51 protein-coding genes, 1 tRNA gene and 1 pseudogene (1 of these 53 cut by a window edge) are annotated in these 57037 nt (G+C 57.4%); 29 read left to right on the forward strand and 24 right to left on the reverse strand.

Features of this window, described 5'->3' with window-relative positions:
* Positions 1-155: 155 nt before the first annotated feature.
* The 3 genes from B3I26_RS19815 to B3I26_RS19825 all read right to left on the reverse strand — a co-directional run bounded on the left by B3I26_RS19815 (position 156) and on the right by B3I26_RS19825 (position 2922).
* Entirely contained in the window at positions 156-671 is a 516-nt protein-coding gene (locus tag B3I26_RS19815; RefSeq protein WP_296260144.1) for a cytochrome b, read from the reverse strand.
* Between the two features lie 136 nt (positions 672-807).
* On the reverse strand, positions 808-1299 hold the full coding sequence (locus B3I26_RS19820; RefSeq protein ID WP_296260146.1) for a hypothetical protein: 492 nt from the start codon (positions 1297-1299) through the stop codon (positions 808-810).
* A 132-nt stretch (positions 1300-1431) separates the two neighbouring features.
* Positions 1432-2922: a methyl-accepting chemotaxis protein gene (locus tag B3I26_RS19825; protein WP_296260147.1), complete on the reverse strand. Its 1491-nt coding sequence runs from the start codon at positions 2920-2922 to the stop codon at positions 1432-1434.
* A gap of 1176 nt (positions 2923-4098) precedes the next feature.
* Between B3I26_RS19825 and B3I26_RS28950 the strand changes: the two genes are divergently transcribed.
* The 5 genes from B3I26_RS28950 (at position 4099) to B3I26_RS19845 (ending at position 7499) form a co-directional block, all read left to right on the forward strand.
* The gene (locus B3I26_RS28950; RefSeq protein WP_409521949.1) at positions 4099-4449 is read left to right on the forward strand and encodes a BRO family protein; all 351 of its coding nucleotides are present in this window, start codon (positions 4099-4101) and stop codon (positions 4447-4449) included.
* Between the two features lie 646 nt (positions 4450-5095).
* A complete protein-coding gene (locus tag B3I26_RS19830) occupies positions 5096-5425 on the forward strand; it encodes a hypothetical protein (RefSeq protein WP_296260149.1) in 330 nt (109 codons plus the stop codon).
* 284 nt (positions 5426-5709) lie between these two features.
* Positions 5710-6216, forward strand: a complete 507-nt coding sequence (locus tag B3I26_RS19835) for an HNH endonuclease (RefSeq protein WP_296260150.1) — start codon at positions 5710-5712, stop codon at positions 6214-6216.
* A 193-nt stretch (positions 6217-6409) separates the two neighbouring features.
* A complete protein-coding gene (locus tag B3I26_RS19840; protein WP_296260151.1) occupies positions 6410-6928 on the forward strand; it encodes a phage protein Gp13 family protein in 519 nt (172 codons plus the stop codon).
* A 10-nt stretch (positions 6929-6938) separates the two neighbouring features.
* Positions 6939-7499, forward strand: coding sequence for a virion core protein, T7 gp14 family (locus B3I26_RS19845; RefSeq protein WP_422662648.1), 561 nt, complete (start codon positions 6939-6941; stop codon positions 7497-7499).
* Positions 7500-7629: 130 nt separating this feature from the next.
* Here B3I26_RS19845 and B3I26_RS19850 read toward each other — a convergent pair whose 3' ends face one another.
* The 4 genes and pseudogenes from B3I26_RS19850 to B3I26_RS19865 all read right to left on the reverse strand — a co-directional run.
* Entirely contained in the window at positions 7630-8295 is a 666-nt protein-coding gene (locus tag B3I26_RS19850; RefSeq protein WP_296260153.1) for a hypothetical protein, read from the reverse strand.
* Positions 8292-9383: a hypothetical protein gene (locus B3I26_RS19855; RefSeq protein ID WP_296260154.1), complete on the reverse strand. Its 1092-nt coding sequence runs from the start codon at positions 9381-9383 to the stop codon at positions 8292-8294. The genes B3I26_RS19850 and B3I26_RS19855 overlap by 4 nt, the downstream gene beginning before the upstream one ends.
* Positions 9383-10372: a hypothetical protein gene (locus B3I26_RS19860; protein WP_296260156.1), complete on the reverse strand. Its 990-nt coding sequence runs from the start codon at positions 10370-10372 to the stop codon at positions 9383-9385. Before B3I26_RS19860 ends, B3I26_RS19855 begins: the two co-directional genes overlap by 1 nt.
* Before the next feature lie 622 nt (positions 10373-10994).
* A pseudogene (locus B3I26_RS19865) lies at positions 10995-11267 on the reverse strand (PAAR domain-containing protein); the annotation flags it as partial.
* Positions 11268-11654: 387 nt separating this feature from the next.
* Here B3I26_RS19865 and B3I26_RS28955 point away from each other — a divergent pair.
* Positions 11655-11921, forward strand: coding sequence for a gp19.5 family protein (locus B3I26_RS28955; RefSeq protein ID WP_409521943.1), 267 nt, complete (start codon positions 11655-11657; stop codon positions 11919-11921).
* Here the strand turns inward: B3I26_RS28955 and B3I26_RS19870 are convergent.
* A complete protein-coding gene (locus tag B3I26_RS19870) occupies positions 11870-12646 on the reverse strand; it encodes an MltR family transcriptional regulator (protein ID WP_296260158.1) in 777 nt (258 codons plus the stop codon). The genes B3I26_RS28955 and B3I26_RS19870 overlap by 52 nt on opposite strands.
* Before the next feature lie 429 nt (positions 12647-13075).
* Between B3I26_RS19870 and B3I26_RS19875 the strand changes: the two genes are divergently transcribed.
* Complete coding sequence (locus B3I26_RS19875; protein WP_296260160.1) at positions 13076-13705, forward strand: recombinase family protein; 630 nt, start codon at positions 13076-13078, stop codon at positions 13703-13705.
* Positions 13706-13950: 245 nt separating this feature from the next.
* Here B3I26_RS19875 and B3I26_RS19880 read toward each other — a convergent pair whose 3' ends face one another.
* The 5 genes from B3I26_RS19880 to B3I26_RS19900 all read right to left on the reverse strand — a co-directional run bounded on the left by B3I26_RS19880 (position 13951) and on the right by B3I26_RS19900 (position 19641).
* Positions 13951-15681 carry a site-specific integrase gene (locus B3I26_RS19880; RefSeq protein WP_296260162.1) on the reverse strand — a complete coding sequence of 577 codons (1731 nt, stop codon included), beginning with the start codon at positions 15679-15681 and terminating at the stop codon, positions 13951-13953.
* 105 nt (positions 15682-15786) lie between these two features.
* A tRNA-Phe gene (locus tag B3I26_RS19885) sits at positions 15787-15862 on the reverse strand.
* Between the two features lie 102 nt (positions 15863-15964).
* Positions 15965-16237: an oxidative damage protection protein gene (locus tag B3I26_RS19890; RefSeq protein WP_296260163.1), complete on the reverse strand. Its 273-nt coding sequence runs from the start codon at positions 16235-16237 to the stop codon at positions 15965-15967.
* Positions 16234-17301: an A/G-specific adenine glycosylase gene (gene mutY, locus B3I26_RS19895; RefSeq protein ID WP_296260164.1), complete on the reverse strand. Its 1068-nt coding sequence runs from the start codon at positions 17299-17301 to the stop codon at positions 16234-16236. The genes B3I26_RS19890 and mutY overlap by 4 nt, the downstream gene beginning before the upstream one ends.
* A 111-nt stretch (positions 17302-17412) precedes the next feature.
* Entirely contained in the window at positions 17413-19641 is a 2229-nt protein-coding gene (locus B3I26_RS19900) for an AsmA family protein (protein ID WP_296260165.1), read from the reverse strand.
* A gap of 388 nt (positions 19642-20029) precedes the next feature.
* On the opposite strand from B3I26_RS19900, the gene B3I26_RS19905 reads away from it, so the two are divergent.
* From B3I26_RS19905 to B3I26_RS19935, 7 genes are all read left to right on the forward strand, one after another.
* Positions 20030-21691 (forward strand): OFA family MFS transporter, encoded by a 1662-nt coding sequence (locus B3I26_RS19905; RefSeq protein ID WP_296260166.1) that lies wholly within the window; start codon positions 20030-20032, stop codon positions 21689-21691.
* A gap of 290 nt (positions 21692-21981) precedes the next feature.
* Positions 21982-22575, forward strand: coding sequence for an imidazoleglycerol-phosphate dehydratase HisB (gene hisB / locus B3I26_RS19910; RefSeq protein WP_110950632.1), 594 nt, complete (start codon positions 21982-21984; stop codon positions 22573-22575).
* Complete coding sequence (gene hisH, locus B3I26_RS19915) at positions 22575-23213, forward strand: imidazole glycerol phosphate synthase subunit HisH (RefSeq protein ID WP_296260168.1); 639 nt, start codon at positions 22575-22577, stop codon at positions 23211-23213. The genes hisB and hisH overlap by 1 nt, the downstream gene beginning before the upstream one ends.
* Positions 23213-23470, forward strand: coding sequence for a DUF2164 domain-containing protein (locus B3I26_RS19920; RefSeq protein WP_296260170.1), 258 nt, complete (start codon positions 23213-23215; stop codon positions 23468-23470). The genes hisH and B3I26_RS19920 overlap by 1 nt, the downstream gene beginning before the upstream one ends.
* Before the next feature lie 96 nt (positions 23471-23566).
* Entirely contained in the window at positions 23567-24304 is a 738-nt protein-coding gene (gene hisA, locus B3I26_RS19925) for a 1-(5-phosphoribosyl)-5-[(5-phosphoribosylamino)methylideneamino]imidazole-4-carboxamide isomerase (RefSeq protein WP_038998295.1), read from the forward strand.
* A gap of 134 nt (positions 24305-24438) precedes the next feature.
* The gene (gene hisF, locus B3I26_RS19930) at positions 24439-25209 is read left to right on the forward strand and encodes an imidazole glycerol phosphate synthase subunit HisF (protein ID WP_296260174.1); all 771 of its coding nucleotides are present in this window, start codon (positions 24439-24441) and stop codon (positions 25207-25209) included.
* Positions 25210-25441: 232 nt separating this feature from the next.
* Positions 25442-26197, forward strand: a complete 756-nt coding sequence (locus B3I26_RS19935) for a substrate-binding periplasmic protein (RefSeq protein ID WP_296260176.1) — start codon at positions 25442-25444, stop codon at positions 26195-26197.
* An 84-nt stretch (positions 26198-26281) separates the two neighbouring features.
* Here the strand turns inward: B3I26_RS19935 and B3I26_RS19940 are convergent, their stop codons facing one another.
* The 4 genes from B3I26_RS19940 to gpmI all read right to left on the reverse strand — a co-directional run bounded on the left by B3I26_RS19940 (position 26282) and on the right by gpmI (position 31460).
* On the reverse strand, positions 26282-27049 hold the full coding sequence (locus B3I26_RS19940) for a divergent polysaccharide deacetylase family protein (RefSeq protein ID WP_409521944.1): 768 nt from the start codon (positions 27047-27049) through the stop codon (positions 26282-26284).
* Between the two features lie 43 nt (positions 27050-27092).
* Positions 27093-28427 (reverse strand): S41 family peptidase, encoded by a 1335-nt coding sequence (locus B3I26_RS19945; protein ID WP_296260181.1) that lies wholly within the window; start codon positions 28425-28427, stop codon positions 27093-27095.
* Positions 28428-28457: 30 nt separating this feature from the next.
* Positions 28458-29771, reverse strand: coding sequence for a murein hydrolase activator EnvC family protein (locus B3I26_RS19950; protein WP_296260183.1), 1314 nt, complete (start codon positions 29769-29771; stop codon positions 28458-28460).
* 141 nt (positions 29772-29912) lie between these two features.
* The gene (gene gpmI / locus B3I26_RS19955; protein WP_296260184.1) at positions 29913-31460 is read right to left on the reverse strand and encodes a 2,3-bisphosphoglycerate-independent phosphoglycerate mutase; all 1548 of its coding nucleotides are present in this window, start codon (positions 31458-31460) and stop codon (positions 29913-29915) included.
* A gap of 145 nt (positions 31461-31605) precedes the next feature.
* Here gpmI and B3I26_RS19960 point away from each other — a divergent pair, with 145 nt between their 5' ends.
* From B3I26_RS19960 to secB, 3 genes are read left to right on the forward strand one after another with little or no spacing between them, the layout of a single operon-like run.
* On the forward strand, positions 31606-32019 hold the full coding sequence (locus B3I26_RS19960; RefSeq protein ID WP_296260230.1) for a rhodanese-like domain-containing protein: 414 nt from the start codon (positions 31606-31608) through the stop codon (positions 32017-32019).
* 1 nt (position 32020) lies between these two features.
* Positions 32021-32275 (forward strand): glutaredoxin 3, encoded by a 255-nt coding sequence (grxC, locus tag B3I26_RS19965; RefSeq protein WP_296260185.1) that lies wholly within the window; start codon positions 32021-32023, stop codon positions 32273-32275.
* A 41-nt stretch (positions 32276-32316) separates the two neighbouring features.
* Entirely contained in the window at positions 32317-32823 is a 507-nt protein-coding gene (gene secB / locus B3I26_RS19970) for a protein-export chaperone SecB (RefSeq protein WP_296260186.1), read from the forward strand.
* 184 nt (positions 32824-33007) lie between these two features.
* Here secB and trmL read toward each other — a convergent pair whose 3' ends face one another.
* The gene (gene trmL / locus B3I26_RS19975) at positions 33008-33463 is read right to left on the reverse strand and encodes a tRNA (uridine(34)/cytosine(34)/5-carboxymethylaminomethyluridine(34)-2'-O)-methyltransferase TrmL (RefSeq protein WP_296260188.1); all 456 of its coding nucleotides are present in this window, start codon (positions 33461-33463) and stop codon (positions 33008-33010) included.
* On the opposite strand from trmL, the gene B3I26_RS19980 reads away from it, so the two are divergent.
* Together B3I26_RS19980 and B3I26_RS19985 are read left to right on the forward strand one after the other, a co-directional pair.
* Positions 33462-33902, forward strand: a complete 441-nt coding sequence (locus B3I26_RS19980) for a hypothetical protein (protein WP_296260189.1) — start codon at positions 33462-33464, stop codon at positions 33900-33902. The genes trmL and B3I26_RS19980 overlap by 2 nt on opposite strands.
* A gap of 476 nt (positions 33903-34378) precedes the next feature.
* On the forward strand, positions 34379-40036 hold the full coding sequence (locus B3I26_RS19985) for a dermonecrotic toxin domain-containing protein (RefSeq protein ID WP_296260190.1): 5658 nt from the start codon (positions 34379-34381) through the stop codon (positions 40034-40036).
* A gap of 93 nt (positions 40037-40129) precedes the next feature.
* On the opposite strand, the gene tauD is transcribed toward B3I26_RS19985, so the two are convergent.
* From tauD to tauA, 4 genes are all read right to left on the reverse strand, one after another.
* Positions 40130-40963: a taurine dioxygenase gene (gene tauD, locus B3I26_RS19990; protein WP_296260192.1), complete on the reverse strand. Its 834-nt coding sequence runs from the start codon at positions 40961-40963 to the stop codon at positions 40130-40132.
* A gap of 65 nt (positions 40964-41028) precedes the next feature.
* Positions 41029-41877 (reverse strand): taurine ABC transporter permease TauC, encoded by an 849-nt coding sequence (gene tauC / locus B3I26_RS19995; protein ID WP_296260193.1) that lies wholly within the window; start codon positions 41875-41877, stop codon positions 41029-41031.
* Positions 41874-42665 (reverse strand): taurine ABC transporter ATP-binding subunit, encoded by a 792-nt coding sequence (tauB, locus tag B3I26_RS20000; protein WP_296260195.1) that lies wholly within the window; start codon positions 42663-42665, stop codon positions 41874-41876. The genes tauC and tauB overlap by 4 nt, the downstream gene beginning before the upstream one ends.
* Before the next feature lie 155 nt (positions 42666-42820).
* Positions 42821-43795 (reverse strand): taurine ABC transporter substrate-binding protein, encoded by a 975-nt coding sequence (gene tauA / locus B3I26_RS20005; RefSeq protein WP_296260197.1) that lies wholly within the window; start codon positions 43793-43795, stop codon positions 42821-42823.
* Positions 43796-44423: 628 nt separating this feature from the next.
* Between tauA and B3I26_RS20010 the strand changes: the two genes are divergently transcribed.
* The 6 genes from B3I26_RS20010 to B3I26_RS20035 all read left to right on the forward strand — a co-directional run bounded on the left by B3I26_RS20010 (position 44424) and on the right by B3I26_RS20035 (position 49835).
* Positions 44424-45803 carry an OprD family outer membrane porin gene (locus B3I26_RS20010; protein ID WP_296260199.1) on the forward strand — a complete coding sequence of 460 codons (1380 nt, stop codon included), beginning with the start codon at positions 44424-44426 and terminating at the stop codon, positions 45801-45803.
* A gap of 176 nt (positions 45804-45979) precedes the next feature.
* Positions 45980-46618 (forward strand): peroxiredoxin, encoded by a 639-nt coding sequence (locus B3I26_RS20015; RefSeq protein WP_296260201.1) that lies wholly within the window; start codon positions 45980-45982, stop codon positions 46616-46618.
* Between the two features lie 363 nt (positions 46619-46981).
* A complete protein-coding gene (locus tag B3I26_RS20020; RefSeq protein ID WP_296260202.1) occupies positions 46982-47947 on the forward strand; it encodes a sulfonate ABC transporter substrate-binding protein in 966 nt (321 codons plus the stop codon).
* 27 nt (positions 47948-47974) lie between these two features.
* Positions 47975-48763, forward strand: coding sequence for an aliphatic sulfonate ABC transporter permease SsuC (gene ssuC / locus B3I26_RS20025; protein ID WP_296260204.1), 789 nt, complete (start codon positions 47975-47977; stop codon positions 48761-48763).
* A complete protein-coding gene (ssuB, locus tag B3I26_RS20030) occupies positions 48760-49569 on the forward strand; it encodes an aliphatic sulfonates ABC transporter ATP-binding protein (protein WP_133751389.1) in 810 nt (269 codons plus the stop codon). Before ssuC ends, ssuB begins: the two co-directional genes overlap by 4 nt.
* A gap of 50 nt (positions 49570-49619) precedes the next feature.
* Complete coding sequence (locus B3I26_RS20035; RefSeq protein ID WP_062379390.1) at positions 49620-49835, forward strand: TOBE domain-containing protein; 216 nt, start codon at positions 49620-49622, stop codon at positions 49833-49835.
* Positions 49836-49951: 116 nt separating this feature from the next.
* On the opposite strand, the gene B3I26_RS20040 is transcribed toward B3I26_RS20035, so the two are convergent.
* The gene (locus B3I26_RS20040) at positions 49952-50590 is read right to left on the reverse strand and encodes a TetR/AcrR family transcriptional regulator (protein WP_296260206.1); all 639 of its coding nucleotides are present in this window, start codon (positions 50588-50590) and stop codon (positions 49952-49954) included.
* A 249-nt stretch (positions 50591-50839) separates the two neighbouring features.
* Positions 50840-52216, reverse strand: a complete 1377-nt coding sequence (locus B3I26_RS20045) for a glutamine synthetase family protein (RefSeq protein WP_296260208.1) — start codon at positions 52214-52216, stop codon at positions 50840-50842.
* 277 nt (positions 52217-52493) lie between these two features.
* Between B3I26_RS20045 and B3I26_RS20050 the strand changes: the two genes are divergently transcribed.
* From B3I26_RS20050 to B3I26_RS20065, 4 genes are all read left to right on the forward strand, one after another.
* Entirely contained in the window at positions 52494-53282 is a 789-nt protein-coding gene (locus B3I26_RS20050) for a gamma-glutamyl-gamma-aminobutyrate hydrolase family protein (RefSeq protein WP_296260211.1), read from the forward strand.
* Between the two features lie 48 nt (positions 53283-53330).
* Positions 53331-54689: a glutamine synthetase family protein gene (locus B3I26_RS20055; RefSeq protein WP_296260212.1), complete on the forward strand. Its 1359-nt coding sequence runs from the start codon at positions 53331-53333 to the stop codon at positions 54687-54689.
* A gap of 73 nt (positions 54690-54762) precedes the next feature.
* Entirely contained in the window at positions 54763-56127 is a 1365-nt protein-coding gene (locus B3I26_RS20060) for an aspartate aminotransferase family protein (protein ID WP_296260214.1), read from the forward strand.
* A gap of 255 nt (positions 56128-56382) precedes the next feature.
* Positions 56383-57037, forward strand: the 5' portion of a protein-coding gene (locus B3I26_RS20065) for a polyamine ABC transporter substrate-binding protein (RefSeq protein ID WP_296260216.1). The gene runs 443 nt beyond the window's last position; 655 of the gene's 1098 nt are visible here — the first part of the coding sequence; its start codon is at positions 56383-56385; the stop codon falls past the right edge of the window.

The following is a 57037-nucleotide window of genomic DNA, read 5'->3' on the forward strand; positions in this document are numbered from 1 at the left end:
AGTGCATTGATGTGGCGCGCAGGCGTGCAGTCATACCTGCCACGTCCTTTACCGCTGCCAAGTCGCTCAGCCGCAGACGTGCCTGTCGTGGCAGCCGTTGCTCCTGGCCCATGGCATCGCGCAATCGCCATGCTTCGGTAGTGCCGTTGCGCACATTAACCAGCGACAGGCTTTACTTTCATCCTTGCCAGCACCGACTTCCCCCGTACCTGATGCATCACCACCGCCGCCAGATGCAACGCCACCAGCACCGCCAGAATCGCGCACAGCACATGATGCAGTTCATGCAGTTGCGTCAGCGCGATCTGTGAGTGGACAAGCTGTGGCAGCGGTAAAACGGCGAGCAGCGTGACGGGGTGGCTCATCATCAGTACGCCAGTGATCAAAACCCCGGTAATAGCAGCGTACATCGCCTTGTGCGCTGCGCTGGCGAGCCGCTCGTGGGCCTTTGCTTGTGCGCGCCGAGGCCGACTCTTGATGGCCAACCACAAGCGCCAGGTGAAAAAGGGGATGAAGAGGCTGGTGACGTGTGGGTTGACTGATTCCACCCAGTGGCGAAAAGGATTGCTCTGGTCCAGTAGCGCCACGCCGAAGCCACTGAGGGTTGCCCAGAGGATGATCCCTGCAGACAGCCAGTGCAGGACAATCCGGGGTTTGGAGTAAGCACTCACTGCGTCCGCTGGCGTTGCGGACGAAGGGGGAGAGAGATGGGTCAAAACGGCCGGCCTTTATTGAGAAGGAGTTGCATTCTCGTGGTGGCGCAAAGCTACCGTCTTGACCGGGGTCATGCAAATTAAAAAGGGCGTGTCACCGACGACCTGCGTCGCGTGCGTTTTTCCTCTGCAAGATATCGGAGGCTTCGTTGTAGGCATCCTGGAATGTGTCGCTGCCAAGCCACTCCACGGTGACGTCTTCTTCTTCCTCATGGAAGATGCCGCGATAGGTGATCAACAAGGCCATCAGGAAATCAGTGGCCGGGTCTTCTTCCTCCTCTGCAATCACCAGTTCCAGCACCGGGTATTGCAGGAAAACCACGCACATCGCCAGCAGGCTGATCGCTTCAGCCTTTTTCATCGCCTCAAACAGGTCATCGTAGTCGGCGGGCTCGAAGCCGTTCTCCATGATGTCCTTGAAGTCGAAAGTGCTGAGGTCAATCGCGACATCGTCGAACGGCTCGTTAACAAATGCATGATTAAGCACCGGGTGCACCGCGCTTGGCTTGCCCTTGCCCGAACGGTTCTGCTTGGCCTTGGCTTTGGCCCGCTGGGCGCGTTTTTGCTGTTTGTCTGGAGAGGCCATGGGGGCGAGTTCCTTTGTGCGGTGCAGCCATTTTCATGGGTGAACAATGATCGGGCGCGTAGTGTATTAGGTCTGGGGGCATTCTTCGTAGGCTTCTCGGCGCAATTCAGCGAGCAGAAGGCCGGTTACGCATTACCGTTGAAACGTATGACTCAGCGCCTCCAGGCGAAGGGCGATGGGGGGCAGGTGTTGACTGCTCAGGGCAAGGGTTGCGACGTCGTCGGCAGTGCCTTGAGCAATGCTTTGCACTGCCTCCAGCCGCCCGACAATCTCAAGGCTCACGGCGGATTGTTCGCGCGTCATGGCAACGAGGCGCTGATTGAGTTGATCGATATTCGAAATGTCGCTGCCCACTGCCTGCAAGGTTGCCACGGCCAACTGGCTGTCCTGCACGCACCGCTCGACTCCTTCGCGGCTGTCGTTCATGGCTTGGGCGGCGTTAAGGCTGCCTTGCTGCAAGGCCTCGATGATGGTCTTGATTTCATTGGTGGAGACTGCGGTTCTCTGCGCCAGGCCTCTGACTTCATCGGCGACGACAGCAAATCCTCGGCCCTGCTCGCCAGCACGCGCGGCCTCGATGGCGGCGTTAAGGGCCAGCAGGTTGGTCTGTTGGGCAATGCTGCTGATGACTTCCAGAACGCTACCGATTTGCTCCGCCTGGGTCGCCAGTGTTCGCACGGTTTCGTTGGTAGCGGCGATCCGCGATGCCAGCCGGGTGATTTCATGCTGGGCTCGGGCCACACTCTCCTGTCCACGTGTGATTTGAGTCTGTGCCTGGCCTGCATGTGCGGCAGCGTCCTCGACATGGCCGACAGCATGCTCCATCGCGTCCCCCATGCGCTGCATCGAACCTGTCATCTGGGCAATTTCCCCCAGTTGATGCCTGGCGCCGTTTTCCAGTGTATCGCTGGCCCTGGCCAGTTCCTGGCCCAGTTCCACCAGCGCGTGTGAATCGCGACCAACACCCTCGATCAAGGCACTTATCTGCATCAGGAATTGATCGAAGCGGCCCGCGAGGGTTAGATCCGCTGTGTGTCCGTCACCGGAATTGACCATCAGTCGGGACGTGGCCGCGAGCATTTTTTCCAGTATATCCTGGTTCTCTACTGCTTCTGCCTTGCTATGCACCGCCAGATAAACAAGAGCGATTGTCTCCATGACGACGTAGGACCCGTGAACCACGATCATTTCCCAGCCAACGTGGTGCTCCATGACGTAGACCGGAAAGCCGCTCTGCTGAAGGATTTGAAAAAGAACGTGATGGATGGCAATCGTTGCTGCGGCAACCACAATCGGCAACCAGTCGCGGTAGAAGGTCAACACTGCCAACAAAGCGAAGATGCCGAAATGAGCTTCAACGACACCCTCGGCCTGATTGATGTGCAGCGCAACCATGACCATCAATCCAATGGCCAGGCACGAGCGCATCAACGCTGTTGCGCAGAACGCGCGATAGAGCACCGTCAGGAGCACGCTGGTGCCGCCGCCCACCCAAAAAGCCTGCTTGAACGTGTCGTGCCAGAACGCCAGGCCCAGCGAGAAGAGGAACATCAGCCAGATCAGCGCCAGCATGATGCGGTCGGCTTTACGGTAGTGCTCGAGAAAACCAGGATGGGCGGGCATTCGTTCTCATTCCACGGGAGAAGCCAGGCACGCTGGCGTATGACACAACGAGAACATCGCGTATGCCTGGAGCACTCTGCTGTTCAGGATGTTGCAGGCCCAATATTCGAATCGGTTATCGGCCCGGCAAGGCGACACTTTAGAAGCCCGGGTGACCGTCCGGCGCTGTAAGGCAAGGCTCGATGCTTCAGTTGAATCGAAGCAGACGATGCGTGAGGATTTTTAGGAACGAAATGACGGACAACAAAAAGCCCGCGTTGAGCGGGCTTCTTGTGGGCTTTCGGGTGATTTTGGCACCACCTGAAATTAATTAGTGGTGCCCAGAGACGGAATCGAACCGCCGACACGGGCATGAGTGCGGTAAACCCAGTAAAATCAAGGGGTTCAGGCCCCTTCGATGTCGTGAAGTGTACCCGTCCTGTGTACTCATATCAATGACCAATGACGGGGCAGCAGCACACGCTCCGCCCGCTGGATGGGTTGGTGAATTGCTATAGTAATCTGTCGATTACTGGTCATTCCGTAGTCTTGGCAATTCGTGTGACTGTCGGATCAAGCCCTTTTTCCCTTAGATATCTGGGCGTGGCACAACAATGGAATTTCAGATGGAAGCAGTTGAGGAGGTAGCTGAGAGACCAGCCGGGAAGCGCATTACGTGGCTCAGTTTTATGCTCGCTGGCCGTGACCGGAAGCAGGTGGAGCGCATTACCTACACTGTCGGGCCAATCGATTCCGGTGAGCGAATCGAGAGCATGTGGTGTGACATCTCCTCTGACTTTCTTACGATTACCATGATGGTGACACCTAAGGGCCATGCCGCAGGCATGTCTCGTTCAGTGGATGAGCTCATCTCGGTCATAAAAAAAGTCAGTCGGAGCAACCCATCAAATCGCCCGGTAGCAGGCGCAATAAGGCGAATCGAGAGACCGATACTGAAGATGAAATCGCTGTATTGGACGAAATTTTAAGAACCATGCTGGGTCATGCTGAGAGCATTTCTGAGCGGATCACCATTTTCCGAATCACCGAAATCACTGGGCCCATTGAGCTCAATGTCTGCTTTCCTGAATCTGACAAGAAGAAACTGTCAATTGCTAACTGGAAAAAGGAATAGCCGAACTGGATTTTAGGGCATCGAGCTGGACGTATTGACCGGCATCCCAGCCGCACGACCTTCTGTTCGTAGCGACTCAGGAAGCCCGTGCGGCTGGCTTGAAAGACCCTGCCAACGCCGTTACCAAGGAGCGCCGTTACCACCCTAAAGGTGGGCGTCTCGCGCCACTGATCGCAGATTGTGCGGTTAGTCTCAAAGTCCCTTCGGACGAACTTGGGCGGGCTCTACCCAGCACCACCGTGATGTTCTCCGAGCCTGAAGCCTACGACATGCTCATGCGTGGCCGAGCGCCTCAATCTGAGCCGTTCCGCAAGTGTGTCACTGAGGAGGTCTTGCCGACCATCCGCAGACAGGCAAGTACGACGCCGAACAGTCCACTAATCCAATCGCTCAGAGCGTCATGGATGAGCTGAAGATGTATACCAATACGTAGCGGCCCTACAGCCCTTGTAAACCTCGGCACCTATATGGAACGCAATGCAGAACCTTGCTGATTGTGTGAGCAGTAATCGTTGACACAGGTTTGAAGCGATCGTAAAGTGCGCGCCTAAATAAACGAGTATTGCTCACATATTATAAGGTTGCCTCATGGATTCCCAAAGCACTTCCCATTGCTCTATGAAACCCGCTGCAATGCGTCTGACTGGCTCCTTCACAACCACCTCTGAGCCAGCGATCTACGTCTCGATGGAGTACAGCGACGACTACGACGATTATCACGGTAAAGGATCATGGAAGTGGGTCGCAAAGCGCTCTTGGACCGTTGGCGGGGCTACTCGAACTGAAATCCTTGAGGTTCCTCAGGATGCCGAATGTGCGGATGGGGAGAACGTTCAGAGCATGATTAAGGCCCTTACCGGGGAGCCTGTAGATAGCGACGTGCAGTACGCCGTATGCCGCTCAGATGAGCAGCCAAAGTACATAGCGGTTCGTATCGGGTAAACCCGAAAGCGTCTTCGGCTAAGTAGGCCATCACAACTCGCGCTGAAAGTAAATGCTGTGTCTACGAGCGATGGTCGTATATCTTGAGTGGCTTAACGCTTCCCGAGAGAGACCACAATGCCTGCTCCGCGCTTTATAACTGACAGCCTCGCCATTGCCAAAGCGACACCCAAGAGGCGCCACGTTGACCTCAGGGTAAGCCTGACCGCTGCTCTCATCGAGTTCGTTGAACTGGGCCTTTTTGAATCCGCCGTGGACGCTGAGGGATTGACCACTTGGCGCATGGTCGGTGGGCCTGTCATTGCGCAAGAGGCTATCTACGAGGACTCCCTTAAGCGGCAATTCATGTTCACTCAGCTGACCCGTGACGCTGCGCTCGGCGTGGTGCTACGAGCGAGGCATGCAGGCGACCGAGCGGCGCTTGCTGATGCGATTCGAAAGGCCTGAGTGCGATGCAGGATTAAAAACACCCACTACAAGAATAACCAAGCATTCCATTCACAGTTCAGGAATACACCTGAGCACGACCTTTTGTTCGTAGCGACACAGGTAGCCCGAGCCGCTGGCTTTGACCGCCTCGTGGCTGACAAGCCGATGCCCCGCGTAGTCCTGGCAATGGCCGAACAGATTCGCAAGGTCTCGACGCAAGAAGACGGCAGGCCACCGAGCTACGTAGTTCCCCTCACTATAACCAGAGCAATCCCGACTCTGGGTCTCATGAGGAGGAAGGAATGCAAATACCTAAAGCAATGCCACTGCTGGAAGCACTTGAAACATTTTATAAGATTGACGCTGAAAGCCCATCCGGCCTAACCCGTATACGAGCAACCCAAGGTCCTAATGGCAAAGTCGGCCCGGTCCTGAGCCGTGGGACGGACGGGTACTGGCGCTTGAAGTTTCAAAATGAGTTCTACAGGACGAATCGAATCATTTACTTCATGCAGCACCAAACTGACCCCGGCTCTCTCTTAGTCGATCATATCGATGGGGACCCTCTCAACAACCGGGTTTCGAATTTGAGGCTATGCACTCACCAGCAGAATCTCTTGAATGCCAGAGGGAAGCCCAAGCGTTCAGGCCTTCCTAAAGGCATCAGTACCGCTTCAAATGGGGGATACGAAGTTAGCCTGTCGATTGAAGGTGAACGTCACGTGGTAGTACTGGCGAATCTCAAGGCGGCTGAGTGCTATTTGAAGTCTTTAAGATCGCGGCACCACGGTGAATTCGCACGGGCCTAACCTTGATCATATTTAAAAACCCTCACTGAAAGCGCCATCTCTGGAATCCACAGAGGCCCGACAGCCCTGTGCGCTTATCTCATTCAAAGCTTCTTTCTGTCTGACTTTCCGAACCCAGCCGGTGCCCTGAGTGTGGGCGCTTTGAACTGGTTTGGGATGTCGGCGGGAAGTCAGACAAAAGGAAAATCACTTAATGAACAACAATACCGGCAAAGATCACATAGCCGTCAGAGGGGCCTGCAATCACTCCCCTATCGAAGAACCCCAAATGCGCGTAACGAAAGCCACTCTTGATGATTTGGTCGAAGCCTCAAACAATCTTTCTCACGGGGACCTTGCTGATTTTGAGGCTATGCAGTCTGGTCGCAACATTATGGCCGTACTCACAGGCGCGCTCGATGAGACCACTCAGGCGATCAGGTCCAATGGTCAGGTTTTAGCAATTGGGGGACACGCCAATGGAGGAATCTGGTTTGTCACTACAAACATCGTCAACGGACTACCCGTATCCGAACGATTCAGATTTTATCGAATACTTAAAACTTATCTGGCGTCCATAAAGCGTGAGTCGCCACTCGAGACGCCTTTCACAAATCTGGTGTCAGTCGGGAACAAAGCTCACTTACGCCTCTTGGAAGCCCTTGGGGCAACCTTCCACACCGACTGTGTGATTAGTCCCGCTGGCTTCCCTTTCAAACAATTCTGGCTATAGGAGGTTATCTATGTGTGACCCAACAGGCGGTATCGCCACCATGACAATCCTCGCAGCGGCAAGCGCGGCTATGAGTGCATCGGACAGCGCCAAGGCTAAAGGCCAAATGACCGACAACGAGCGCAAGCAGCAGAACGAAGTGGTTAAACAGGCCAACTTCGCAGAGAACGATCAAAAGCTTGCCACCGTGGATAAGCAGGACGAAGCCCGTAGGCAGCTCACGGAAGTGAACCTTCAGAGCATCCGCAACCAAGGGACCATCAATGCGGCCATCGGTGAGTCCGGCCTTGCAGGCAACTCAATGGGCCGCCTCAAGAACTCAGTCGCGAACGACTCTTCAGCCCAAGCGATGAACATCACGGATAACTACACCCGCGACTATCAAGCGATCTTCGCGAATCGCGTGGGCAGCTCTGAGAACGCCAAGGCCGCTGTACGTGGTCTGGGTGGTAACAAGTACAAGGTGAACAACATCGCCAACGCATTGAACATCGTTTCGGCAGGCGGTGCCGGGTACGCACAGGGTGAAAGCATGAGTGCATCGCGCAACGCAAAGCATAAAAATAATTAAGAGAGTTAGCGTGGAGGAATAGAGTTTGCTCTTGCATGGAATGGGACCGTTGCCCCGGCCAAATTCGGAAAGCAGGGGCACCAGTAACTATGCTATTCTCTGCATCCTGTTTAGTGATCTGACAAGGTTGTCAGTTATTCAGGATTACGGTTTCCGTTCGTGCTAATAAGAACTCGCTGAGCTGGCCGCTTATTTTGCACGCTCCAGTCTTCGAGAATCCTATTTGCCCCCTGATACCCTTATATATGACCTCGTAAGAGGCAGCATCGACTGTAAATTCACCATCATCTAAGAAGTCTATTTTTTGCAGGTCAAGCCCGTCTTTGGATACGAGTTCGATTCTGGCAAGTGCTTTTGCTTTTGAAATTGCGCCAGAAACCTTAATGCTATTAAGCTTTTTCGTTTCTACGATTTCAAGAGCAGATAATATGTGCTCGTTTGTAATTGTCTTTTGTTGGCATGCGAACCCGAATCCTGATATTTTCTCTAATGAGTTCATCAGTTCTCGAGTTGAGCGGGCAGGGTTCTCGGCCCTGAAAAATAGCTTTTTATCGCCTATTATCTGAATCTCTTGATAGTTTATTGTAGAGAACTCCTGATGCTCTTGGTTTCCTTCTATATCTAAGCTTGTGGTGTTTATAAAAGACCTCCAAATATATCTGAATCTGAGCTCTGACGAGTTTACTATGAATCCAGACGATGCATCAGGAAGGTAGCTTTGATTCTGAAGGCTACTCAAGAAATCGGATACCGAGCTTGGCAGGCGGACCTCATACCATTTGTACCGAGAAATCATGATTTGCTTCCTCCGTCAGTAGAAGTAACTTTCATCTTCGTCGTCAGGGACCTTGCCGAGGATTCAATTAATCGAGAAATTTCGTCAATTTCCGTTTTTAACGGCGAGCGTCTTTTTCCTCGTTTTCCATTGACGTAGGGGTAGATGCCCTTCAGAAGGATCGAGAATCCAGTGCACTCTTTTGGATCGCTAAAAAGCGCCTCGATCTCAAAAATGTCCCCATTTCCTAATTTTCGTTGCGTAGTCCAACCTATTTTTACAATGTAGTATTCGTTCGTGCCGGTCAGGTCTAATAATATGACTGAGCGTGTGACGCCGTTACCTTTCAGAAGAACTTTCTCAATATGTGTTTCATCGTCATCTGATGTTAACTCTTCACCGCCATCCCTAAGGGGTTTTGGCTTGTAAACGTAAACGTCTGACACGTCTCGGCGTGAGAAGCCTTCAAGTCCGTTTATGAGGTCAATGAAGAACTGCGTTCTTAGTTTTGGGTTTGTAATCTCAAAGAGTGATACTGTGATTATTTCCAAGTCTTCAATATTGTTTTTATCGACTTTCGTGACTATCTCATCTCTGACAGTGTTCATGAACTCATTCTGAGCGTTGCGTATTAAGTACCCTTCAGACGTAGGGATGAACTCAATGACGCCATCTTTAACTTGTACCTGTGAGAACTCTGTTTTCTTGTAGTCTATTAAAGAGTATTGAATATTAATGGAAAAGTTGTCTCCGTTTCGGGAGATATGAGCTGTGTCGCCAGCGGCGGTAATTTCTTTTTTTATTTCTTCGAGGGAAAGACGGAGGCTCTCAGGATCGATTTTTCCGACCAGATCCATCGAAGTCGTTCGCTCGCGGCGAGAGGGGCTTCCAAGTCTTTCGGAAATAGTTCTATGGTCATAATAATCGTGCGTCAAGCGTGAGAAGTACTCTGCAAGATCGTCTCGCGGAGTTTTTTTGGAGGCTATTATGTTTCTTCGTTCGAATAGAGTCGTAATCGTGGGGGCGTCTACTCCGTGTTGGACGAGAGCATCAAATATGTTTTTATCTGAGGCGAAGTAAATTGCTGGCCCAAATCTTTTCGCTTTCATTACCGCCACCCCATCCAGCCCGGATTGTATGCGTCTGTAATTGCTGTCACATGAGTAAACGTTATCGCGTCTAAAACTGTCTGGCGAACGGGTTCGAATCCCCAAGCCTTTGCGTATTTGATCTTCGCTGTATTAAAGTTGCTCTTTATATCCTTGTCTGGCGCCGCGCACGTAACTCGGACTTGAAGAGATTTCCCTGATTCCAGCATTTGATATCTTGAAAGGCTATCAAGGAAATACTCGAACTCGGAAGGGGTGCTGCCAGGTCTGTTGTAGTAGACGATGTAGCCGGGTTCGGCTTTGTCGGCGCCTTTGTGCTGAACAATTAAGTAAGGACTTGTTAACGCCTCTATAGTCGCTGGTTGGGCCCACACGTCCCCCTGTCGACGTCTCATCACCAGATCAGGGTAATAGAATGTGTAATCGCCTGACATTTCTTTATCGTGAATTAAACGTATCAAGTCGTTCGCGATACTGTAAAGTCGTTGAATATCTTGTGGGCCGAGGTAATGGATATAGACGTTTGGTGGAATAGTAATTGAGTCAAATCCGATTTTTTCAATCACATCATAAAAACTTTTCTGGTAACCATGGTCGTGATTGTGGACAAAAAGAAGTCCTTTGACTTCGTAGTCTTCCGATTGATCGATTGAGTATAGTTTTCTCCACGAGTCAGAGTCGCGTGCGCACTCTATGGTAATTGCAAGGGACTTAAAGGCGTCCCGCATTTTTGTCTTGGTAATTGATTTTTTTTCGTAGCTCTTCAAGTCCGTATGTAAATACGTTTTTGTACCCAAATAGGGGTCTTCGTACGAGAAGAGTACGTCACCGGGATGTAAACTTTTTGGGCCCCCGTCCGAGTCTTTATGGTTTGGATTGGAGCAACGGAAGTTCTCATTCCATTTTGGGTTCATGCTCCATAGGAAGTGCTTAAAGATATCCGCAGATAGTTTCTCAGCAACCTCGCCAATATTGACTGTTTCCGACATAGCTCCTCCTTAGCGGGCACCCTGATTTGGGCAAATCCAAAGTAAAGCATATGAGCACCTTTACGCTCTCAATGTAAACAGGTTATGGAGCAGAATTGTGGGGCACGTGCTTAACGACAGGATGCATTGAGAGGAGTATAGGGTGCGTTGTAAACGCCCGTGCCTTTTGCGATCTGTCGCAGGTTTTCTCTGAGATGCTAACGTTTTCGCGAATGCTTGAGAGGCTCTCTGCCAGCTTGGCACGGGTCGTTGCATCCCGCGCAGTCTACCCGGGGGGCTTAGGCTGGGTCTGCCAGCTATAGCGCAGCTCCTCCTTGTCATCCTTGGGGTAACTTACGACTGCCCTCGGCAGCGTTACATACCAAGCTGTCAACAGACCCACCAAGGTATATAAAACTGCCCGACTGGCATTGAGCGTTTTCGCATTGGTGCCAAAGGAGACTTTCTCGCCATTCATGTGCGCCGACAGCGGCCTTATGGACGGAAGGGTCTGGTTTCCCCGGACACTGCTTCAGACGAGCGATTACCACAGGCGCCGTTTTGAATGTGTCTGTCCTGCCGATCTCATAAGATAGACGCCTATCGTACCCCCCCATTTAGGCGTGAATGGTCGCACCAGCGTCCCCATGGCGACGCCGCCACCTCCATCGCCTGAGACCGTAATGACTATCCCTCCATGCCTTGTAGGGCTCCCTAAGTGGGCCATTGGACGGCCATTCACTTGTATAGAGGGGAAACCTGTAGTGATAACTGCCCGACATCCACAGGTATTACCAACACGTCCAGAGCTCATAGAGTTGATGTTTACGTTCCTACTTGCAGAAGCGATAGGGGTCGTGCCGTGGCCCGGTAACCGGCAGACGTGTTTGTCGCCCAGTCGAGCAGAAGAAATCATCAAACGTCGTCCTTGCGTATTTCGTTCATGAACAATAGCCACCCTTTAAGCTGGCGCATGGCCGGTTACCGGAAGTGCGTAGGAGGTGCTGTAGGAAAAGTCTCAATCTCGAACAGTGGGGGCTGCGGAAAATTCCATTGAGCAGATTCACAGTAAAAAACTGAGGGGAGGTTCCACGGTCCTACTAAGTTTCTATCTGCGCTGGTATGGGTGTGACTGGACAGGGATGTCCGGTCACTGCCAGCACTCATTTAAAAACACTCACTATAAGCAGAGGGGACTTAAGGTTACTCACAGAGCCTCCTCATTAAGGTCTTTCACTGGTGTCCTCTGTGGCCATCAATATCAATTGACCAATAACTACCTCACATGCAGGAGGGCTATGCGATGACTACACGGTGGAAGACCTGTGTTGCTGTACTCCGCACTCTGGCTACCCATCGTGTCACCTACCGATTTCTTGGTCTACTCCTTGTCACTCTTGGAGTTAGCCAAGGTGGTCCTCTGGGCGAAGCCTTTGGGAATGTCGTCTGTGTTCTACTCGGTGGCTGTGCTGATGATGTGATAATTACCACCGTGCGTTATACCGCGCTTTATAGTGACTACATGAGCTTGTTAGGGTTCGGACGGCCATCCAGCTGCGCTTCTACCTGACGGATCAGTTCATGGACAGCATATTGCCCTTCTATGGGAACCCCCGCTATGAACTTTCCGAGCCGACTCATCAAGACCCACAATCTCCCGTCGAAAAACACCTTTTCATCGGCCTCAGAAGCTGCGTGTTCCCGCACGACCTTGGCGACCTCATCCGCTGCGTAGGAAAGCTGCGCTTCGAACGTTTCGCCGGGAAAGTTTGTTATTAGGTTGGGGTATTTGGGCTTCGCCATATTGCCGCTTGGCATACCTATGATAGATATATGCAGCTCGATTAAAACGCCTTGTAAACTCGTCATCAGCTTTCGATGAAGTGTATCCGGGTATCTCTCTTCAAGCCTGCTATAACGCAAAGCTTTGATGTGACCAGTAATAGAAGGGTCCGCGAAGGAAATGGGTTCCCAAGTATGAGAGAACCTATTGCGGACCTTGCGCAGATGCTCCAAGTCGTCGTAGTGGCCTTTGTGAATCAAGCCAAGGGCATAACAAGCCCTTATACGGGACGAGAAGGTGCCAAGAGGCGCGTCAAAGCCCTCGACGAGGCGGCTGGATGCTTCATTCGGGATCATGAACGCTAACAGTAAGGCACCTAAGGTGTCCTCGGCAAAAGCCGCAAGAGTCAAAACTAATGCACGCTCGTCAAGGTCTCGAAGCATGGAATTTAGGCGGTTAAAATCGCTGAACGCGTGCCGCTCCTGTGACGAATCACTGGGTTCCAGAGCCATGAAGGCTTCCTCGCATAGGATTGGGGGAAAGATAAGACAATCGACAACCCTATCACTTGCCGCCACCAGCCTCTTGAGAATCTGACAGAAAAATCTGAATGACCACCTCACTACGGATGCGTCCTCGCACTCCCCCGTGGGTGCCCTCGCGTGGGCCTTATCGCGCCTGCCTGGGTCGTTACCGTGCGCCTGCGCGCCTCTGGATGAGGGCCTAAGTGAACGGCAAGGATTGATTACATTTCGATGGTCGCTCGCAGTCATTCACTTTTGATTAGATGGATCGAGGGGCCCCATCAAGCGTGGCCCTTTGGGTGCACCTCAGCGACTACGGCAAAATGCTCGTGAGTGCGTGGTTGTTTAGAGGATATTGACCACTGCAACGACCACACCTATAGTGACTACACCTTAACGACTACAGGACGCCTCTCGATGTTCATCCGTGCTTACCTTCGAGCTTCTACTGCTGACCAAGATGCCCACCGGGCTAAGGACCAGCTCACGGCCTTCGCACATGATCATGGGCAGCGGGTAGCGGCTTGCTACATCGAGAACGAGAGCGGAGCCACCCTCAAGCGACCTGAGCTGTTCCGGCTGCTTTCTGATGCACATCCCGGTGATGTCCTTTTGGTCGAGCAGGTAGACCGGCTTTCACGCCTCACTGAAGCCGACTGGCAGAAGCTCCGGGGGATTATCAAGGACAAGGAGGTCCGAGTGGTCTCGCTCGATTTGCCTACCTCGCACCAGTTCATGGCGCAGGGGAGTGGGGCGTTGGACACTTTCACATCGCGGATGCTTGGGGCCATCAATGACATGCTTTTGGACATGCTCGCGGCGGTCGCCCGTAAGGACTACGAGGACCGTAGGCGTCGTCAAGTGGACGGCATCAAGAAGGCTCAAGAGCAAGGTGCATACAAGGGCCGTGGGATCGATCAGGACAAGCACCAGCGCATTCTGGACTGCCTGAGCAAGGGAATGGGTTTACGGGAGACATCAAGGGCCACAGGCGTCAGCACGGCCACCGTTCAGCGAGCCATAAAGCGTGATGCTGGTGACCTATGACGGTTGATGTCCGTGGCGCTGATTCCGAGATTGGTAGGAGCCCACAAAGACGGGTAGAGCCGGGCCCGTCAGGGACCTTGCAGAAGAGTAACCAGTTAAACCCCACTCACTATAAGAGTAGGGACTTAGGGTTACTCAGCTTGGTCCTTATCTAAGGCGATCAATGACCCATCCCCCCTCCTCAACTGACAGGCATGCCCAGAGATGCCCCATCGTTGACTCTCTGGTGCCCTCATCTGTAATCGTTAAGATCGATCAGGCAGAAGACCTGCAAGGATTGCAATGTGTGGCAAGCGGGCCAACTGTTCTTGCTGGGCCTTGAGCAAGTGACGCTCACCATAGCTTCTGCTCACTGAGCCATCGTCATGACCCGTGATTGCATCGTGTATTTCCTCCGGAATGCCTGCCTCTCGGCACATGGTCTTAAAGCAATGGCGGAAACCGTGGGAAGGGCTCACAGGCGTCTCAAGCTCCGCGACCTCGCGAAGGTACACGCCCCAACGCTTACCGAAGTTGTGCCCATACCAGCCCGTAGGGTTAGGCTTGAGGGCTGGAAAGAGCTGTCCAGATGCGGGCAGACCCTCGACGTACTCAATGAAGCCAAGATCAATGAGGTCTTGGTGGATGACGACCAAGCGATGGCTACCTTTGGTCTTCAAGGTCCTATCGTCGTCTACTCCATCCTCGGACACACCAAGAAGGTCCAGATGCCATATGCCGTCTTCGGACTTACGGACCTCGCTGGCCTTCATCTGAGCAATCTCCTCCCTTCGTGCGCCTGTATAGCAGAGCAAGAGTGGTAGCCACTTCCAAGCCTCTCCAAACGATGCCCGAGGGGCGATCCATTCACCCTTGAAGAGCGGGCTTGAGAAGACCTGAATGAGTTCCGCTTGGGTGAAGCCTTTCCGAGTGGCTGTGCGTGATTGCTTGGCGCTCGCTTTACGCAGGGACTTCGTGATGCCCGAGGCGACCACTGGGTTCTCTGTGATGTATTCCATCTGCACGGCGTAGGCCAGGACCGAGGAAAGGCCCATGAGCTTGTTCTTGATCGTTGCACTACTCAGCAAAGGCAGATCAAGCTGTTTGGCTCGGGCAATCTGCTCGTGTGCGTTGAGCCCTTTGAGGCCCTCGCCTTTGGATGGCAACTGACGAAGCAGGTTGTAGAACTCTTCAATCGTCCTGCGCTTGATTTGCTTAACTGGGAGGTCGCCAACCAGCTCAATGAAGCGGACGATAGTGGTCTGATACTCCCCTGCGGTCTTCTCAACGTCACGCTTCCCATCACCCATGTGACGATGATTCCGGGCCCAATGCTCAAAGACCACGGAAAGAGTCTCGCTCGGGCTCGCTGCCTTGGTCTTGTCGATGCTTAAGGGGGCTTCGTGGGGTAGCTCAAATACCGCAGAGTAATTGCCGTGGTGGCGCTTGTAGGCAATCTCGGACAGTTCCAGATGCTGCGCCAAGAACGCTTCGTATAGATACTTGTGGAAAGGCGTACCGGGCGAAGGCATTGGCAGTGAAACCTTCGCCAGCTCATCGGCTACCGTTTGATCGAGGTGCTTTCGAGCGCGTGACTCCAGGCCATGGGGCCCCAGTAGGGCTTTCGGGTTTCTGACGCTGAAGTGATCGCGCAGGGTCTCGTGGCCTACGTCATCCGAGCCGATGAGATATCCCTCAAATCTTCCGGTGGATTCCATATGATCAAGCTCAGCCTTCGCCCATCTCGCGGCGAGCTGAATAGCGTCTTGAAGGGTAGGGGTGTGAGTGCCGGAAAGTTGGAGACGGGCGTTCAGGAAGAACTGTTCTGAATGACCCCATGCAGCGGCAAAACGGGTCTTGGCCTCGCGGATATCTTTCGTGCCCAGCGTGCGCTTGTAGGTCTCGCCTGCATCAGGAAGGAGCGGCCTGATGTCCTTAGGGATACGGCGGCGAATGTAGTAAGTCCCGGTGCGGGGATCTTTCCAAGGTTGTGCCATAAAGCCCATCGTGTACCCGCCGTGTGTACTCATACGTGACGGGTTACAGCAACTCCAGATAGTAAAAACCCCCGAGACCTTGCGGAATCAGGGGTTTTCGGTATTTGGTGCCCAGAGACGGAATCGAACCGCCGACACGGGGATTTTCAATCCCCTGCTCTACCGACTGAGCTATCTGGGCAACGGGGCGCATTAGACGTGTTTTTCAGAAGGTCGTCAAGCGTGTTGACGAAAAAAATTTGAATTATTTCCTCCGCTTACGACTAACACCGTCTGCAAAGGGTTATTCGGACGGTGGTACGTAGCCTTCGGCCTTGGCGTATTCTTCGCCAGAGAGGTACTTGTCCATCTCGGCCTGCAGGAACTTGCGGTCTTCGGCATTCATCATGTTCAGACGGCGTTCGTTGATCAGCAAGGTCTGGTGCTTCTGCCAGTCGGCCCAGGCTTTCTGCGATACGTGGTGGTAGATGTCTTCGCCCTTGGCGCCTGGATACGGCGGGCGCTCCAGGCCTGGCAGTTCTTCTTTGTATTTGCGGCACATTACGGTGCGGGTCATGACGACTCTCCTGCGTTCATTACGTCGGCTGCGTTCTTAAGCAGCTTCTTCACCGGGGCAGCGAGGCCCAGGCGCGGCGGGGTGGCGAGGTTATACCAGAGCCAGTCATCCTCGGCCACGTGATGGGCCGACTCCTGGACCCTGACCAGCCACGGCTCGATGGTCAGCTGGAAATGGCTGAAGGTGTGAATCAGTTCAGGCATCGCCTGATGCTCGCCCAGCTTCAGGGCGTGCTGGTCGGCCAGATGCTGCATGTCGCCGAATTCGTCCAGTTGCGGCAGGCTCCATAGCCCACCCCACAAGCCTGTCGAGGGACGACGGTAAAGCAGAATCTCGCCTTGATGGTTGGCGAATATCGGCATCAGGGTGCGTTTCTGCGGCACGGTCTTGCGCGGTTTAGGAATCGGGTAACGGGTTTCCTGGCCGAGCATGTGCGCTTGGCAGCCGCGCTCCAGCGGGCACAACAGGCAGCTGGGTCTGCTGCGCGTGCACAGTGTGGCGCCCAGGTCCATCATCGCCTGCGTGTAATGGTTGACTCGGCTGTGAGGCGTGAAGCGCTCTGCGGTCGCCCACATTTGCTTGGCGACTTTCGGCTCACCCGGATAGCCCTCTTGAGCAGTGAAGCGCGCCAAAACGCGTTTGACGTTGCCATCGAGGATCGGCGCGCGCAGGCCCATGCTGATGCTGGCGATCGCGCCGGCGGTGGACAGACCGATGCCGGGCAGTTCGGTGAGCTTTTCCACGTCGCGAGGAAATTCGCCGCCGTGCTCGGCGACGACGATCTTCGCAGCCTTCTGCAGGTTGCGGGCGCGGGTGTAATAGCCCAGGCCCGTCCACAGGTGCAGCACTTCGTCCTCAGGCGCTTCGGCCAGGGCTTGAACCGTGGGCAGCGCCTCCATGAAGCGGTCAAAGTAGCCCAGTACCGTGCTGACCTGAGTTTGTTGCAGCATGATTTCCGACACCCATACGCGATAGGGAGTGATGTCGTGTTGCCAGGGAAGATCATGGCGGCCGTGACGGTCGTACCAGTCAAGGACGGCGGAGGAGAACTGCTCGGGTTGCATCGTGGTTCCGGTGTTTAGGGAAAAGGTTAAGGCAGGGTCAGCCCCAAACATGTGGGAGCAAGCGCCCACCTGTATTGCGTCGTCCTGCCGACTCTCGCCGGCAGTGCACGATCACCGTTTGAACAATCCCTTGATTGCGTCCTTGAGCTCGGGACTGACCTTGTCCCCCAGCTTTTCGTCGATCTTGTCGCCGATGCGATCGGTGGCCAGTTTGGCGGCGACCTTGCCTATGCCTTCGTTATCGAGGCGACAGGCCTTGGCGCCCAATTCCAGCGGGCCGCGACAGAGAATCGGCCATTCGATGCCGACGAAGCGCGGGTTCACCTGGCAGGCCGGGTCCGGCATGTCGCTCTTGTCGCCTTCGATGATCACGCCGACGCGGTAGTTCATCCCCATTACGCGCAAGTCGATGTCGCCATCGCCGTTGACCGTCATGCCGGGCGTGCGGACTTTCAGGTCCGGGTTGCTGGCCACCCCGTTACGGAACACCAGATTGCCGTTGAGCTGCTGGAATGGCGTGTCCTTGCCGCGTGGATCACCGCTGAGGGTCTTGCGGTTGAGCACCGAAATACCCCGGCACAATTGCTGCTCAAGGTTGGCGTTGACCAACACGCCGTCGTTCAGCGTGAAGCCGGCGGTGCCATTCAGGCTCTCCACCAGCGCCTTCTGACTATTGCCCTTGGCACGCACGTCGCTGTTCAGCGTCAGCAGGCCACGCAGCGGCGGGGTGGTACCCTGGCTCTGGATGAAGCGTTCGACCGGCACTCTGGTAATCCGCGTCTGCACGCTGGCCAGCGGGATTTCGGGGCGTACGTCAAGGTTGCCCTTGATTTCGAAGTTGCCGTTGTAGAGATCGCCACGCAGGCTGTCGAGATTGACCACGCCATCCAGCGCCGAGGTTTTCAGCGCAGCATTCTGGATCGCCAATTTCTCCACGGTCAGCTTGCCGAAGCTCAGATCGGCGTCGACATCGAGCGTACGCATGCGCTCCAGCGGCAGCAGTTTCGCATCGCTCCAGGCGCCTTGCGTGGGCTGCACTGGCAATGGCGAAGTATCCGCTGCAGCCAAGGCGTTGGCTTCAGTGCTTTGCACTTCGGTTTTACGCGCGGCGCCAGCAGCTTTCGCTTGATCGCTTTGCGGTGGGCGATAACGGTCGGCGTCGAACGTATCGGCCTTGAGTTGCAAGCGCAGTGACTGCTTGGCGAAGTCTTCCACGGCCACGCGGCCGGTAAAGGTGCTGTCGTCGACTCTCAGCGTCAGATCATCGAGCGAGACGCTGTTTTGCGTTGCAGCGATACGACTGACCATCTCCAGCCGGGTCAGGCTGTTGTCGCCCAGGGTCGGTGCGGTCTGGCCGATGCTGTCGAGGAACTCACGCACGTTGAATTGGGCGATGGAGATGCCGCCGCTGAGCTGCGGGGCGTTGTCCAGATCGCGAACATGCAGTTCGCCAAGGGCACGCAGCTGGTTGGCGGACAGCTTGAGGTTGGTCCATTCGGCAACGTTGGCCGACAGGTCTGCCAGCAACTGGCCCTGAGCCGAGAACGTCAGCGTCTTGCCTTGCAGCGGATCGCCTGCCGCTTCCCCCGAGAACCGCATGTCATCGAGTTGATAACGCTTGAGTGCGCGATCAAAACGCAGCTTGCCGGTGAGTTCGGTCTTAGTGCGCACGACTGGCTGGTTGGTGCTGAGGAACGCCGTCAGCTTGATCGGAATATCGGTGGCGTTATGCACCGGGCCTGTACTCAGCTGGATGCTTTCGGCGGTGAATTGCCGGGCGTTGTGCATGTCGTTGAAGTCAACGCGGGCGTTGTTCACGGTCAGGCTGTCGATGTCCAGCTTAAGCGGCTGCCAGGTTTTTTCCGATTGAGCTGGCGCAGGCTCGATGGGGGGCTGTGCTGCAACTGACGGCTGCGTCGGGTTGGCTGAAGTGGCCGGCGTCTTACCGATGTCTTCCCAGTTGCCATGGCCGTTTTTGTCGCGGGTGAGCATCAGGTTTAACCCTTCGACGCGCACATCGCTCATTTGCACTTCCTTGCGCAGCAGCGGCAGCACGCGCACGGAAAGGCCAAGCATCTGCAGGTCGGCAAAAGGTTTGCTCGGCTCGGTCAGCGTGGCGATGCTGGCGTCGTGCAGTTCAAGGCCCAGCCAGGGGAACAAACTCCAGCCGATATCGCCGTTGAGGGTCAGCTCGACATGGGCCCGGTCGCGAACCAGTTTACGAATCTCGTCTTTGTAGTCGTTGGGATCAAACAGATGGGTCAGGGCAAAGCCGAGAGCCACGATGATCAGCAACAGCCCGAGAATGAATAGTCCCAGGATTTTGCCGAACGCTTTCATGGGCGAGTCCTTGTAATCGAGTCGTTCAAAATTTAGCCCGCGAGTATAGCGTTCTCAAGCAGGCGCCGGGCTTTGATCGGCCGTGGAAGGTCTGCGCGAATGTACGCAAAAAACGTGGCGGCGGGAAATCGCTGACGATCGGCTGACTTGCTGCAGAGGATGTAGCCGATTCAGGCAATGACAGGCGGCGTAAAAAAGGTAGTAGCAGAATGATGTTTATGACGCGGCAAATGCTAATCTCTCGCCGTTCGCAGCTCACACTGCGTCGAATTGTCACGTAAAGAGACTTTCCGCCGATAAAACTCCCGATGCTTGCGTGCATTAAGAGGGGTGGCGGAATGAGGTCGCTGTTCTTGCGGGACACAACTACAAACAGGGGCAAAAAATAATGACTTCGAGCACTGCTCTGGGCGGCTCTGGCGCTCAGCCTGCGTTCTTGTCCAAAGAGCGCATTATCGCCAAACGTGGTTTCAACCGGTGGCTGGTTCCTCCAGCCGCGTTGGCCATTCACTTGTGTATCGGCATGGCCTATGGCTTCTCGGTGTTCTGGCTGCCGCTGTCCAAGGCCATTGGCATCAAGACCGCCGTTGCCTGCCCGGCCGACATGGGTTTCTTCGAGCAAGTGTTTTCGTCCAGCTGTGACTGGCCGATCTCCATGCTGGGCTGGATCTACACGCTGTTCTTCATCTTCCTGGGCTGTTCGGCTGCCATTTGGGGTGGCTGGCTGGAACACGCAGGGCCACGCAAGGCTGGTGTGGTGTCGGCATTGTGCTGGTGTGGCGGTCTGCTGATTTCGGCGCTGGGCATTTATACCCACCAGATCTGGATGATGTGGATCGGGTCCGGCGTGATCGGCGGTATCGGCCTGGGGCTGGGTTACATCTCTCCGGTATCGACCCTGATCAAGTGGTTCCCGGACAAGCGCGGCATGGCGACCGGTATGGCGATCATGGGCTTCGGCGGCGGGGCGATGGTGGGTGCTCCACTGGCGACCGCGCTGATGAGCCACTTCGCCACGCCAGACAGCGTCGGCGTATGGCAAAGCTTTGTGGCAATGGCCGTGATCTATTTCATCTTCATGATCGGTGGTGCCTTGGCGTACCGCGTTCCACCTACCGGTTGGAAGCCTGAAGGCTGGACCGCGCCTGCGAAGAAAACCAACAGCGCGATGATTACCCACCGCCACGTGCACGTCAGGGTTGCGTGGAAAACCCCGCAGTTCCGTCTGGTCTGGCTGGTGCTGTGCCTGAACGTTTCGGCCGGTATCGGCATCCTCGGCATGGCTTCGCCGCTGCTGCAGGAAGTGTTTGGCGGCAAACTGCTGGGCACCGATCAGGGCTTCTCGCAGCTGGATGCCTCGCAACTGGCGGCCATTGCGGCCATTGCTGCGGGTTTCACCGGCCTGTTGAGCCTGTTCAACATTGGTGGGCGCTTCTTCTGGGCCTCGTTCTCCGATTACATCGGTCGTAAAGCCACTTACTTCGTGTTCTTCGCGCTGGGCTTTTTGCTGTATGCATCGGTGCCGACCCTGGGCCATCTGGGCAGCGTCGCGCTGTTCGTGGCGGCGTTCTGCGTGGTGCTGTCGATGTACGGCGGCGGTTTTGCGACCGTTCCGGCTTATCTGGCTGACCTGTTCGGCACGCAAATGGTCGGCGCGATCCACGGTCGTCTGTTGACTGCCTGGGCGGCGGCCGGGGTGCTGGGTCCGGTGCTGGTGAACTACCTGCGCGAGTATCAACTGAGCCATGGCGTTGCACGCGCCGATGCTTACGACATCACGCTGTACATTCTCGCGGGTCTGCTGGTGCTGGGCTTCATCTGCAACATGCTGGTGCGTCCGGTGGCCGACAAGTACTTCATGAGCGACGAGCAATTGAAGGCTGAGCAAGCTATCGGCCACGATGCGGGCGCCGACCACACCACTTCGCTGGAGTGGAAGGCCGACCCGAGCACCAAGCCGCTGGCGATCCTCGCTTGGCTGGCAGTGGGCATTCCATTGGCGTGGGGCGTGTGGGTCACGCTGCAGAAGACGGCGGTGCTGTTTCACTAAGCCGCTGATCTCGGCCTGAGGTATCTTCAGGCCGATGCAAAACCTGTGGGAGCGAGCCTGCTCGCGAAAGCGGTCTGACAGTCGACATCATTGTTGAATGTAAGGGCCTCTTCGCGAGCACGCCCGCTCCCACAGTTGTTTCGGCGCTGGTTAGCTTTGCATGTATGCACATGTCTATCGCTCACGACGCGGTATTCAGCCCGTCACTGATATCACCCTTCGTGTTTCTGTTTGCCCGCCACACGCCTATAATGGCCGCCTTTTCGCCCAATGATTTTGCGGAGCTGGTGATGGCCGAACGTAAGGCGTTCGTCGAGCGCGACACCCTGGAAACCCAGATCAAAGCCTCGATCAACCTAGATGGCACCGGAAAGGCCCGATTCGATATCGGCGTGCCTTTTCTTGAACACATGCTCGACCAGATCGCCCGTCACGGGTTGATCGATCTGGACATCGAAAGCAAGGGCGACCTGCATATCGATGACCACCACACTGTGGAAGACGTCGGTATCACCCTGGGCCAGGCCTTCAGCAAAGCCATTGGCGACAAAAAAGGCATCCGTCGCTACGGCCATGCCTACGTCCCGCTGGATGAGGCACTGTCGCGTGTGGTCATCGATTTTTCCGGCCGTCCTGGCCTGCAAATGCATGTGCCCTACACCCGCGCCACTGTTGGCGGCTTTGACGTGGACCTGTTCCAGGAGTTCTTCCAGGGCTTCGTCAACCACGCGAACGTGACGCTGCACATCGACAACCTGCGCGGCCACAACACTCACCACCAGATCGAAACGGTGTTCAAGGCATTCGGCCGCGCGCTGCGCATGGCCGTCGAGCTGGACGAGCGCATGGCCGGCCAGATGCCGTCAACCAAGGGCGTGCTGTAATGCAGACCGTTGCCGTTATCGACTATGGCATGGGCAACCTGCACTCGGTGGCCAAGGCCCTCGAACACGTGGGTGCCGGTCGTGTGCTGATTACCAGCGACGCAGACGTCATCCGCGAAGCCGACCGTATCGTGTTCCCCGGCGTGGGCGCGATTCGCGATTGCATGGCTGAAATCCGCCGCTTGGGGTTCGATGCGCTGGTGCGCGAGGTCAGCAAGGACCGTCCGTTTCTCGGCATTTGCGTCGGCATGCAGGCACTGATGGATCGCAGCGAAGAGAGTGGCGGCGTCGATTGCATCGGCGTCTTTCCGGGCCAGGTGCGTTTCTTCGGCAAGGATCTACACGAAGACGGCCAACACCTGAAAGTCCCGCACATGGGTTGGAACGAGGTTGCGCAGTCGGTGGATCACCCGCTGTGGCACGACATTCCCGACATGGCGCGTTTCTATTTCGTACATAGCTACTACATCGAATCGCCCAATCCGCGGCAGATCGTCGGTCGCGGTCATTACGGTCACGACTTCGCCGCCGCACTGGCGGACGGTCCGCGCTTTGCGGTGCAGTTCCACCCCGAGAAGAGCCACACCCATGGCCTGCAATTGCTGCAGAACTTCGCCGCGTGGGACGGGCGCTGGTAATGAGCAGGAAGAACAAGCCGCCGATCCTCACCCTCACTCCCGAGCAGGAGAGCGAGGCGTGTCACAAGATCAAGCGGTTCATGGAGGATCGCTTCGAACTGGACCTGGGCTCGTTCGAGGCGGCTGAAATCCTTGAGTTGTTCACGCGCGAAATTGCTCCGCACTATTACAACCGCGCGATTTTCGATGTTCAGGCGCACCTCAAAGAGCGATTCGACAGCATCGAAAGCGACGTCTGGGCGCTCGAAAAAAATTAAAGGCAGCGCCAGGCTTCACGCTGCAAGAATGATTTACGCGTGCCTGCTTGCAGCTTATAGCTCGCAGCTTGCAGCTCTTTTGACGAAGGAAAAAGCATGCTCATTATTCCCGCTATCGACCTTAAAGACGGTGCCTGCGTGCGCCTGCGCCAGGGCCGCATGGAAGACTCCACGGTGTTCTCCGACGATCCGGTGAGCATGGCGGCCAAATGGGTCGACGGTGGTTGCCGCCGTCTGCATCTGGTGGACCTGAACGGCGCGTTCGAAGGCCAGCCGGTCAACGGTGAGGTGGTCACCGCCATCGCCAAGCGCTACCCGAACCTGCCGATCCAGATCGGCGGCGGCATTCGCTCGCTGGAAACCATCGAGCACTACGTCAAGGCGGGCGTGAGCTACGTGATCATCGGCACCAAGGCGGTCAAGGAGCCTGAATTCGTCGCCCAAGCCTGCCGCGCGTTCCCCGGCAAAGTGATCGTCGGTCTGGACGCGAAGGACGGCTTCGTTGCCACTGACGGCTGGGCCGAGGTCAGCTCGGTTCAGGTGATCGACCTGGCCAAACGTTTCGAAGCGGACGGCGTCTCGGCCATCGTTTATACCGACATCGCCAAAGACGGCATGATGCAGGGCTGCAACGTGCCGTTCACCGCGGCCCTGGCGGCGGCTACGAAGATCCCGGTGATCGCTTCAGGCGGCATTCACAACCTGGGTGACATCAAGGCGCTGCTGGACGCGAAAGCACCGGGCATCATCGGCGCGATCACCGGCCGTGCGATTTATGAAGGCACCCTGGATGTTGCAGAGGCTCAGGCGTTCTGCGACTCGTACAAAGGCTGACAGACCAGATCCTGTAGGAGCGAGCTTGCTCGCGAATACTGAGGACCGGACGCTGACGATATGTCTGATGTACGGCCCTCGCCGCGAGCAAGCTCGCTCCCACAAGTCTTCAACCGTTCCCGGAGATCAGGCCCATGGCCCTCGCCAAACGTATCATCCCTTGCCTGGACGTCGACAACGGTCGAGTGGTCAAGGGCGTCAAGTTCGAGAACATCCGCGACGCCGGTGACCCGGTGGAAATCGCCCGCCGTTATGACGAGCAGGGTGCCGACGAGATTACCTTTCTCGACATCACTGCCAGCGTCGATGGCCGCGACACCACGCTGCATACCGTCGAACGCATGGCCAGCCAGGTGTTCATCCCCCTGACCGTCGGCGGCGGGGTACGCACCGTGCAGGACATCCGCAACCTGCTCAACGCCGGCGCCGACAAGGTCTCGATCAACACGGCTGCGGTGTTCAACCCCGAGTTCGTGGGTGAGGCTGCTGCGCGCTTCGGTTCGCAGTGCATTGTGGTCGCTATCGATGCGAAGAAGGTTTCCGGCCCTGGCGAAGTTCCGCGCTGGGAGATCTTCACCCATGGCGGGCGCAAGCCGACCGGCCTGGACGCCGTGATGTGGGCGAAGAAAATGGAAGACCTCGGCGCTGGCGAAATTCTGCTGACCAGCATGGATCAGGACGGCATGAAGAACGGTTTCGATCTCGGCGTGACGCGTGCGATCAGCGATGCGCTGGGGATTCCGGTCATTGCCTCGGGGGGTGTAGGCAATCTGCAGCATTTGGCCGATGGCGTTCTGGAAGGCCACGCCAGTGCGGTGCTGGCGGCAAGCATCTTTCACTTCGGTGAATACACCGTTCCGGAAGCCAAGGCGTTCATGGCCAGGCAAGGGATTGTGGTTCGCTGAAAGCTGCCTGTTGGCATGTAGGTCTGTGATCGCTCCTATGCTCTGCGTGGGAGCGTCTTATTCTGCATTTCAAGCAGAGTGTGGAAGCGCTTATCGGCGTTGGCGCGAAGCAATCTCCAGATCCGACGCTTGGCGGCACCTCTGTCCTGAAAGCGACCCCTCGCTCCCGAACTGGACAGCGCCGGTTACTGACGGCACTCTCATGCCGTCGTTACGGTCAGGTGCCAGGGATATGTTCAAAGGTATTTTTTTTGCGCTGATCAGCGTCGCTGCATTGCTATCGGGCACTACCAGGGCGGATGACGCTCCAGCCTATTCGATGGTGCTGCTGACCGAGAATTTCCCACCTTACAACATGGCCGCCGACGGCAAGAATTTCGCTCAGGAAACCAATATCAGGGGCATCGCCGTCGAGATCGTCCGTGAGACATTCAGGCGCGCTGGCATTGGCTACAGCATGACGTTGCGCTTTCCATGGGATCGTATCTACAAGCTCGCACTGGAAAATCCCGGCTACGGCGTGTTCGTGACCGCGCGACTGCCTGAGCGTGAACAGCTCTTCAAATGGGTCGGCCCCATCGGCCCGGATGACTGGGTCATGCTGGCAAAAGCCGACAGCCCAATCCAGCTCAATACCCTCGAAGATGCGCGGCAATACAAGATCGGCGCCTACAAGGGCGATGCGATTGCCGAGCAATTGGGGCGACAGGGCATGAGCCCGATTACTGTACTCAGCGATAAGGACAACGCCAGGAAACTGGTCGAAGGTCAGATTGATCTGTGGGCAACGGGTGATCCGGCGGGCCGTTATCTGGCCCGTCAGGAAGGGGTGACCGGGTTGAAGACCGTGCTGCGTTTCAACAGCGCCGAGTTGTTTCTGGCCTTGAACAAGGACACGCCGGATGAAGTGGTGCAGAAGCTGCAGGCGGCCCTCGATCAGCTGCGAAAAGAGGGTGTGGTAGACGGCATCGTTGGCAAATATCTCTAACCAACGCGATCGCGGTGGTCGGCAGCATCAATGTGACGGGCACCTTCCATCGCGGGCAAGCGCACCCCCATAAAGCTTCAGGCCCTACCGATAAACTCCATTCTTCCCATGCCCGGCCATCGCCTGATTACCGCGAATGCTGATCATGTGGCGCATTTCGACCCACTCTATCCCCTGGGATTTAAGCTTGGGCATTTCACGCTCCAGCACGTCCATCGTCACGGGGTACGGGTGGCCGATCATCACTGCCGAGCCCTGTTTGTGCGCCAGCTTGATCGCAGTCTGGAGTTGGCCGTTGATGGCCTCGGCGGTGCGCTCGTCGTCCAGGAAGACATCCCGCGACACGCTCGCAAGGCCGTTCTTCTGCGCCTCGGCGGCGGCAACCGTTTTCGCGCTGGTGCGGCTATCGACCAGAAACAGATGACGCCGCTGCAATTCACTCACCAGCCATGTCATCGCCACAGGCTCGGCTGTCATGCGGCTGCCCATGTGATTGTTGATCCCGGCGGCGTAAGGGACTTTCAGCAGTGCCGCATTCAGGCGCGCCTCAAGTTCGGGCAGCGGTAATTCGGGGTGCCACGCATAAGGTCCGGTCGCCGGGTCCATCGGCATATGCAGCATTACGGTTTTGCCGGCCTTGTGCGCCTGGCGTGCAAAGTCCGTGGCGTGCGGCGTGTCGGGCATGATCGCCAGCGTCACGGGACCGGGCAGGGCCAGCGCCCGGCTGTCCTTTTCGGGGCTTTGTCCGAGATCGTCGATGATCAGGCTGAGGTAGGCGACCGTCGGCGACTTGCCGTCGGTGGAGGCGTCGGCGGGCGCCGCATGTGCGGCACCCGTCAGAGCAACTGTCATCACTGCAAGGGCCCGGAGCAACCCGGTCAAGCGCGAGCGCATATCAATTGCCGCGTGTGACACGCAAGCCCTTGAGCAGGCTCAGAGCCTGATTCAGCTGGTAGTCATCGTCCTGCGGCCGCGCCTTGGCAGCCGCCGCCTTGGTGGTCGGTTTGTCCGCGCCACCGTTGCCGTTGCCCAAATGACCCAGCAGATCGGCTTCTTTGTAGTTGTCGCCATCGACTTCGGCAGTGACCTTCGCCCGTTTGACTTCGATGTCCGGGTTGATGCCCTGGGCCTGAATCGAGCGACCATTGGGCGTGAAGTACAGCGCCGTGGTGATCTTCAATGCGCGATCATTAGCCAGCGGCAGCACGGTCTGCACCGAACCTTTACCGAAGGTGTCGGTGCCCATCAGGATGCCGCGTTTCTGATCCTGCAAGGCACCGGCGACGATCTCGGAGGCCGAGGCGCTGCCGCCGTTGATCAGCACCACCAAGGGTGCGCCTTCGCTGGCATCGGCCGGGTCCGCCGAGAAGCGCAGTTCGGAGTTGGCGATCCGGCCTTTGGTGTAGACGATCAGACCTTTGGTCAGGAAGTGATCCGCCACCTCGACCGCCGCTTGCAGAACGCCGCCCGGGTTGTTGCGCAGGTCCAGGATCAAACCGTTCATCTTTTTGCCGTTGTCCTTGCGCAGCTTGGCCAGGGCCTTGCCGACTTCTTCACCGGTCTTGACCTGGAATTGGGTGATGCGGATGTAACCGTAACCCGGCTCCAGCATCTGCGACTTCACGCTCTTGACTTGAATGGTCGCGCGCGCCAGCGTTACGTCGAAGGGGTTGCCGCCGTCGCGCACCAGGGTCAGGGTGATCTTCTCGCCCAGCTTGCCGCGCATCTTGTCGACCGCTTCCTGCATGGTCTGACCCTGGGTCGGAGCGCCGTTGATCTTGACGATCAGGTCGCCCGCTTCGATGCCTGCCTTGGAAGCCGGCGTGTCGTCTATTGGCGACACAACCTTGATGAAGCCATCCTCGACACCGACTTCGATGCCCAGCCCACCGAACTCGCCGCTGGTGCTTTCCTGCAGCTCCTGGAAATCTTCCGGGCCCAGATAAGCGGAGTGCGGATCAAGGTTGCTGAGCATGCCTTTGATGGCGTTCTCCAGCAGTGTCTTGTCATCCACTGGCTCAACGTAGGCGGCCTTGATCCGGTCCATCACCTCGGCAAAGGTGCGCAGCTCGTCAAGCGGCAGTGGCGCCTTGATGTTTGCGGCGTTGGCGGGCGCAGTGGTCGCGGCTGGCACCGAAGCAGGGGTGGTACCGGCAGCCATGGCCTGTGGAGCGCCGATGATCACGGCAATGGTCAGGGCCAGCGAGGTGAGGCGGGACGAAAACAGCATGTCTTACGAACTCCTGAGTGAAGTGTCGACTTATCCTTGAGTGCGACACCATTGGGCCGGATCACTAGGGCGACCCTGCTGACGAATAGCGAAATACAATGCCGGAGTGTCCTGACCGCCACCGCTGTTGCCCACGGTGGAGATCGCCTCTCCGGCTTTTACAACGTCCCCAGCTTCTTTCAGCAGACTCTGGTTGTGGCCGTACAGACTCAAATAGCCGTTGCCGTGGTCGAGAATGACCAGAAGGCCAGCCCCGCGCAACCAGTCGGCGAAGACCACACGACCGCCATGCACAGCGCGTACCTGACTGCCTGCGGCAGCACTGATCATCACGCCGTCCCACTTGGTCCGCTCATCATCGCCGCGGCTTTCACCGAAACGTGCCAACAATCGACCATCGACAGGCCAAGGAAGTTTTCCCTTTGCCTGTGCAAATGCGCCACCAAAGGACTGCCCGGCGCTGGAAACCAGGGTGCCAGGAGCTTTTGTCGGCCGGCGAGGGGCTTCATCGCTGTCTTCCTTGCCACGACTTTTGGCCAGCGCCTCCTGTTGTTCACGCTGACGTTTCTCAGCTTCCTGCTGGGCCAGCAACGCTTTCTGACGCGCTTCTTCGGCTTCGCGAGCCTGACGGGCCAGGGTTTCCTCGATGGTCTTAAGGACTTTCGTCAGGTCTGTCTGATCCTGCTGACGGGCCTGTAGCTTCTGGTCGCGAGCCTTGTAGTCCTGACTCAGCTTGGCCAGTGCAACCTGACGTTCCTGGCGAACGGTATCGAGCTGGGATTTCTGGTCATCCAGCGAGCTTTTCTGGACCAGCAACTGCGCTTGCTGCAGGTCGATGTCTTTCTCGACTTCGGCCAGCTGACGCAGGGTCTCATTGAAGTTGCGCAACTGCTCCAAGCGGGCCTGGCTCAGATAGTCATAGTAGGTGAGGGTGCGAGCGAATTTTTCAGGGTTCTGCTGATTGAGCAGCAGCTTGAGGTATTCCTGACGGCCATTCTGATAGGCCGCGCGGGCCTGGATCGCTATCAGTCGTTGCTGTTCAACCCGTGCGCTTTGGAGTTTTTTTTTCTCCTGGTCGAGCCGTTGAAGCTCGGTTTCACTCTTTTTTAGTTCTTTTTGCAGGGCCTCCACCTGCTTTTCCAGCTTGCCCATCTCGGTTTCGGTTGTGCGCAGGTCTTTCTGCACGCCGGATTTTTCTTCCTGAAGTTGGCTCAGGGCCTTCTTCAGCTCGGTAATGTCCTGACGCGTGGCATCCAGCTGTTTTTGGGTTTGTGCGCGCTCATCGTCGGCAAAGGCCGGATTGAGCAGACAAATCAAAGCAAGGGCGATCAGGGCGCGGAGCATGGGGTCGGGTGATACCAGGAATAAAGACGGGGTTAGTATGCCCGCCGAAGGCTGCAAAAAAAACGCTCATAGGGCGCCGCTTTCAGACATTTCATACAAATAACCGGCCTGCCCTGAATAGGCAGGCCGGTTTATGACGATTTACTTGGCGACCAGAATCGTTTTGCCAGTCATCTCCGCCGGAACTTCCATTCCCAGCAATGTCAGCATGGTTGGCGCCACGTCGGCCAGAACGCCACCTTCACGAACCTTCAGGTTGCGCTTGCCGACGTAGATGAACGGCACCGGCTCGGTGGTGTGAGCCGTGTGCGGCTGGTGAGTCTTCTCGTCGGTCATCTGCTCGACGTTGCCATGGTCAGCGGTGATCAATGCCTCGCCACCGACCTTTTCCAGCGCCTCGGTGATGCGACCAACGCACACGTCCAAGCACTCAACGGCCTTGATGGCCGCTTCCATGATGCCGCTGTGGCCCACCATGTCGCCGTTGGCGTAATTGACGATGATCACGTCGAAACGCTGGTTTTCGATGGCGTCAACGATCTTGTCGGTGACTTCCGGCGCGCTCATTTCCGGCTGCAGGTCGTAGGTCGCAACTTTGGGTGACGGAATCAGGATGCGCTCTTCGCCCGGAAACGGTTCTTCCCGACCACCGGAGAAGAAGAAGGTGACGTGGGCGTATTTTTCGGTTTCGGCGATGCGCAGTTGTGTCTTGCCGTTTTTCGAAAGGTATTCGCCTAGTACGTTTTCCAGGCTGCCTTTGACGAACGCGGCAGGTGCCGGGATGTTCGCGGCGTACTGCGTCAGCATCACGAAGCCGGCCAGTTTTGGCTGACGGGCGCGGGCGAAGTCCTTGAAGTCGTCTTCGACGAACACGCGGGTCAGTTCGCGGGCGCGGTCGGCGCGGAAGTTCATGAATACAACGGCGTCGCCGTCTTCAACCTTGACCTGCTCGCCGATGCGGGTGGCTTTGACGAATTCGTCGTTCTCGCCGCGCCCGTAGGCAGCGTCTACACCTGCTTTGGCGGTATCAGCCTGGTATTGCGAGGTGCCGTCAACGATCAGGTTGTAGGCCGATGCGACGCGGTCCCAGCGATTGTCGCGGTCCATGGCGAAGTAGCGGCCAACGATCGTGGCCGTGCGACCCTTGCCCAGGCGACCGTAGGCCGCTTCCATGGTGTCGAGGTATTTGTGCGCGCTGCGTGGCGGTGTGTCGCGACCGTCGAGGAAAGCGTGTACGTAAATCTTCTCGGCGCCGCGCTTGGCGGCCAGCTCGACCATTGCCACCAGGTGGTCTTCATGGCTATGCACGCCGCCATCGGAGAGCAGGCCCATGATGTGCACGGCCTTGCCATCGCCTACTGCCTTGTCCACTGCTTTGCAGATGGCCGGGTTTTCGAAGAATTCACCGTCGCGGATCGCCTTGGTCACGCGGGTGAAGTCCTGATACACCACGCGCCCGGCACCCAGGTTCATGTGACCGACTTCGGAATTGCCCATTTGCCCTTCGGGCAGACCGACATCCATGCCGGAACCGGAGATCAGGCCATTGGGCATGGTCTTGTAGAGGCGATCGAAGACCGGCATCTTCTTCTCGGCTGTCGCCGAGTAGACTGCATTGCCGTCGTGGCTTTCGCTGTGACCGAAGCCATCCAGGATGATCAGAACCAAAGGTTTAGGCGTGGTAGTCATGAATCCCACTCTTGGCTAATAGGTGAAGTAGAAAAAAGATCGGCATTTTAGGGTGAAGTTCAAACGGCGTCACTGCCGTACGGGCTTTGGCCGACCTTGGGGGCTGTGTATACTGGCCGACATTTTAACGCCCTGGAACCTGATGATGGTTGCTCACCTGATTGAATTTGCCACTAACCACTATTTGCTGGCTGGCGCTTTTGTCATCCTGCTGGCGCTGTTGATTGCAACGGAGCTTAGCAAAGGCGGCCGCAGCCTGAGCACCGGCGAGCTGACCGCGCTGGTCAACCGCGACGAAGCGGTCGTCATCGACGTGCGCGCCAAGAAGGATTACGCCAGCGGTCATATTGTTGGCGCGCTGAATTTTCCGCAGGACAAAGTGATGTCCCGGACGGCGGAGCTTGAAAAGTACAAGCCCAAGACACTGATCATCGTCGATGCCGCGGGTCAGCACGCCGGTCACGTGGCCCGCGAACTGCTCAAGGCCGGTTTCACGGCTGCCAAGCTCTCGGGCGGCGTTTCCTCGTGGCGCGGTGACAACTTGCCTTTGGTGAAGTGAAATGACTCACGTCGTCGTCTACTCCAGCGATTATTGCCCTTACTGCTCTCGCGCCAAGCACCTGCTCGTGAGCAAGAACGTCGCCTTCGAGGAAATCAAGGTCGACGGCAAACCGCAGATTCGCGCTGAAATGACCAAAAAGGCCGGGCGCACGTCGGTTCCGCAGATCTGGGTCGGCTCGATCCACGTCGGCGGTTGCGACGACCTGTTCGCACTGGAGCGCGCCGGCAAGCTCGACGCACTGCTGAGCGCCTGAATTCGAACGCTACAAGACCTCAAGAGTAAGAAGGATCTGAGATGACCGATCAAACGAATACCGACGCCACTGCCAACCAAGCCGTCGGCGATGAAGAAGCTCCGCAGTTTTCCTTGCAACGCATTTATGTACGTGACCTGTCGTTCGAAGCGCCGAAAAGCCCGGGAATCTTCCGTCAGGAATGGACCCCAAGCGTTAGCCTGGACCTGAACACTCGTCAAAAGCAGCTGGAAAACGATTTCTATGAAGTTGTGCTGACCCTGTCGGTCGAAGTGAAGAATGGCGAGGAAATCGCCTTCATCGCTGAAGTCCAGCAAGCCGGCATCTTCCTGATCAAGGGCCTGGATGCTGCTTCCATGAGCCACACGCTGGGCGCTTTCTGCCCGAACATCCTGTTCCCGTATGCGCGCGAAACCATCGATAGCCTGGTGGTTCGCGGCTCGTTCCCGGCGCTGATGCTGGCTCCGGTGAACTTCGATGCCCTGTACGCTCAAGAGCTGCAGCGCATGCAGGAGTCGGGCGAAACACCAACGCCTACCGTTCAGTAAGCCAAGCGTTGCTGCCCGATAAAAAAGCGCCTGTGACGGGCGCTTTTTTGTGGGCTCTGTTCGACGAAACATCCGGTGTAGGCGTCCGGCTTGCCGGCGTCGGCGGTTGTGGGAGGCGCTGTCGCTCGTGCGCCATGCCGTTACCCGCCATCGACACTCATGTGGTTGAGCGACGGCCCCGCGGCTATTTGAACCCCAACTGCCGCCAGCCTTCGTAAACTGCGACGGCGACGGTGTTGGACAGGTTCAGGCTGCGGCAGCCCTCACGCATCGGCAAGCGCAGGCGTTGCTGGGCCGTCAGCGGATCCAGCACCTCGGGTGGCAGGCCGCGGCTTTCCGGGCCGAAGAGCAACGCATCGCCTTCCTGAAACGCCGCATCGTGAAAAGGCCGCGAGCCCTTTGTGGTAAAAGCGAACAGTCGCGGCTGGCCGAGACTTTCCAGGCAGCTGGCCAGGTCTGCGTGGCGATGCAGGCTCGCGTATTCGTGATAATCCAGGCCCGCACGACGCAGGCGTTTGTCATCCAGCTCGAAGCCTAAAGGCTCGATCAAATGCAGGCTGCAACCACTGTTGGCACAGAGTCTGATGATATTGCCGGTATTCGGCGGAATTTCTGGTTGAAAAAGGATCACGTGAAACATGCACGGCTCCGAACGAAAGGACGGGATGCATTCTACCCCCGAAGAAGACCCGCGACCGAAGCAATGGCGGCGGGTTTTGGGTTCCATTGCACTATTCGGGGTGATGGTCGGTTTGATGATAGGCCGGCTGACCGCCCCCGATCCTGTTGAACTGCAACGTATTGAGGTGCTCCCCGAAGGCATTGCGGTCTGGTTCAACCGCGAGCCGCAGTTGCACGGCGAAATGGTGGAAGGCGCTGTGGCCTTGCTGTTCAATGCCAAAGGCGATGCGCAACGGGGCGAGCTGAAGGTAAACGGCCGAGAGGTGCGCTGGAAGATTCAGAAGAGTGATAAGGGATTGTTGCTCAACCTGCTGGCGGCCCGTCCATTGCACGGTGACTGGCACGGTGCAACTCAGGACGGGCGCTGGAGACTGGAGGTCAGTCTCCGGGAGGAATAAAAGAGGGGAATCCCCGGCCTGCCTGTACCAAGGTCCCCAAAACTGGTGATGATTAACCTATAGCAGAGCGCGTGCCAGTTTTGATGAATCGTTTCAGAATATTTTTAAAAGTAGGCCAAAGCCCCGTATTCAGGCCATCAGGGATATACACAGGCGGCCACAAGCCGCTTTTAGCGCCCCAACGGCCCCGCGACCGTTCATACGCCATGATTTCATTTGCACGTTAATTGGGCGTTTTTCATGCCGAAACGCCAAAGTGATGCACTACCAAGTTACGTCCTCTACCCGAATGAAGAATCCAGAATCCTGGGGCGTGATTTTCCAAACAGCTGCCGCAACGGAAACGGTGGTATCTATTTGTTTTATATATTCTAAATTCTGACTAAACCCGTTCATTTGATATGAGTAATTTGAGCTTTTAGTGGCGAGCGCTCTGAATAAGCTCGATTGTCCATTCAAAGTTTCAAGGCGTTTTTATGTCTCAATCAATGGACTCTTCCGCGCGTTTGCTCGCTGGGTCTGCGCAGCAAAGCGAACCCCTCACCGCGGTCGGTAGCAAGATTCCCCAATGGCTGATCGATGCTTGGCCAGCGACCCAAGGTGCGCTTCGAGAGGCCGGTAGGACGCGCCTGGACTGGTTCGAACGTGCCCGGCAGTCGATGCCCGACGTCGTCAAATCCCTGAAGCAGGATCACACGCTCTATCGCGACAGCGAACAGAAACTCAGGCAAGTGCTGGTGGACTTTCCAGCGCTTGAAACATTTGCCGAACCCTTGCTGGTTGCCGCCATACAAAAGCGTTTCGGACTGCGCGTGGATGTACGCAAGACCTGGCTGTTCCACGCCAGCCGGGTTCATGTCGACGATTCGTTTGCAGTTGCCTCCAGAGACCCGATGGTCCAGTTGCAAAAGTCGCTCACAGCCGCAACTCAAACGCTCCTGCATGCTGCGCTGCAGAACTTCGAATCCTGGGAAACCGCTGCCGGGGCGATGGACCTGGATGCCCGGCGGAAGGCTGCTATTTATGATCGCTATCCGGTGTCCGGAATAAGCGTGACCGGCACAGCTCTGGCGATTGCTCCCGAAGCATTCGCGACACTGTGTCGCGAGCTGGATTTGGGAGGCCAATACCAGAAAAAGATCGATGCGTTTCTCAACCCGCCCTCAAAGCCTGGCGACGCACCGGACGCCGCTGCCTACAATCGCCGCGGACTTTTGAAGCGGGTTGAGCAAGCGGCGTTTATGGTCCAGGTGCATCTGGCTTATATGAAAGGCCAGATCGGCGAGGGCCTGTACCATGCCTTGCTCAACGTAGCGCGCAACCGCAAAAGCGTCGAGTTGGACGGCCAGCCTGTCACATGCAGTTTCCTGCGGCTCTGGGACATTGAGTTAACGGGCATCGTGGCCATCGGCAAGGCACGTGACAGCGCCGAGAATACGCAAAGCCTGGTCGTTTACATTCCCGATGACCCCGTATGCCCGCTTAAAGAGTACGCGTCCAGTGCAGCGTTCACACAAGCGCTGCGCGACAGGATGATGGTGGACGGCTATCTGGATTTCTTTCAACGTTTCGTCCCCGCCCGCCATCGGGCTCAATTGTCCGCAAAGTTGGACAAGTGCTTGCGCCCCAGCGTCTGGAACAAGGATAGGCGCTGGTATGAGCAGCAGGTCGACAGGAACGCCAAGCTGCATTTGCGAGACCACACCTTTGCCACCGGGCTACTGAATGCCATCACTGAGCAAAAAGCCAGGGTGCTGAAGGATGACGCTTTGTTTCATGCGGTGCCGACGGCGGACGAGGATCAGAAAACCTTCGACCAGCGTGTGCATTACTTCGAGGCTGTGGCGTGGCAAGCTCTGAATCTGGTGGGTTTCGTGGTGCCGCCTGTGGGCACGGTAATGATGGCAGCAACCGCTGCTCAGTTGGCGACCGAAGTGTTCGAGGGGATCGACAGTTGGACCTGTGGGGAATGGGAGCTGGGTTGGGGGTACCTGATGGACGTGGCCGAGAACGTGGCGCTGATGGCGGCTCTTGACGCGGCACATCGAGGTGCAGGCACCCCTGCGGTGGAAAGGATAACGGTCGAGACACCTTCCTTTATCGAGGACCTCACGCCAGTGGAGCTGCCCAACGGCGAGACTCGCCTGTGGAAGCCCGACCTTGCGCCCTTCGCCCACGACACGGTGTTGCCCGAGGGATTGCAGCCCGACGAGTTCGGCCTTTATCACCATCAGGACAAAACCTGGATATCGGTCGAGGACAAGGTCTATTCGGTTAAGCAGACATCTTCGCGGGGGCAGTTCCGTATCGAACACCCTACCAAGGCCCTGAGCTACGAGCCGCCGCTGCGCCATAACGGCCGCGGCGCCTGGTTGCATCCTGCTGACCGGCCTTCGGAATGGGAAGGCCTGAAATTATTTCGACGCCTGGGGCACAGTGTTGCTGAGTTTTCCGATGCGACCGCCCGGCGCATCCTGCAGGTCAGTGACACGTCGGAAGCTGTTTTGCGAAGGGCGCTGGTCGAGGGCGAGCGTCCGCCCGCGTTGCTGGACGACACGTTGCGACGTTTTCAGCTGGATCTGGAGATACAGCGCAGCGCTCAGGGTGGCGAATCCCCTGAACGGGCGGCTCTATTCGATTCGCGCTATCGAGCGATGTCGCTGCCTCAGCAGGCTCATGCGCTGACGATAACGCGCAGCTATCCCGACCTGCCGGCGGCGATCGCTGACGAGCTCGTCCTTCACGCATCACCCGCGCAGCTGGAGGAATTGGGTCAAGGTCGTGTGCCGTTGCGTATCGCCGAGGAAATTCGGGTCTACCAACAGCAAGTAAGGTTAGCGCGAGCTTATGAGGGCGTGTTCCTTGAGTCGGTGAACAACCAGGACACCGACAAACTGATTCTCCACACCCTGGAACGTCTTTCTGGTTGGCCCTTCGGGCTGCGGCTGGAAGTCAGAGAGGGCAGTTTTCAAGGAACTGCGATCGATGCCGTCGGGCCTGCCGATTCGACGGTTTGCAAAATCCTGGTCAGGCACAGCAACGGCTATGAAGCCTTCGATGAACGGGGCCTCGGGCTGAATGGACGCGACAACCTCTATTCAGCGGTGCTGCACGCTCTGCCCGACGCGTCACGTGCTGCCTTGGATTTCCCCGGCACCTGGGACGGCTCCAAGCTCAAGCTGGCGATCCAGAATGGCCCGTTGCTGGGGCGGGACACGCTGCGTACCGTCTTGAAGATGCAGCCCGCAAAACCGGGACCGAGGTCGCCCATGCGCCTGGCTGACGGTCGATTGGGTTATCCGTTGAGCGGCAGAGGGGCGATGCAAGGGTTCATTGCCCGGGACACGTTGCTGGACCTTATCCGAATCGCTGGCATTACCGCCACTGACAGATCAGCCGAGCAGGTTCTGATGGCACTTGAGAGTGCAGGGATGAGCCGCCAGCAGATTCACCAGCGGCTGACTCAAGTACTGGATGAGCGTAGGGCTCTGGATATCAATATACGTGCGTGGGGTGACGAATCGACCTCGATGCCCGATCTGAACCTGCGCGAGGCCAGCCGCAGTGCCATCCAGGATGCAATATGGCGGCACTGGTCGGAAAATGCTTTGTCCGAAATCACCCCCGACGCTTGCGCCCTACGCCTGGAGAGCATTGTCATCAGCGACTTCCCGCAGGTGCTCCCTGACTTTTTCTATCAGCGTGTCAGCCGGTTGGAGCTGATAGATATTGTCATCAGCAGGCCCTCCCTGACATTACCGCCGCCCATCTTTCAGGGGGTAGACGATCGCCAGGCGCTGGAGCAATTCTTCAGACGATTCCCCCAAATCAACTCTCTCGAATTAACCCGCACCGGTGTGCCGGTTACTTATCGGGACCCGTTGGTTGTTCAATTGCCTTACCTGATATCGCACTGCTTCCCACTGCTGCGCACGTTACGCCTGGTTAATCAAAATATATGGATAAGCCCACTGGAAGTGCAGACGTTGAGCACGCTTGAACACTTGGAGTGGCTGGACTTGAGCGGCAATCAGGCCAGTTTCATCGTGCCTTCCAACATCGTCAGCTTGCGTCTGCGCTATCTTGGGCTGGACAGTCTTGGGCTTGATCAGTGGCCTTCATGGCTTGAGGGTCTGGCGGCCGCGGACATTAATCAGCTGTCGTTACGCAACAACCGCTTGATCGAAATCCCTTGGGATGTGCTCAATGACCGCACGCCTGCCGCTGAGCCAACCCGGCTATCGTTGCAGGGCAACCCGCTGTCACGTTTGACGCTGACGCGGGTCAGGCTGAACGAAGGGGTCGATAGCCGGTTTCGCTTCGACCTGGACATGCCGCCCCATCTGGACGCTCATATAGTGTTGATGAGGCAGGAAAGAGCGCAGTTGCAGGAGGCGATCACCTCTTGGTCCGAGGCGTCCAGTTCAACCAGGCCCTTAAGCCAGGCGACTGTTGAAGTCAGGCGCGTCATTGGCCAAACCCTTATGGAGTACTGGCGCGCGTACAGCGAAGGCCAGACCTTTGCGGTACTGAATCTGGAGCGCATCTCGCTGGAGGATTTTCCTGCGCAACTGCCTGCTTTTTTCTATCTGCGTGTTCGCAACATGCACCTGTCACATGTCAGGGCCGATGCCTCGCAGCTAAACGTGTTCCTGGCAAACTTCCTTCAATTAAGGAATCTCAGCTTCATCGGTCATGTGCAGCCAATGTATGAATTGCCCTCGGTCCTGTTGAACCTGCCAATCCTGACCAGCTTGAGCTTGACGGACCAGGGGCGGCAGCTGGATCAGAACGCGCTGCATTTTCTGAGCCGCCTGCGCCGTCTCGAGGCGCTGGACCTTGCAGGAAACCAACTGGGGACCATCACCTATACACCGGGTTTGCTGAGCAACTTGCGTTGGTTGTGCTTGAGAAACATGGGGCTGCAGCAGTGGCCGGAGTGGGTGGAAGGGGTAATGCCGCTGGAAGGGCTCGTGCTCGATGACAATCACCTGAGCGTGTTGCCTGAGCACATCCTGCAAAACCCGCGTAACGATCTGGCCCACACCGAGATCGCCTTGCGCGGTAATCCGTTGACTCATGAAACCATGCGCAGGGCGTATCTCTCCGAGAACCACCACAGCTCCTATTCCTTCGCTATGGAACTACCGGACGATATTCTGGCGCTGCCCGGCGACCGTTATTATTCCGACTCCGACTCTGACGCTTACTATTCGGATTCGGGTTCATCGGGTCGCCTCAACAGCCCATCCCCTGTCTCTTCGAATGAGGGCGTGGAAAATGTAGAACCGTGGTTGCTCGGTACCGCCGAGGAGAACCAGATTCATCGTGCACTCTGGCAGCGCATTGACCATGCGGGGGATGCCGGGAATCTGATCGCTCTGATAGGGCGTTTGACCCAAGCGGCGCCTTATCGTACGGAGCCGACCCGGGCCGGGTTTTCCGAGCGCGTATGGCGCGTGCTTGAAGCCGCAGACCAGAGTCAGGAGAACCGACTTCTTTACAACGGGATGGCCGCCGAAGCGCTCGTGCAACCCGACACAGGCGCCCAGACCTGCCATGACGGTGCCTGGCTGGTGTTCAACCAGATTGAAATCCAGGTGTTCATCGCGCAAGCGTTGAGTACCGCCCCGGCACAGTTGCGCGGACAAACGCTGTACCGCTTGACCCGACGCCTGTACCGATTGCATGAACTGGACACCGTAGCACGTGAACAGGCAGGCAGTCGCGACGAAGCGGAGGTGCGGCTTGCATACCGTTTGCGCTGGTCTTCAGAGCTGGATCTGCCGTTGCCTCCGAGCAACATGCTCTATCAGTCGGTCGCGAGCATCCGTCCCGGCGAGCTGGACGCGGCTCTGGTCCGGGTGCAGCAAGGTGAAAGCGGTGAACCATTCATGCGTTATGCCGCGCAGCGAGATTTCTGGGTCCAGTACCTGCGCGAAACCCATGCCGAGCGCTTCGAGACCCTCAAGCAAGATTACCTTGCACGTGTGGTGGCCCTGCCAGATCGCTTCCCGGGTCGGGCGATCGACGAGTTGGGCGCTGAGTTTGCCGCCTTGAAGACCGAGTTCGAGACTCAGGAAACGAACCTGATTCGAGAGCTAACTTATCGTGAGGGCTTTAATCGCGACTGATCGTTATCTCGGCATCGGCTGCTGACCGGCTGCAATGTCCGCGGCCGGCCGGCTGCCCACCCGTTCCGGGCGGCCCGACATCCCGGGCGCTCTTCAGAAGGGCGCATCTCCCAGAATCGTCGCACGGTGCATGACCCGACGCTGTGGCCGGTAATCGTCCACCGCGTAGTGTTGGGTCACGCGGTTGTCCCACATGGCCACGTCGTTTTCCTGCCAGCGCCAGCGGATGGTGAACTCGGGGCGCGTCGCATGGGCGAATAGCAATTTCAGAATCGCCTCGCTTTCGGCAGGCTCCAACTCGTTGATCCGCGTAGCGAAGCCTTCGTTGACGAATAGCGCCTTGCGCCCACTGACCGGGTGCGTGCGAATCACCGGATGCGACAACGGCGGATTCCTGCGCCGGGTCTCTTCCCAGCGCGCCAGGTCTTCAGCGGTATTGCCAAAGCGCTCCAGCGGGAAGGAGCGAGTGAAATCGTGGGTGGCGGTCAAGCCGTCCAGCATCGTTTGCAGCGGCTTGGATAACGCTTCGAACGCCGCGATACCGCTGGCCCACAATGTATCGCCGCCGTACGCCGGCAGTTGCTTGGCACTGAGCACCGCGCCCAGCGCCGGGGTAGGCAGGAAAGTCACGTCGGTGTGCCACATGGCGTTGTCGCGCACGTCGGTCACTGCGGTGTCGAGGACCATGATCTCGGGTTGTTCGGAGATGTTGGGGTAGATCGGGTGAACGTGCAGGTCACCGAACTGCGCAGCGAAACGCGCCTGCTGCTGCGGTGTAATGGGCTGGTTGCGAAAGAACAGCACCTGGTAGGCGAGCAACGCCTGCTCGACAGCGTTGCGATGCTCGTCGGACAAGTCGCGACTCAAGTCAACGCCGTTGATCTGCGCGCCCAATGCTGAACTCAGTGGGGTGATGTGAAGGCTCATGCAGGGGTCTCACAATGTGCGCCGAAATGTCGGCGTGGCCAGTGTCTTTGGTTCATCAACGGTGGTTAATGATTCTGGCCATGCCAGGGCACCAGCTTGCGCTGGAGGGCGCGCAGGGCCATCTCCAGCGCAAAGGCGATCAAGGCGATGACCAGAATCCCCAACACCACCACATCGGTCACCAGAAACTGCGCGGCAGACTGCACCATGAAACCCAGGCCGCTGGTGGCCGCGATCAATTCCGCGGCAACCAGCGTTGACCAACCCACGCCCAGCCCGATACGCACACCGGTGAGAATATCCGGCAGGGCGCTTGGCAGGATTACGTGACGAATCAGCTGCCAGCGATTGGCCCCTAAGGATTGCGCGGCCCGCAGCTTGGCGCTGTCTACGGTGCGCACGCCGGTGGCCGTGGCAATGGCGATAGGGGCGAAGATCGCCAGGTAAATCAGCAGCACCTTGGAGAACTCGCCGATGCCGCACCAGATTACGATCAAGGGCAGGTAAGCCAGGGGTGGTATCGGGCGGTAGAACTCGATCAGCGGGTCGAAGATGCCTTGGGCGATGCGGTTATGGCCAATGGCGACACCGACCGGAATCGCGGTCAGCACAGCAAATACCAAGCCCAGGCCGATGCGTTGCAGACTCGCGCCCAAATGCTGCCATAACGTGGATTCCATGTAGCCCTTGGTCATCAGCAGCCAGGCCTTTTCCAGCACGGCGGAAGGTGGCGGCAGGAACAGCGGCTCTACCCATTCCAATGCCGTGACCAGCCACCAGGTCCCCAGCAATACAAGCAGTGTCAGAACGCTGATGGTTCGGGTACTCAGGTACAGGCGCGGCTCGATGGTTTTGCCGGGCGGGAGCGTTTGGGTGAGGGCTTCGCCCAGCGGCGGCGTGGGGTATTGGCTCATGCCCGTTGCTCCTGAAGGGCTTGGCGCTGTGAGAATACCCGGGCCAGTACATGCTCGCGGGTTTCGATGAAACGAGGATCGGACTTGATCGCTCGCGCTGATTCGCCTGCGCTGTAGCGTTGGCCGAAGTCGAGCTTAAGGTGCTCGACGATCTGTCCCGGATTAGGCGCCAGCAGGATCAGATCCGTGGCCAGGAACACCGCTTCTTCGATGTCGTGCGTAATCAGGAATACCGGTTTGGCGCTGCGCGTCCAGACCTGCAGCAGCAACTCCTGCATCTGCTCGCGAGTGAAGGCGTCCAGTGCGCCGAAGGGTTCGTCCATCAGCAGTACCCGCGGGTCGGCAGCCAGCGCCCGAGCAAGGCCCACGCGCTGTTTCTGACCGCCCGAGAGCTGCCAGATACGGCGCTTCTCGAACCCGGCCAGGTCCACCAGCTCCAGCATTTCCCGCGCCCTGGCTTCACGTTGCGCGCGAGCGATACCGGCCAGTTCCAGGCCGAAGGCGACATTGGCGAGCACGTCTTGCCAAGGCAGTAAGGCATCGTCCTGAAACACTACGCCGCGTTCAGCGCTTGGACCTTTGACCGGCACGTTGTCCAGCGTGATACGCCCGGCGCTTGGCTCGACAAAGCCTGCAATCAGGTTCAGCAACGAAGTCTTGCCGCTGCCGGATGGACCCAGTGCAACCAGCAACTGCTGCGGACCGAGACTGAGGGATATGTCCGACAGAACCGGCTCGGCTGCCCCCGGATACTGTGCGCAGATGCGCTCCAGCTGTAACAAGGCCATGTCGGTGACTCCGTTTTTAAAAAGGTGTGTAAGTGGGTGTTCGGGGGTTGTGGGCGACAATCACCGCATGACATGCCGACCGGGCAGCGGGCTGATCTGGCCCCTGTTGCAGCCCGGCGCGTCGTGCTGCAACAGGGGCTCGCGGCGGATTCGTTTTATTGATTCACAAACTTCGCGCTGACATACGGCGTGTAATCGGCCAGCACCGCGTCAACCTTGCCTTGCTCCTTAGGGAACGCGGCGGTCTTGCCGATGGCTTCGGTGGTCGGCGCGCCCAACTCTTTTGCCTGGTCGGCAGCCAGGGGGTACACGTTGCCCTCCAGCAGGCCAGGAATGTCGCTCGCTTTGGCGCCTGACAGCTTGACCAGCTTGTCGACGCTGCTGGTGTTGGCGATACACGCGGCGGGGTCTTTGCGATAGTCGGCGTAGGCATCGAGGGTGGTCTTGGCGAAGGCCTTGACGATCTCAGGGTGTTGGTCGGCGAAGTCCTTGCGCACGATCCAGGCGTCGAAGGTCGGAGCACCGACCTTGGCCAGTTCGCCAGAGGTGATCAGCACCTTGCCGGTTTCCTTGGCGACACCCAATGCCGGGTCCCAAACGTAGGTCGCATCAATGTCACCGCGTTTCCAGGCGGCTGCGATCGCCGGTGGTGCCAGGTTGAGAATGGTCACCTTGGCAGGATCGATGTTCCAGTGCTTCAGCGCCGCCAGCAGGCTGTAGTGCCCGGTGGACACGTAAGGCACCGCGATCTTCTTGCCGATCAGATCCTGCGGGCTATTGATGCCTGCGCCGTTACGAGCGACCAGCGCTTCGGCGGCGCCGATCTGCGTGGCGATGAGAAAGGTTTCGATCGGCACCTTGCGCGTAGCGGCGGCGGTCAGGGGGCTCGAACCCAGATAGCCGATCTGCACATCGCCGGAAGCGATGGCGGTGATCACGTCAGCGCCGTTATCGAACTTGCGCCAGGAGATTTTCGAACCGGTGGCCTTCTCATACGCGCCGTCAGCCTGAGCGACTTTTGCCGGGTCGACGGTGGTCTGGTACGCAACGGTGAAATCCGCCGCCTGGGCGAGCAGGGTAGAACCGGCCAGCGACAGCGCCGCCACCAGGCGAAGAAGGGTGAGTTTCATGATGAGGCTCCGGAGCAAGGCAGACCGAGGGACTGAATGATGCGAAGCGTAAATGATCTAAGAAATCAGAAATAAATAACTTTTTTGCATGAGCTTAGAGACGATCGTGCGTGATGCGCACGCTTTTCCAGTTAACTGACGAGTTAACGATGCGCTCGGAAAAATCAGACGGGGTGCGGGGTGACAACTGTAACAATCACGTCTAGCGAGTCGCTAATTTCTTATCTTTCAGAGGGTTATAGCGTGCATCTTCATCCCTTTTCACACCGCGACCATGACTGGCTGGTCGAGTTCCGGTCTTACGACGGGGCAAAACTAATCGATCTGACGAACGGGGCAGAAATATTTTTTGGGAATTAGGTAAAGACGCCGATACACTCCGCAACGGACGGCTGAAACGGCTTGTGACATATAACTGCTTGGCATAAAAGCAGGCTCACAAAGTCTTTTTAGGTTTAAAGGATTTCCCTTACCTTTGCAGCCAGCTGTTAACGCGGTCTAGTCAATTAGTCTTGGGGACATTGACTCGCCGAGTCAGGTCCGGCGCTAATCGCGCATCCGCGGTCTTGAGCCTTCGGTCTCAGCGCCAAGGAACTACAAAAATTAGATTCAAGAGGAGCGATACACAATGAAGAAGTCCACCCTGGCCTTGGCCGTATCGGTAGGCGTAATGGCCACACAGGCTAGTGCAGCTGGTTTTTTTGAAGACAGCAAGGCAACCGTCAGTTCCCGTACCCTGTATTTTGAAAACGACAACCGTGAGCAATTCGGCACGGCCAAGGCTTCCGACCAGCGTCAAACGTCCACGGGCCTGCTGTTCAACTTCATCTCTGGCTATACCCCTGGCACCGTAGGCTTTGGTCTGGACGTACAGAGCATGGTCGGCATCAATCTGGGTGGTGGTATCACTCACCACGGCGTGGGCACTGCCAACACCGTGACGCCGGTTCAGACCGACGGCACACCGGTTGACGAGTGGGATCGTACCGGTGCGAACGTGAAAGCCAAGATTTCCAAGACCGAACTCAAGCTGGGTAACGCGCTGCAGCCTAACTTGCCGATTCTGGTGTCGAACGATGGCCGTTTGCTGCCACAGACCTTTGAAGGTGGCGTCATCACCTCCAAGGAACTGGAAGGTTGGACCTTCACTGCCGGTAAGCTGACTCAGGGTGCGAGCCGTGCGTCGAGCAACTACTCGGGTATGGCCGTTGCCGGTGGCACTCAAGACTCCAACAGCTTCACCTTTGCGGGCGCTGACTGGAAAGTCACCAAAGACCTGACCTTGCAGGCTTACCACTCGGAGCTGGAAGACTACTACAAGCAGACTTTCCTGGGCTTGGTACACGTCTTCCCGATCGCCGATGACCAGTCGTTCAAGACCGACCTGCGTTACTTCGACAGCCGTTCGGATGGCAAGAACGGTGAAACCGGCTACGTGTTCAACAACAACGGCGGCTATGCAAAGCACGTTGGCGAAGTTGACAACAAAACCTGGTCTGCCATGTTCACGTACACCTTGGGCGGCCACTCCCTGTTGGTTGGTCACCAGGATGTCGGCGACGACGGCGGCTTCGTCTGGATGAGCAACGGCAACATCACCAAGGACGGCACTTCCGCGACTCACAGTGAGGGCCAGGGCGGTTCGAGCTTCTATCTGTTCACTGACTCGATGATCAACCAGTTCGCACGCGCGGGTGAGACCACCAACTTCGGTCAGTACTCCTACGACTTCGCACGTCTGGGTGTTCCAGGCCTGAAAGCCGCATTCGCTTACCTCAAAGGTAACAATATCAAGTCCCAACGCGGCAACCTGGGCGACAGCTCGGAATGGGAACGCGACATGCGCATCGACTACGTGTTCCAGGACGGTCCTCTTAAAGGCTTCGGCGCTACCGTACGTCGTGCTAACTACCGTGGCGACTTCTCCGGCACCAATGCTCAGAACAGCCACATCGCTGACCAGGATCAGACTCGTCTGATCTTCAACTACACCTACGCTTTCAAATAAGCGTCGGTTGGTTAAAAAGAGCCCCGCCTGGCGGGGCTTTTTTATGCTCTAAATAAAGGTTTTAACTGTCTTTTATAGCGATAAGTGCGAGCGCCATCGCTTTTCAGTCTTTCAGTTTTAATCTTTTTGCAGGCACAGTGTCCCAATAGCACACGCACGCTAAAGGAGCTGACTGTATGAGCCTCAAACTCGGCGACATCGCCCCCGACTTCGAACAGGAATCCAGTGAAGGCCGCATCAGGTTTCATGAGTGGCTGGGCAACAAATGGGGTGTGCTGTTCTCCCATCCTGCCGACTTTACCCCTGTGTGCACCACTGAGCTTGGCTTCACCGCAAAGCTTAAGGACGAGTTCGACAAGCGCAATGTGAGAGCTATCGCCCTTTCCGTGGACTCGGCTGAATCACATGTCAAATGGATCGAGGACATCAACTCGACCCAGAACACCACCGTCAACTTCCCTATCCTGGCGGATGCGGATCGCAAGGTCTCGGACCTGTACGACTTGATCCACCCCAATGCCAGCGAGACGCTGACCGTGCGCTCGCTGTTCGTGATCGACCCGAACAAAAAAGTGCGCCTGACCATTACCTATCCCGCCAGTACGGGTCGCAACTTTCACGAGATTCTGCGCGTCATCGATTCGTTGCAGTTAACCGACAGCCACAAGGTGGCGACGCCCGCGAACTGGAACGATGGCGACGATGTGGTGATCGTGCCTTCGATCAAGGACGAAGAAGAAATCAAGCAACGCTTTCCGAAGGGCTATAAGGCCGTTACGCCTTATCTGCGCCTGACCCCGCAGCCTAACCGCTGACCGTTCTGTTTCAACCATGACATTCGGGCCGATTTATCGGCCCTTTTTTTTGTTTCAAAGTCGACCTTGTCAAGCTGTTCGCTACTCTCCGGCGTCTCCAGATTGCCGTGGCGAAACGTCCTGGGAGAACTGAAGCTGAGAGGTGCTGACACGTCCAGCCGAGGCGTTTTTCCAGTAGCTGATTTATATATTCAATTTGGTGCTAACCAAATGAATAAATATGATTTTAGTGAATAACAAACCCCTGTTAAGGTCTCTCCGTCCTGGCGAGATGGCCAGCTATGTATTCCTCATCACGCCTTACTGGTCCGCCATCGGACGAGCAGGTGCCACCTGTATTAGCTACAAGCAAAGGAGCGTGCCATGCGCACTGTCATTTTGCGTCGAGGCCTGGTCGCTCTGTTTGCTGCGGCGGTGTCCCTGGGCGTTCTCAATCAAGCTCAGGCCGACACCCTGCGCATCGGTTACCAGAAGTACGGCACGCTGGTTCTGCTCAAGGCCAAGGGCTCGCTGGAAAAGAAGCTGGCCGACCAGGGCGTGCAGGTGCAGTGGACCGAGTTTCCAGGCGGGCCACAGCTGCTTGAAGGCCTGAATGTGGGCTCCATCGATTTCGGCGTCACCGGTGAAACCCCGCCGGTATTCGCCCAGGCAGCAGGCGCCGATCTGCTCTACGTGGCCGCCGAGCCGCCTGCGCCGACCAGCGAAGCGCTGCTGGTGCCCAAGGATTCGCCGATCCAGTCGGTGAAAGATCTCAAGGGCAAGAAAGTCGTCCTGAACAAAGGCTCCAACGTTCATTACCTGCTGGTGCGGGCGCTTGAAGAGGCGGGCCTGAAATACAGCGATATTCAGACCGTGTTCCTGCCGCCAGCCGATGCCCGAGCTGCTTTCGAGCGTGGCAGCGTCGATGCCTGGGCCATCTGGGACCCCTATCAGGCGGCCGCTGAACAACAGCTGCAGGCGCGTACCTTGCGCGATGGCAAGGGCATCGTCGATAACAATCAGTTCTATCTGGCGACAAGGCCCTACGCACAACAGCATCCGAAGGTGATTCAGACCCTGGTCGAAGAAGTGCGTGCAGTAGGTGAGTGGTCCAAGGCCAACCCGGACGAAGTGACCAAACAGGTCGCGCCGCTGCTGGGTTTACCGCAAGACATCACCCGGATCTCGGTCAAGCGTCAGGGTTACGGTGCACAGTTCATCTCTGCTGAAACCATCGCCGCGCAGCAGAAAATTGCCGATACCTTCTATCAACTCAAGTTGATCCCTAAACCGCTCAGCATCGCCGATGTGATCTGGACGCCACCCGCTGCTGTCGCGAAAGCGCAGTAAGCCTGGGCACTAAGAGGAGACAACTCCATGAGCGTGGAAAAAATCACTCACAGACTGGCGCCCTGGCTGCTACCGGTCTTGTTGTTGGCGATCTGGCAACTGGCGGTGACCGCCGGTTGGCTCTCCACCCGAATCCTGCCTGCGCCCAGCGCGGTCATCGAAGCAGGCGTGACGCTGGTGCGCAGTGGCGAAATCTGGACCCACCTGGCGATCAGCGGCTGGCGAGCAGGCATCGGTTTTGCCATCGGCGGCAGCATTGGCCTGGCGCTGGGCTTCATCACCGGTTTGTCGAAATGGGGCGAACGCCTGCTCGACAGCTCGGTACAAATGATCCGCAACGTGCCGCATCTGGCGCTGATCCCCCTGGTGATTCTGTGGTTCGGAATCGACGAGAGCGCAAAGATTTTCCTGGTAGCGCTAGGCACCCTTTTCCCGATCTACCTGAACACATACCACGGTATCCGCAACATCGATCCGGCCCTGGTGGAGATGTCGCGCAGCTATGGATTGTCGGGCTTTGCATTGTTCCGTCACGTGATCCTGCCGGGAGCAATGCCATCGATTCTGGTCGGCGTGCGCTTCGCCCTGGGCTTCATGTGGCTGACGCTGATCGTAGCGGAAACCATTTCGGCCAGCTCCGGCATTGGCTATCTGGCGATGAACGCCCGTGAATTCCTGCAGACCGACGTAGTGGTGCTGGCGATCGTGCTGTACGCGGTCCTCGGCAAATTGGCAGACCTGGCGGCGCGTGGTCTGGAGCGGGTCTGCCTGCGTTGGCACCCGGCGTATCAAGTGGCTAAAGGTGGCGCGCAATGAGCAATCTCCAACAACCGGCAAACCTGTTGCGCGGGATTCCGCTCCAAGTCCGCAAGCTGAAGAAAACCTTCGGCTCGCGGGAAGTATTGAAAGATATCGACTTGCACATTCCGGCAGGACAATTTGTCGCCGTGGTCGGCCGCAGCGGCTGTGGCAAAAGTACCTTGTTGCGCCTGTTGGCGGGCCTGGACAAGCCGACCAGCGGGCAATTGCTGGCCGGGAATTCATCGCTGGCCGACGCCCGTGAAGACACCCGCCTGATGTTTCAGGAAGCGCGCCTGCTGCCCTGGAAACGCATCATCGACAACGTCGGCCTGGGCCTGAGCGGTGACTGGCGCGGCAAGGCGCTCGAAGCGCTGGAGGCCGTAGGTCTGGCCGAGCGCGCCCATGAGTGGCCGGCTGCATTATCGGGTGGACAGAAGCAGCGTGTGGCGCTGGCCCGGGCGTTGATTCACCAGCCACGCCTGTTGTTGCTCGATGAGCCACTGGGTGCCCTGGATGCCTTGACCCGTATCGAGATGCAGCAACTGATCGAAAACCTGTGGCAAAAGCACGGCTTCACAGTGCTGCTGGTGACGCACGACGTCAGCGAGGCCGTGGCCATCGCCGACCGCGTGCTGCTGATCGAAGAAGGCCGCATCGGCCTTGATCTGCAGGTCGAATTGCCTCGGCCGCGTGCGCGCGGCTCGTACCGGCTGGCCGCACTGGAAACCGAAGTGCTCAACCGCGTGCTGTCGCTTCCCGGCAGCCCGCCCGAACCCGAACCGACTTCACCGCTGCCCACGCAGTTGCGTTGGGCCAACTAAATCCGGGAGCAATCTTGCCCCGGATCTGATCTCACAAAGGAAGCCATACCATGACTATCAAAGCCATCAACGTACGTAACCAGTTCAAGGGCACCATCAAGGAAATCGTGACCGGCGACGTACTGTCCGAAATCGACGTACAGACCGCTTCGGGCATCGTAACGTCGGTCATCACCACCCGTTCGGTAAAGGAACTGGAGCTGGTGGTCGGCAGTGAAGTGATCGCATTCGTGAAATCCACCGAGGTGTCGATCGCCAAGTTGTGATCAATGCGCTGTGAACGACCCCGGAGGGTGCGAGCCCTTCGGGGTTTCTTGCTGTGCGGAATTTGATGGCTACCGAAACGGGTAGGCGGCGAGTAATCGCATGGTCCGGCGGGGCGCTACCGGACCTCGACCCGCTTGGGCAAAAACGGTGGCAGATACAGCCCCAGATACGCGTTGAACACCCGCCTGCCTTCCTCGGCCATGCGCGGGGTGATGGTGTTGTGCAGTTGTACGGAGCGGGCATAGACGCGGTCGGCCAGCTCCAGGGCCAAGGCGAAGACTTCGACATCATCGGGCAGTGCAGGCAGCTGGTAGTGCTTGGCGAACAGCTCATGCATCAGGTTGCCCAGCTCGACGTCGTGCTGACGGTCCGCCTGGGTGACTTCGGTCAGGCCGTGCTGCGCGAGGATCAGCTGGCGAGCGGCGGCATCCTCACTGTAGATGTTGAGCATGCGCGTCTCGACCAGTCGTGAAAGGTCGTGCCACTGGCCAAGGTGCTCGTGATCGATGGGCTGCTGAAGGCTTTCGCGAAAGGCTGCGTGGATATCGGCGGTCAACGCTTCGAGCAGCGCCGGGACGCTGGAGAAGAAGTGGTAGACGGAGGAGGGCGGAATCTCTGCGCGCTCGGCCACGCTGTAAATCGACAGACTTGCCACGCCATCCGACGCCAGTAGCGTACGGGCCGCATCGAGAATCGAATCGATCCGGGCCTGGCTGCGCGCGCGGGGTTTGCGGGGTGTGGCGGGGCGGGTCATCGAGGCGTCTCGGCGTTGAAGTCTGGCGCATTGTACGCGAGCGGGTAAACCGCGCGCATTCCTGGAGGCGCCTGATAAAGGGTGCCGAAAACGCTGTGGTCGCATGGTTTGCTGGTGGTTGCCGTTTCAAGGGCGCTGCCGCCGGCAAGCTGCCCTGTTGCCGATCCGGGCTTCAAATAGCGGCCGTCTAAAATAAAAAACGCCCCCAACCGCAGCGATTGGGAGCGTTCTTTTTATTTCACACACTTGTCAAACGGTGTGCAGGTACCAGTTGTATTCGAGGTCGGAGATGGAGTGCTCGAACTCCTCCAGCTCGCTTTCCTTGCACGCCACGAAGATATCGATGTACTTCGGATCGATGTACTTGGCCATGACTTCGCTGTCGTCCAGCTCGCGCAGGGCATCGCGCAAGTTGTTCGGCAGGCTCTGTTCATGCTGTTCGTAGGAGTTGCCCGAGACCGGCGCCCCCGGCTCGACCTTGTTGGTCAGGCCGTGGTGAATACCGGCCAGCACCGAGGCCATCAGCAGGTATGGGTTGGCATCGGCACCGGCCACCCGGTGTTCGATCCGCACGTTATCGGCCGTGCCGGTTGGCACGCGAACCGCGACCGTGCGGTTATCCAGCCCCCAGGTGGGCGAGTTGGGCACGTAAAACTGAGCACCGAACCGGCGATACGAGTTGACGTTCGGGCAAAGGAACGCCATCTGCGCCGGTAGGGTCTCGAGCACACCGCCGATCGCATGACGTAATGCGGCGTTCTGCTCGGGATCCTCGCTGGTGAAGATGTTTTTGCCATCGCGATCCAGGATCGAGATGTGTACATGCAGGCCATTGCCTGCCTGGCCCGGATAGGGCTTGGCCATGAAGGTGGTGTCCATTTCATGGTCGTAGGCGATGTTTTTGATCAGTCGCTTGAGCAGCACTGCGTAGTCGCAGGCTTTAAGGGCGTCGGCGGTGTGGTGCAGGTTCACCTCGAACTGCGCCGGAGCACTTTCCTTGACGATCGCGTCGGCAGGGATGCCTTGCTCTTTGGCACCTTCCAGAATGTCCTGGAGGCAGTCTACGTACTCGTCGAGGTCGTCGATCAGGTACACCTGAGTCGAGTGCGGGCGTTTGCCGGAAATCGGCGAGCGCGGCGGTTGTGGACGACCGTTCACGTTCTCCTGGTCGATCAGGTAGAACTCAAGCTCGAACGCCGCGCAGATGGTCAGGCCCATTTCATCGAATTTGGCCACGACCTGGCGCAGCACTTCACGTGGGTCGGCGAAAAACGGCTCGCCTTCCAGTTCGTGCATGGTCATTAACAGTTGTGCGGTAGGACGCTTCTGCCAAGGCTCATTGCAGAGAGTGTCGGGGATCGGATAACAGATTCGGTCAGCATCGCCGATGTCCAGGCCCAGGCCGGTGCTTTCCACCGTCGAGCCATTGATATCCAGTGCGAAAAGAGAAGCTGGGAGGTTGATGCCTTTTTCGTAAACCTTATGGAGGCTGGTGCGTTCGATGCGCTTGCCGCGCACCACTCCATTCATATCTGCAATCAGAAGGTCAACGTATAGAACCTCAGGATGTTCCTTAAGGAACGCGTTCGCTTCGTTGAGCTGAACGGCACGCGGGGGTACCGACATGATGCAACACCTTTGTTGTTGAAAATATCAATCATCGAGCATTACGGGGTTCAGTCAATCCGAAAGCCCTGATGAAGTCAAGAGAGCCCCGGTTTGCCCTAAAACGGCGCCATTAAGCCAGTTTTGCCGCACTTTAGGGCGGTTTTTCGCTGTTGGAGACATCCGAAACAGCGATCTTGATCGGGGCGTATTTTATTTTTTACGGGGTTGTTGTGTAAAAAAATGAACAAGGCTAAGCTCGGTCGCAACCCATAACAGCAATAACACCGGGGGTCACATGTTTCGCCTTCCGCTGATCGGCGTCGCCGCCTGCACTCAGCAAATCGGCCCGCATGCCTATCACGTCAGTGGTGACAAATACGTCCGCGCAGTCGCTGTTGCTGCCAAGGGCCTGCCGCTGATTCTGCCGTCTCTGGCAGAGCTTATCGATCCGGCCGATATCCTCTCGGTGGTCGATGGGCTGGTCTTCACCGGCTCTGCATCCAACGTCGAACCCTACCACTATAGCGGTCCAGCCAGCGCGCCCGGTACTGCTCATGATCCTGAACGCGACCGTACCACCTTACCTCTTATTCGTGCCGCTGTGGCTGCCGGCGTGCCGGTGTTGGGAATTTGTCGCGGGTTTCAGGAGATGAACGTGGCGTTTGGCGGCAGTCTGCATCAGAAGGTTCATGAGACGGGAACCTTCCTGGACCATCGTGAGCCAGATAACGAACCTGTTGAAATTCAATATGCGCCAAGCCATTCGCTGCACATCGCGCCCGGTGGAATGCTGGCCGGATTGGGACTGGCCGACGAGATTCGTGTCAATTCACTTCATGGTCAGGGCATCGAGCGCCTGGCGCCCGGGTTGCGCGTTGAGGCCACGGCCGCCGATGGCTTGATCGAGGCGATCTCCGTTCCCCCGGGCGCGCCTTTTGCTTCAGCCGACGTGTTCGCACTCGGCGTTCAATGGCATCCCGAGTGGCAAGTGATGCAGAACCGCGACTATCTTTCAATTCTTCAGGCGTTTGGCGATGCCTGTCGAAAGCATGCAATGCGACGTGACGCCCATGCGTCCAGATAACGCCCGGCGGCCATAACGGCGACCGGTTCTGAAACCCCTGAGGTATTTATGAGTACCAACCTCGACCAGCTCACCGATTGGTTGAAAGAACACAGCATTACCGAAGTCGAGTGCATGATCTCCGACCTGACCGGTATCACGCGGGGCAAGATTTCTCCGACCAACAAGTTCATTGCCGAAAAGGGCATGCGCTTGCCGGAAAGCGTACTGCTCCAGACCGTGACCGGGGATTACGTCGAAGACGACATTTATTACGAGTTGCTGGACCCCGCAGACATCGACATGTTCTGCCGTCCTGACCAGAACGCGGTGTACCTGGTCCCCTGGGCCATCGAGCCTACTGCACAGGTGATCCACGACACCTACGACAAACAGGGCAACCCCATCGAGCTGTCGCCGCGCAACGTGCTCAAGAAGGTGCTCAAGCTCTACGCCGATCAAGGCTGGCAGCCCATCGTGGCGCCGGAGATGGAGTTTTACCTGACCAAGCGCAGCGACGACCCCGATTACCCTTTGCAACCACCGGTTGGCCGTTCGGGGCGCCCGGAAACCGGTCGCCAATCCTTCTCGATTGAAGCCGCGAACGAATTCGACCCGTTGTTCGAAGATGTCTACGACTGGTGCGAGCTGCAGAGCCTTGACCTGGACACGCTGATTCACGAAGACGGCACGGCGCAGATGGAAATCAACTTCCGTCACGGCGACGCCCTGTCCTTGGCCGACCAGATCCTGGTTTTCAAGCGCACCATGCGCGAGGCGGCGCTCAAGCACGACGTGGCTGCGACCTTCATGGCCAAGCCCATGACCGGCGAGCCCGGCAGCGCCATGCACCTGCACCAAAGCATCATCGAAATCGAGACCGGCAGGAACATCTTCTCCAATGAAGACGGGACGATGAGCCAGCTGTTCCTGCAGCATATCGGCGGTCTGCAGAAGCTGATCCCGGAACTGCTGCCGCTGTTCGCGCCCAACGTCAACTCCTTCCGCCGCTTCCTGCCTGATACGTCAGCGCCGGTGAACGTGGAGTGGGGCGAAGAAAACCGCACCGTGGGCCTGCGCGTCCCGGATGCGACCCCGCAGAACCGGCGGGTCGAAAACCGTCTGCCGGGCGCTGATGCCAACCCCTATCTGGCCATCGCTGCGAGCCTGCTATGCGGTTTTATCGGCATGGTCGAGGGTCTCAATCCGAGTGCGCCGGTCGTGGGACGTGGTTATGAACGCCGCAATCTACGCCTGCCGTTGACCATCGAGGACGCGCTGGAACGGATGGAAAACAGCAAAACGGTCGAGAAATACCTCGGTAAGACGTTTGTCACCGGCTACGTCGCGGTCAAGCGCGCCGAGCACGAAAACTTCAAGCGTGTGATCAGTTCGTGGGAGCGGGAATTCCTGCTCTTCGCGGTCTGAAGACTCTGGGCGTCAATGAGTGTTTGCAGGTTATTGGCGCCCGGCACGTGTTATCCAGTCAATGGAGTGATTCATGAGTTCGAACAATCCGCAAACCCGCGAATGGCAAGCGCTCAGCAGCGACCACCACCTGGCGCCGTTCAGCGACTTTAAACAGCTTAAAGAGAATGGCCCGCGCATCATTACCCACGCCAAGGGTGTTTATCTGTGGGACAGCGAAGGCAACAAGATTCTCGACGGCATGGCTGGCCTGTGGTGTGTAGCCGTGGGTTACGGTCGCGAGGAACTGGCTGACGCCGCCAGCAAACAGATGCGCGAACTGCCTTATTACAATCTGTTTTTCCAGACCGCTCACCCGCCGGCGCTGCAACTGGCCAAGGCCATCTCGGAAATTGCCCCGAATGGCATGAACCATGTGTTCTTCACCGGTTCCGGTTCCGAAGGCAATGACACCGTGCTCCGTCTGGTTCGCCACTACTGGGCGATCAAGGGCAAGCCGGGCAAGAAGGTCATCATCAGCCGCATGAACGGCTATCACGGCTCCACCGTCGCGGGCGCGAGTCTGGGCGGCATGACTTACATGCATGAGCAGGGCGACTTGCCGATCCCGGGTATCGTTCACATCCCGCAGCCTTACTGGTTCGCAGAGGGTGGCGACATGAGCCCGGACGATTTCGGCGTGTGGGCTGCCGAGCAGTTGGAAAAGAAAATTCTCGAATTGGGCGTCGACAATGTCGGTGCGTTTATTGCCGAGCCGATCCAGGGGGCCGGTGGCGTGATTGTGCCGCCGGACACCTACTGGCCGAAGATCAAGGAAATTCTCGCCAAGTACGACATTCTCTTCGTCGCTGACGAGGTGATTTGTGGCTTCGGTCGCACCGGTGAGTGGTTCGGTAGCGATTTCTATGACCTCAAACCCGACCTGATGACCATTGCCAAGGGCCTGACCTCGGGCTACATCCCCATGGGCGGCGTGATCGTGCGCGACGAAGTGGTCAAGGTGCTCAACGAGGGCGGCGACTTCAACCATGGTTTCACCTACTCCGGTCACCCGGTGGCGGCCGCGGTGGGTCTGGAAAACATCCGGATTCTGCGAGAAGAGAAAATCGTCGAACGGGTGAAGTCGGAAACGGCACCATACTTGCAAAAGCGTCTGCGTGAGCTGAACGATCATCCGCTGGTGGGTGAGGTTCGGGGTGTCGGCATGCTTGGCGCTATCGAACTGGTGAAAGACAAAGCCACTCGCCAACGGTATGTCGGTCAAGGTGCGGGCATGATCTGCCGGACGTTCTGCTTCGATAACGGTCTGATCATGCGGGCTGTGGGCGACACGATGATTATCGCGCCGCCACTGGTGATCAGCCTTGCCGAAATCGATGAGTTAGTGGAAAAAGCGCGCAAGTGCCTGGACCTGACCCTTGAGGCACTGCAACGCTGAATCCGAAACCTGTTGCAGCACGGCTTGCCGGCGGTAGGGTCATCCAACCCGCTGTCCGACAAGCCGGACTGCTGCCAACCGGTATTGACGTGCTCAGAGGTGTGGATATCCAGACGGCGAGGGGATTGGCAGGTAGATGAAACCCTTGAACGTTATGCAACTTGGCAGGCTGCTCTGCTTGTAAGCCCGCCCAGGAAATTGCCAGACTAACGGCTGTTTTAGTCGCCGCTAACATAAAACATTGGAGCTGTACGCATGAAGAAATTTGGCAAAACCCTCCTCGCCTTGTCCCTGATGGGCGCAGTGGCCGCAGCTGCACACGCCGATGACAAAGTTCTGCACGTCTACAACTGGTCCGATTACATCGCGCCAAACACCATTGCCGATTTCGAAAAGGAATCGGGCATCAAAGTGGTGTATGACGTATTCGACAGTAACGAGACGCTGGAAGCCAAGTTGCTGGCAGGCAAGTCGGGTTACGACATCGTCGTACCGTCGAACAACTTCCTCGCCAAACAGATCAAAGCCGGTGTTTACCAGGAGCTGGATACGTCCAAGCTGCCTAACTACAAGAACCTTGATCCTGCGCTGTTGAAAGCCGTGTCGATCAGCGACCCGGACAACAAGCATGCTTTCCCGTACATGTGGGGCTCGATCGGAATTGGCTTCAACCCGGAAAAGGTCAAGGCTGCGCTGGGCGCCGACGCCCCGGTCAATTCCTGGGATTTGCTGTTTAAACCAGAGAACGCGGCCAAGCTGAAAAGCTGCGGTATCAGCTTCCTTGATTCGCCAACCGAAATGCTGCCGGTAGCGCTGCACTACCTGGGCCTGCCAACCGACAGCCAGAAGAAGGAAGACATCAAGAAGGCCCAGGACCTGTTCCTGAAGATTCGTCCTTCGGTGACCTACT

Source organism: Pseudomonas sp. UBA5706, assembly GCF_002419965.1.
Lineage (GTDB): Bacteria > Pseudomonadota > Gammaproteobacteria > Pseudomonadales > Pseudomonadaceae > Aquipseudomonas.

Excerpts from the sequence above, each read along its gene's own strand:
- B3I26_RS19820 (WP_296260146.1), bottom strand. The coding sequence starts at position 1,299 with ATGGCCTCTCCAGACAAACAGCAAAAACGCGCCCAGCGGGCCAAAGCC.
- B3I26_RS19825 (WP_296260147.1), bottom strand. The coding sequence starts at position 2,922 with ATGCCCGCCCATCCTGGTTTTCTCGAGCACTACCGTAAAGCCGACCGC.
- B3I26_RS19830 (WP_296260149.1), top strand. The coding sequence starts at position 5,096 with ATGCCTGCTCCGCGCTTTATAACTGACAGCCTCGCCATTGCCAAAGCG.
- B3I26_RS19835 (WP_296260150.1), top strand. The coding sequence starts at position 5,710 with ATGCAAATACCTAAAGCAATGCCACTGCTGGAAGCACTTGAAACATTT.
- B3I26_RS19840 (WP_296260151.1), top strand. The coding sequence starts at position 6,410 with ATGAACAACAATACCGGCAAAGATCACATAGCCGTCAGAGGGGCCTGC.
- B3I26_RS19845 (WP_422662648.1), top strand. The coding sequence starts at position 6,939 with ATGTGTGACCCAACAGGCGGTATCGCCACCATGACAATCCTCGCAGCG.
- B3I26_RS19850 (WP_296260153.1), bottom strand. The coding sequence starts at position 8,295 with ATGATTTCTCGGTACAAATGGTATGAGGTCCGCCTGCCAAGCTCGGTA.
- B3I26_RS19855 (WP_296260154.1), bottom strand. The coding sequence starts at position 9,383 with ATGAAAGCGAAAAGATTTGGGCCAGCAATTTACTTCGCCTCAGATAAA.
- B3I26_RS19860 (WP_296260156.1), bottom strand. The coding sequence starts at position 10,372 with ATGTCGGAAACAGTCAATATTGGCGAGGTTGCTGAGAAACTATCTGCG.
- B3I26_RS28955 (WP_409521943.1), top strand. The coding sequence starts at position 11,655 with ATGACTACACGGTGGAAGACCTGTGTTGCTGTACTCCGCACTCTGGCT.
- B3I26_RS19870 (WP_296260158.1), bottom strand. The coding sequence starts at position 12,646 with ATGGCTCTGGAACCCAGTGATTCGTCACAGGAGCGGCACGCGTTCAGC.
- B3I26_RS19875 (WP_296260160.1), top strand. The coding sequence starts at position 13,076 with ATGTTCATCCGTGCTTACCTTCGAGCTTCTACTGCTGACCAAGATGCC.
- B3I26_RS19880 (WP_296260162.1), bottom strand. The coding sequence starts at position 15,681 with ATGGCACAACCTTGGAAAGATCCCCGCACCGGGACTTACTACATTCGC.
- B3I26_RS19890 (WP_296260163.1), bottom strand. The coding sequence starts at position 16,237 with ATGACCCGCACCGTAATGTGCCGCAAATACAAAGAAGAACTGCCAGGC.
- mutY (WP_296260164.1), bottom strand. The coding sequence starts at position 17,301 with ATGCAACCCGAGCAGTTCTCCTCCGCCGTCCTTGACTGGTACGACCGT.
- B3I26_RS19900 (WP_296260165.1), bottom strand. The coding sequence starts at position 19,641 with ATGAAAGCGTTCGGCAAAATCCTGGGACTATTCATTCTCGGGCTGTTG.
- B3I26_RS19905 (WP_296260166.1), top strand. The coding sequence starts at position 20,030 with ATGACTTCGAGCACTGCTCTGGGCGGCTCTGGCGCTCAGCCTGCGTTC.
- hisB (WP_110950632.1), top strand. The coding sequence starts at position 21,982 with ATGGCCGAACGTAAGGCGTTCGTCGAGCGCGACACCCTGGAAACCCAG.
- hisH (WP_296260168.1), top strand. The coding sequence starts at position 22,575 with ATGCAGACCGTTGCCGTTATCGACTATGGCATGGGCAACCTGCACTCG.
- B3I26_RS19920 (WP_296260170.1), top strand. The coding sequence starts at position 23,213 with ATGAGCAGGAAGAACAAGCCGCCGATCCTCACCCTCACTCCCGAGCAG.
- hisA (WP_038998295.1), top strand. The coding sequence starts at position 23,567 with ATGCTCATTATTCCCGCTATCGACCTTAAAGACGGTGCCTGCGTGCGC.
- hisF (WP_296260174.1), top strand. The coding sequence starts at position 24,439 with ATGGCCCTCGCCAAACGTATCATCCCTTGCCTGGACGTCGACAACGGT.
- B3I26_RS19935 (WP_296260176.1), top strand. The coding sequence starts at position 25,442 with ATGTTCAAAGGTATTTTTTTTGCGCTGATCAGCGTCGCTGCATTGCTA.
- B3I26_RS19940 (WP_409521944.1), bottom strand. The coding sequence starts at position 27,049 with ATGACAGTTGCTCTGACGGGTGCCGCACATGCGGCGCCCGCCGACGCC.
- B3I26_RS19945 (WP_296260181.1), bottom strand. The coding sequence starts at position 28,427 with ATGCTGTTTTCGTCCCGCCTCACCTCGCTGGCCCTGACCATTGCCGTG.
- B3I26_RS19950 (WP_296260183.1), bottom strand. The coding sequence starts at position 29,771 with ATGCTCCGCGCCCTGATCGCCCTTGCTTTGATTTGTCTGCTCAATCCG.
- gpmI (WP_296260184.1), bottom strand. The coding sequence starts at position 31,460 with ATGACTACCACGCCTAAACCTTTGGTTCTGATCATCCTGGATGGCTTC.
- B3I26_RS19960 (WP_296260230.1), top strand. The coding sequence starts at position 31,606 with ATGGTTGCTCACCTGATTGAATTTGCCACTAACCACTATTTGCTGGCT.
- grxC (WP_296260185.1), top strand. The coding sequence starts at position 32,021 with ATGACTCACGTCGTCGTCTACTCCAGCGATTATTGCCCTTACTGCTCT.
- secB (WP_296260186.1), top strand. The coding sequence starts at position 32,317 with ATGACCGATCAAACGAATACCGACGCCACTGCCAACCAAGCCGTCGGC.
- B3I26_RS19980 (WP_296260189.1), top strand. The coding sequence starts at position 33,462 with ATGCACGGCTCCGAACGAAAGGACGGGATGCATTCTACCCCCGAAGAA.
- trmL (WP_296260188.1), bottom strand. The coding sequence starts at position 33,463 with ATGTTTCACGTGATCCTTTTTCAACCAGAAATTCCGCCGAATACCGGC.
- B3I26_RS19985 (WP_296260190.1), top strand. The coding sequence starts at position 34,379 with ATGTCTCAATCAATGGACTCTTCCGCGCGTTTGCTCGCTGGGTCTGCG.
- tauD (WP_296260192.1), bottom strand. The coding sequence starts at position 40,963 with ATGAGCCTTCACATCACCCCACTGAGTTCAGCATTGGGCGCGCAGATC.
- tauC (WP_296260193.1), bottom strand. The coding sequence starts at position 41,877 with ATGAGCCAATACCCCACGCCGCCGCTGGGCGAAGCCCTCACCCAAACG.
- tauB (WP_296260195.1), bottom strand. The coding sequence starts at position 42,665 with ATGGCCTTGTTACAGCTGGAGCGCATCTGCGCACAGTATCCGGGGGCA.
- tauA (WP_296260197.1), bottom strand. The coding sequence starts at position 43,795 with ATGAAACTCACCCTTCTTCGCCTGGTGGCGGCGCTGTCGCTGGCCGGT.
- B3I26_RS20010 (WP_296260199.1), top strand. The coding sequence starts at position 44,424 with ATGAAGAAGTCCACCCTGGCCTTGGCCGTATCGGTAGGCGTAATGGCC.
- B3I26_RS20015 (WP_296260201.1), top strand. The coding sequence starts at position 45,980 with ATGAGCCTCAAACTCGGCGACATCGCCCCCGACTTCGAACAGGAATCC.
- B3I26_RS20020 (WP_296260202.1), top strand. The coding sequence starts at position 46,982 with ATGCGCACTGTCATTTTGCGTCGAGGCCTGGTCGCTCTGTTTGCTGCG.
- ssuC (WP_296260204.1), top strand. The coding sequence starts at position 47,975 with ATGAGCGTGGAAAAAATCACTCACAGACTGGCGCCCTGGCTGCTACCG.
- ssuB (WP_133751389.1), top strand. The coding sequence starts at position 48,760 with ATGAGCAATCTCCAACAACCGGCAAACCTGTTGCGCGGGATTCCGCTC.
- B3I26_RS20035 (WP_062379390.1), top strand. The coding sequence starts at position 49,620 with ATGACTATCAAAGCCATCAACGTACGTAACCAGTTCAAGGGCACCATC.
- B3I26_RS20040 (WP_296260206.1), bottom strand. The coding sequence starts at position 50,590 with ATGACCCGCCCCGCCACACCCCGCAAACCCCGCGCGCGCAGCCAGGCC.
- B3I26_RS20045 (WP_296260208.1), bottom strand. The coding sequence starts at position 52,216 with ATGTCGGTACCCCCGCGTGCCGTTCAGCTCAACGAAGCGAACGCGTTC.
- B3I26_RS20050 (WP_296260211.1), top strand. The coding sequence starts at position 52,494 with ATGTTTCGCCTTCCGCTGATCGGCGTCGCCGCCTGCACTCAGCAAATC.
- B3I26_RS20055 (WP_296260212.1), top strand. The coding sequence starts at position 53,331 with ATGAGTACCAACCTCGACCAGCTCACCGATTGGTTGAAAGAACACAGC.
- B3I26_RS20060 (WP_296260214.1), top strand. The coding sequence starts at position 54,763 with ATGAGTTCGAACAATCCGCAAACCCGCGAATGGCAAGCGCTCAGCAGC.